The 57,671-nt window shown below is 43.9% G+C and carries 48 protein-coding genes (1 of these 48 running past the window's edge); 22 read left to right on the forward strand and 26 right to left on the reverse strand.

From position 1 onward, the window contains the following. Positions 1-77: 77 nt before the first annotated feature. The 5 genes from VPNCDNU1_RS05850 to VPNCDNU1_RS05870 all read right to left on the reverse strand — a co-directional run bounded on the left by VPNCDNU1_RS05850 (position 78) and on the right by VPNCDNU1_RS05870 (position 4,536). Entirely contained in the window at positions 78-815 is a 738-nt protein-coding gene (locus tag VPNCDNU1_RS05850) for a hypothetical protein (protein ID WP_104399497.1), read from the reverse strand. 212 nt (positions 816-1,027) lie between these two features. Then, the gene (locus tag VPNCDNU1_RS05855; RefSeq protein WP_104399498.1) at positions 1,028-2,242 is read right to left on the reverse strand and encodes an HD-GYP domain-containing protein; all 1,215 of its coding nucleotides are present in this window, start codon (positions 2,240-2,242) and stop codon (positions 1,028-1,030) included. 344 nt (positions 2,243-2,586) lie between these two features. After that, positions 2,587-3,003: a hypothetical protein gene (locus VPNCDNU1_RS05860; RefSeq protein ID WP_104399499.1), complete on the reverse strand. Its 417-nt coding sequence runs from the start codon at positions 3,001-3,003 to the stop codon at positions 2,587-2,589. 3 nt (positions 3,004-3,006) lie between these two features. Continuing rightward, complete coding sequence (locus VPNCDNU1_RS05865) at positions 3,007-3,666, reverse strand: HAD family hydrolase (RefSeq protein ID WP_104399500.1); 660 nt, start codon at positions 3,664-3,666, stop codon at positions 3,007-3,009. A 159-nt stretch (positions 3,667-3,825) separates the two neighbouring features. After that, positions 3,826-4,536 (reverse strand): GntR family transcriptional regulator, encoded by a 711-nt coding sequence (locus VPNCDNU1_RS05870; RefSeq protein ID WP_104399501.1) that lies wholly within the window; start codon positions 4,534-4,536, stop codon positions 3,826-3,828. A gap of 264 nt (positions 4,537-4,800) precedes the next feature. On the opposite strand from VPNCDNU1_RS05870, the gene VPNCDNU1_RS05875 reads away from it, so the two are divergent. The 5 genes from VPNCDNU1_RS05875 to VPNCDNU1_RS05895 all read left to right on the forward strand — a co-directional run bounded on the left by VPNCDNU1_RS05875 (position 4,801) and on the right by VPNCDNU1_RS05895 (position 9,790). Beyond that, the gene (locus tag VPNCDNU1_RS05875; protein WP_104399502.1) at positions 4,801-6,117 is read left to right on the forward strand and encodes an extracellular solute-binding protein; all 1,317 of its coding nucleotides are present in this window, start codon (positions 4,801-4,803) and stop codon (positions 6,115-6,117) included. Positions 6,118-6,172: 55 nt separating this feature from the next. Continuing rightward, positions 6,173-7,051 carry a carbohydrate ABC transporter permease gene (locus tag VPNCDNU1_RS05880; RefSeq protein ID WP_101109956.1) on the forward strand — a complete coding sequence of 293 codons (879 nt, stop codon included), beginning with the start codon at positions 6,173-6,175 and terminating at the stop codon, positions 7,049-7,051. Then, entirely contained in the window at positions 7,051-7,866 is an 816-nt protein-coding gene (locus VPNCDNU1_RS05885; protein WP_104399503.1) for a carbohydrate ABC transporter permease, read from the forward strand. Before VPNCDNU1_RS05880 ends, VPNCDNU1_RS05885 begins: the two co-directional genes overlap by 1 nt. Before the next feature lie 4 nt (positions 7,867-7,870). Then, positions 7,871-8,605, forward strand: coding sequence for an N-acetylmannosamine-6-phosphate 2-epimerase (locus VPNCDNU1_RS05890; RefSeq protein WP_104399504.1), 735 nt, complete (start codon positions 7,871-7,873; stop codon positions 8,603-8,605). 81 nt (positions 8,606-8,686) lie between these two features. Next, on the forward strand, positions 8,687-9,790 hold the full coding sequence (locus tag VPNCDNU1_RS05895) for an ABC transporter ATP-binding protein (protein ID WP_104399505.1): 1,104 nt from the start codon (positions 8,687-8,689) through the stop codon (positions 9,788-9,790). A 111-nt stretch (positions 9,791-9,901) separates the two neighbouring features. On the opposite strand, the gene VPNCDNU1_RS05900 is transcribed toward VPNCDNU1_RS05895, so the two are convergent. Both VPNCDNU1_RS05900 and VPNCDNU1_RS05905 read right to left on the reverse strand, forming a co-directional pair. Next, positions 9,902-10,747, reverse strand: a complete 846-nt coding sequence (locus VPNCDNU1_RS05900) for a pirin family protein (protein WP_104399506.1) — start codon at positions 10,745-10,747, stop codon at positions 9,902-9,904. A 186-nt stretch (positions 10,748-10,933) separates the two neighbouring features. Further along, positions 10,934-11,839, reverse strand: coding sequence for a DMT family transporter (locus VPNCDNU1_RS05905; protein ID WP_104399507.1), 906 nt, complete (start codon positions 11,837-11,839; stop codon positions 10,934-10,936). Positions 11,840-12,219: 380 nt separating this feature from the next. On the opposite strand from VPNCDNU1_RS05905, the gene bluB reads away from it, so the two are divergent. After that, on the forward strand, positions 12,220-12,864 hold the full coding sequence (bluB, locus tag VPNCDNU1_RS05910) for a 5,6-dimethylbenzimidazole synthase (protein WP_104399508.1): 645 nt from the start codon (positions 12,220-12,222) through the stop codon (positions 12,862-12,864). 106 nt (positions 12,865-12,970) lie between these two features. On the opposite strand, the gene VPNCDNU1_RS05915 is transcribed toward bluB, so the two are convergent. The 14 genes from VPNCDNU1_RS05915 to VPNCDNU1_RS05980 all read right to left on the reverse strand — a co-directional run bounded on the left by VPNCDNU1_RS05915 (position 12,971) and on the right by VPNCDNU1_RS05980 (position 27,829). Next, a complete protein-coding gene (locus VPNCDNU1_RS05915; protein WP_104399509.1) occupies positions 12,971-15,022 on the reverse strand; it encodes a PAS domain-containing protein in 2,052 nt (683 codons plus the stop codon). 117 nt (positions 15,023-15,139) lie between these two features. Next, positions 15,140-15,751, reverse strand: coding sequence for an urease accessory protein UreG (gene ureG, locus VPNCDNU1_RS05920; protein WP_104399510.1), 612 nt, complete (start codon positions 15,749-15,751; stop codon positions 15,140-15,142). A gap of 28 nt (positions 15,752-15,779) precedes the next feature. After that, on the reverse strand, positions 15,780-16,496 hold the full coding sequence (locus VPNCDNU1_RS05925; RefSeq protein ID WP_104399511.1) for an urease accessory protein UreF: 717 nt from the start codon (positions 16,494-16,496) through the stop codon (positions 15,780-15,782). 14 nt (positions 16,497-16,510) lie between these two features. Then, positions 16,511-17,089, reverse strand: a complete 579-nt coding sequence (locus VPNCDNU1_RS05930) for a HupE/UreJ family protein (protein ID WP_167404733.1) — start codon at positions 17,087-17,089, stop codon at positions 16,511-16,513. Between the two features lie 49 nt (positions 17,090-17,138). Continuing rightward, complete coding sequence (ureE, locus tag VPNCDNU1_RS05935) at positions 17,139-17,609, reverse strand: urease accessory protein UreE (RefSeq protein WP_104399513.1); 471 nt, start codon at positions 17,607-17,609, stop codon at positions 17,139-17,141. 15 nt (positions 17,610-17,624) lie between these two features. Continuing rightward, positions 17,625-19,328, reverse strand: a complete 1,704-nt coding sequence (gene ureC, locus VPNCDNU1_RS05940) for an urease subunit alpha (protein ID WP_104399514.1) — start codon at positions 19,326-19,328, stop codon at positions 17,625-17,627. Positions 19,329-19,475: 147 nt separating this feature from the next. Beyond that, on the reverse strand, positions 19,476-20,114 hold the full coding sequence (ureA, locus tag VPNCDNU1_RS05945) for an urease subunit gamma (RefSeq protein ID WP_104399515.1): 639 nt from the start codon (positions 20,112-20,114) through the stop codon (positions 19,476-19,478). 38 nt (positions 20,115-20,152) lie between these two features. Beyond that, complete coding sequence (locus tag VPNCDNU1_RS05950) at positions 20,153-21,070, reverse strand: urease accessory protein UreD (RefSeq protein ID WP_104399516.1); 918 nt, start codon at positions 21,068-21,070, stop codon at positions 20,153-20,155. Beyond that, the gene (gene urtE, locus VPNCDNU1_RS05955; RefSeq protein WP_104399517.1) at positions 21,067-21,762 is read right to left on the reverse strand and encodes an urea ABC transporter ATP-binding subunit UrtE; all 696 of its coding nucleotides are present in this window, start codon (positions 21,760-21,762) and stop codon (positions 21,067-21,069) included. The genes VPNCDNU1_RS05950 and urtE overlap by 4 nt, the downstream gene beginning before the upstream one ends. Further along, positions 21,762-22,583 carry an urea ABC transporter ATP-binding protein UrtD gene (gene urtD / locus VPNCDNU1_RS05960; RefSeq protein ID WP_104399518.1) on the reverse strand — a complete coding sequence of 274 codons (822 nt, stop codon included), beginning with the start codon at positions 22,581-22,583 and terminating at the stop codon, positions 21,762-21,764. Before urtD ends, urtE begins: the two co-directional genes overlap by 1 nt. Next, entirely contained in the window at positions 22,583-23,731 is a 1,149-nt protein-coding gene (gene urtC, locus VPNCDNU1_RS05965; protein WP_104399645.1) for an urea ABC transporter permease subunit UrtC, read from the reverse strand. The genes urtD and urtC overlap by 1 nt, the downstream gene beginning before the upstream one ends. 8 nt (positions 23,732-23,739) lie before the next feature. Continuing rightward, positions 23,740-25,344 (reverse strand): urea ABC transporter permease subunit UrtB, encoded by a 1,605-nt coding sequence (gene urtB / locus VPNCDNU1_RS05970; RefSeq protein ID WP_104399519.1) that lies wholly within the window; start codon positions 25,342-25,344, stop codon positions 23,740-23,742. Between the two features lie 57 nt (positions 25,345-25,401). After that, complete coding sequence (gene urtA / locus VPNCDNU1_RS05975; protein ID WP_104399520.1) at positions 25,402-26,685, reverse strand: urea ABC transporter substrate-binding protein; 1,284 nt, start codon at positions 26,683-26,685, stop codon at positions 25,402-25,404. A 205-nt stretch (positions 26,686-26,890) separates the two neighbouring features. Then, positions 26,891-27,829 (reverse strand): substrate-binding periplasmic protein, encoded by a 939-nt coding sequence (locus VPNCDNU1_RS05980; protein ID WP_104399521.1) that lies wholly within the window; start codon positions 27,827-27,829, stop codon positions 26,891-26,893. Positions 27,830-28,074: 245 nt separating this feature from the next. Between VPNCDNU1_RS05980 and VPNCDNU1_RS05985 the strand changes: the two genes are divergently transcribed. The 3 genes from VPNCDNU1_RS05985 to VPNCDNU1_RS05995 all read left to right on the forward strand — a co-directional run bounded on the left by VPNCDNU1_RS05985 (position 28,075) and on the right by VPNCDNU1_RS05995 (position 32,537). After that, on the forward strand, positions 28,075-28,524 hold the full coding sequence (locus VPNCDNU1_RS05985) for a DUF3429 domain-containing protein (protein ID WP_101109935.1): 450 nt from the start codon (positions 28,075-28,077) through the stop codon (positions 28,522-28,524). A 194-nt stretch (positions 28,525-28,718) separates the two neighbouring features. After that, positions 28,719-29,996 carry a condensation domain-containing protein gene (locus tag VPNCDNU1_RS05990; protein ID WP_104399522.1) on the forward strand — a complete coding sequence of 426 codons (1,278 nt, stop codon included), beginning with the start codon at positions 28,719-28,721 and terminating at the stop codon, positions 29,994-29,996. Between the two features lie 471 nt (positions 29,997-30,467). After that, on the forward strand, positions 30,468-32,537 hold the full coding sequence (locus VPNCDNU1_RS05995) for a TonB-dependent receptor (protein WP_104399523.1): 2,070 nt from the start codon (positions 30,468-30,470) through the stop codon (positions 32,535-32,537). A 110-nt stretch (positions 32,538-32,647) separates the two neighbouring features. On the opposite strand, the gene VPNCDNU1_RS06000 is transcribed toward VPNCDNU1_RS05995, so the two are convergent. Then, the gene (locus tag VPNCDNU1_RS06000) at positions 32,648-32,890 is read right to left on the reverse strand and encodes a phosphopantetheine-binding protein (protein ID WP_104399524.1); all 243 of its coding nucleotides are present in this window, start codon (positions 32,888-32,890) and stop codon (positions 32,648-32,650) included. Positions 32,891-33,098: 208 nt separating this feature from the next. Here VPNCDNU1_RS06000 and VPNCDNU1_RS06005 point away from each other — a divergent pair, with 208 nt between their 5' ends. The 4 genes from VPNCDNU1_RS06005 to VPNCDNU1_RS06020 all read left to right on the forward strand — a co-directional run bounded on the left by VPNCDNU1_RS06005 (position 33,099) and on the right by VPNCDNU1_RS06020 (position 37,225). Then, positions 33,099-34,754 carry a (2,3-dihydroxybenzoyl)adenylate synthase gene (locus VPNCDNU1_RS06005; protein WP_104399525.1) on the forward strand — a complete coding sequence of 552 codons (1,656 nt, stop codon included), beginning with the start codon at positions 33,099-33,101 and terminating at the stop codon, positions 34,752-34,754. Positions 34,755-34,961: 207 nt separating this feature from the next. Then, positions 34,962-35,303 (forward strand): isochorismate lyase, encoded by a 342-nt coding sequence (locus VPNCDNU1_RS06010; RefSeq protein WP_104399526.1) that lies wholly within the window; start codon positions 34,962-34,964, stop codon positions 35,301-35,303. Positions 35,304-35,463: 160 nt separating this feature from the next. Then, positions 35,464-36,357 carry an isochorismatase family protein gene (locus VPNCDNU1_RS06015; protein WP_104399527.1) on the forward strand — a complete coding sequence of 298 codons (894 nt, stop codon included), beginning with the start codon at positions 35,464-35,466 and terminating at the stop codon, positions 36,355-36,357. A gap of 52 nt (positions 36,358-36,409) precedes the next feature. Further along, positions 36,410-37,225, forward strand: coding sequence for a siderophore-interacting protein (locus tag VPNCDNU1_RS06020; RefSeq protein WP_104399528.1), 816 nt, complete (start codon positions 36,410-36,412; stop codon positions 37,223-37,225). Between the two features lie 353 nt (positions 37,226-37,578). On the opposite strand, the gene VPNCDNU1_RS06025 is transcribed toward VPNCDNU1_RS06020, so the two are convergent. After that, complete coding sequence (locus tag VPNCDNU1_RS06025) at positions 37,579-39,207, reverse strand: (2,3-dihydroxybenzoyl)adenylate synthase (RefSeq protein WP_104399529.1); 1,629 nt, start codon at positions 39,205-39,207, stop codon at positions 37,579-37,581. Positions 39,208-39,215: 8 nt separating this feature from the next. Next, the gene (locus VPNCDNU1_RS06030; protein WP_104399530.1) at positions 39,216-40,397 is read right to left on the reverse strand and encodes an isochorismate synthase; all 1,182 of its coding nucleotides are present in this window, start codon (positions 40,395-40,397) and stop codon (positions 39,216-39,218) included. Positions 40,398-40,668: 271 nt separating this feature from the next. Between VPNCDNU1_RS06030 and VPNCDNU1_RS06035 the strand changes: the two genes are divergently transcribed. Beyond that, positions 40,669-41,454: a 2,3-dihydro-2,3-dihydroxybenzoate dehydrogenase gene (locus VPNCDNU1_RS06035; RefSeq protein ID WP_104399531.1), complete on the forward strand. Its 786-nt coding sequence runs from the start codon at positions 40,669-40,671 to the stop codon at positions 41,452-41,454. Between the two features lie 208 nt (positions 41,455-41,662). Here VPNCDNU1_RS06035 and VPNCDNU1_RS06040 read toward each other — a convergent pair whose 3' ends face one another. Continuing rightward, complete coding sequence (locus VPNCDNU1_RS06040) at positions 41,663-42,733, reverse strand: 3-deoxy-7-phosphoheptulonate synthase (RefSeq protein ID WP_104399532.1); 1,071 nt, start codon at positions 42,731-42,733, stop codon at positions 41,663-41,665. A 368-nt stretch (positions 42,734-43,101) separates the two neighbouring features. Between VPNCDNU1_RS06040 and VPNCDNU1_RS06045 the strand changes: the two genes are divergently transcribed. The 8 genes from VPNCDNU1_RS06045 (at position 43,102) to VPNCDNU1_RS06080 (ending at position 57,186) form a co-directional block, all read left to right on the forward strand. Continuing rightward, positions 43,102-47,616, forward strand: coding sequence for an amino acid adenylation domain-containing protein (locus tag VPNCDNU1_RS06045; protein ID WP_104399533.1), 4,515 nt, complete (start codon positions 43,102-43,104; stop codon positions 47,614-47,616). 372 nt (positions 47,617-47,988) lie between these two features. Continuing rightward, positions 47,989-48,939 (forward strand): Fe2+-enterobactin ABC transporter substrate-binding protein, encoded by a 951-nt coding sequence (fepB, locus tag VPNCDNU1_RS06050; RefSeq protein WP_104399534.1) that lies wholly within the window; start codon positions 47,989-47,991, stop codon positions 48,937-48,939. A 36-nt stretch (positions 48,940-48,975) separates the two neighbouring features. Further along, on the forward strand, positions 48,976-50,022 hold the full coding sequence (locus VPNCDNU1_RS06055) for a FecCD family ABC transporter permease (RefSeq protein ID WP_104399535.1): 1,047 nt from the start codon (positions 48,976-48,978) through the stop codon (positions 50,020-50,022). Next, a complete protein-coding gene (locus tag VPNCDNU1_RS06060) occupies positions 50,022-51,080 on the forward strand; it encodes a FecCD family ABC transporter permease (protein ID WP_371410778.1) in 1,059 nt (352 codons plus the stop codon). The genes VPNCDNU1_RS06055 and VPNCDNU1_RS06060 overlap by 1 nt, the downstream gene beginning before the upstream one ends. A 199-nt stretch (positions 51,081-51,279) precedes the next feature. Further along, the gene (locus VPNCDNU1_RS06065; protein WP_104399537.1) at positions 51,280-54,492 is read left to right on the forward strand and encodes a condensation domain-containing protein; all 3,213 of its coding nucleotides are present in this window, start codon (positions 51,280-51,282) and stop codon (positions 54,490-54,492) included. A 114-nt stretch (positions 54,493-54,606) separates the two neighbouring features. Beyond that, positions 54,607-55,419, forward strand: coding sequence for an ABC transporter ATP-binding protein (locus tag VPNCDNU1_RS06070; protein ID WP_104399538.1), 813 nt, complete (start codon positions 54,607-54,609; stop codon positions 55,417-55,419). Between the two features lie 6 nt (positions 55,420-55,425). After that, positions 55,426-56,193 carry a 4'-phosphopantetheinyl transferase family protein gene (locus VPNCDNU1_RS06075; RefSeq protein ID WP_104399539.1) on the forward strand — a complete coding sequence of 256 codons (768 nt, stop codon included), beginning with the start codon at positions 55,426-55,428 and terminating at the stop codon, positions 56,191-56,193. A 99-nt stretch (positions 56,194-56,292) separates the two neighbouring features. Then, positions 56,293-57,186: a patatin-like phospholipase family protein gene (locus tag VPNCDNU1_RS06080; RefSeq protein WP_104399540.1), complete on the forward strand. Its 894-nt coding sequence runs from the start codon at positions 56,293-56,295 to the stop codon at positions 57,184-57,186. An 87-nt stretch (positions 57,187-57,273) separates the two neighbouring features. Here the strand turns inward: VPNCDNU1_RS06080 and VPNCDNU1_RS06085 are convergent, their stop codons facing one another. Then, on the reverse strand, positions 57,274-57,671 hold the 3' portion of the coding sequence (locus VPNCDNU1_RS06085) for a GNAT family N-acetyltransferase (RefSeq protein ID WP_104399541.1). The gene runs 106 nt beyond the window's last position; only the last 398 of its 504 coding nucleotides appear in the window; its start codon lies off the right edge, out of view — the gene reads right to left on this strand; its stop codon occupies positions 57,274-57,276.

Below are 57,671 nucleotides of genomic sequence, written 5' to 3' on the forward strand. Positions count from 1 at the left end.
ATTGGGCGTTTCTGTAAAGGAATAGCTGGGAAAAGCAACACTTCTTAGAAAGCCAGAAAGCCAGAAAGCCAGAAAGCCTATTGAGTCACTATTTGGTAGGTAAGTAGCTCTTTGTGAGTCATATAATGCATATTATCTGCGTCAGCCGATTCAAGAGTGAAGAAGTAAAATGCTTCTGGCTTCGGAAGCTCAATGAGTTTGTAAAATTGAATATAAGGTTGATGGTCGCGGTGAGTTTGAGGTAGCTCATTACCCTGATAGTCGCCAGACGCCCAACTGTGAACGCCAATATAAGCGTTTTTGTCTGCGGTTCGAGTTGTACCTGCTAAAAAGAGGTCCGTTCCGCCTGAGGCTACGCCACCTCGAATTACATAACCTTTATCGTCTTTTTGATTTAGTGCATCAGAAACATGTGTGTGCAGCTTTAAAGAGTGGATCAGTGTTGCGAGCTTCAAATTGGTTACATCGTCTACCGAGCCACCTACGTCTAAAAAGATCAGTTTGTTCAAGTTAGGGTGGTCATCCAACATTTCTTGTGCAGCCTGTAATGTTCCATCACATATTACACCTGTTATTTCGGCTGTTGAGCCAGAATCCATAACACGAAATACCGTGGCATCTAAATTACTCATCCCAACTTCTTCTAATAACTCTTGCGTACATGTAGACGCGTATTCTTTGGGCGCTAATTCAGCGGATGCAAAGCCAGATAACCCAAGAAATGAAGCAAGGATGAAAGGGCGTAAGCGCAGGGGGTTTAAAGTGCGCAGGGGGTACAAGGTGCGTAGGGGTTTCAAGGTGCACAGTGATTTCATGATGAATATCTTCGTCTGATAAATGAACAACTGTTTTTTTAACAGATCACAAGGAGAGAAACTATCAGCGGGGTGTAAGCCTTTGTCAGGATTCCAAGCAATTTGGTTTTATACTCAAACAAATTACTCAGAAATACGCATCTTTTGGGTGTTTGAGTATAGATTAAGAAGGCAGCTACGGTGCTGCCTGATATGAGGAGATACGATCTCTGTTAAACATCGTAAAATGGTGCAGGATCGACTTCGATATCTTTGGGGGAGATAGCACTTTCGATTTTGATATTGCCGCTTTTAAGATCCACAAATGCGACATCGGTAAACCGCTTAAATTTACGAGAATAGAAACATTTAACCACCGGTTTAAGGGGCTGTTGGCTGTTTGATGTCCAAGTTATACCCACTCGACCATCGCTTAACTCTACTAACGATCCAACCGGGTAGACACCAATACAGTTGATGAACTTGTACACCAAATCTTGATCGAGATGAAAGGGGGTCAAGCTCAGTAATATTTTAAATGCCTCGGCTGAACTCATGCCGGCTTTGTAACAGCGATGTGCAGTGAGAGCATCATAGATATCAACAATACAACTCATTCTGCCGTGAATAGGAATCTCATCGCCTTTCAAGCCATTTGGGTAACCATTGCCATCAAGCTTTTCATGGTGCATTAGGCAAACGTCTCTGCTGACTTGATTGAGCCCTTCGACATTATCAATAATTTCACCAGCATAGACTTGATGAAGCTTCATATGCTCAAATTCTTCAGGCGTTAATCTGGCAGGTTTATGGAGGACTTTATCATCCACTTTGATTTTGCCTACATCGTGTATGATCCCGCCAATCGCCATGTCACGAAGCATCACTTTATCCATGCCTAGAGACTTTCCAAACGTCACCAGTAAGCATGCGACGTTAACGGAATGTTCGAGCAAGTAAGTATCTTTGTTTCGAAGTGCAGAGACACACTTAATGGCATCGGAATCAACTAAAACGGTTTCAATGACATCGTCGGCCCACTCTTCGAGTGCATCAACTTCGAAACTGTTCCCTTCAAATGTCTCGGCCAACAATTTCTGAGCCAAGCCTTTAGCTTCGGCGATCAGTTTTTTTGCTTTGTTTTGTCTAATCTCACGGCTAGGCATTTTTTTTGCGCGTGTAGATTGAGCGTCAGTTGAGGTTTTCTTTTCCTCTGAGTTGTTTGTATTGGCAACGGGCTTGAAAACACAATTGCTCGCGGATAACTTTTCATCCACCCAAGCAAAACGAACGCCACTGTCTACCAGTTGAGCAATGGCTTTTTGAGTTGAAACACGACCAGCATTGGAGAGGTTTACCCGCTCACTTTGTTCAATTCCCGTGACAAACATCCCTACATTTAGATGTTCGATGGCGATCTTTATAGAATTTTCAGGTTTGTATTGCATCAATTGATAACCAATAATCGTCGTATAAATTTAGAAAAAATACATGTTTTGAAATCAGTATTTTTGAGGATCTATTACGGCTAAGTTGAATTTTTTTGAATTCCGAGATTCCATGCTCGGTACATGATCAAGTTTAGGTGATCTTCCGCAATTTTGGAGAGAGCCATTACAAAAAAACAAATCTTTATTGAGATCTACATCTTGTTTCTCATATATGTGATGAGCTGATTAATAAAAACGAAACAAAGTAACGGAAATTTACTGTTGTTATAAGCATTAATATAAGCAGCAGAAAAGTCACATGTTTTACATGGTTATATGCAAAATTGCTGTTTAAATAATGTTTATCTAATGTATTTGGAGTGCATATTTACGTACCAGTGGTGAACTTTCCCATCACTTTTGGGAACCCAAAGATCGTTGTTATAAAGCTCTATTTTACCTGTCACTGAAATATGTATGGTGCTTTCATCAAATGTATTCAATTTAACAAAAGGATCGGCGGTGATTAAGAAGGGTTGAGTATCATTGACCAAATCACCATCAACAATCAAATCACCATCAACAATAAAGTAGTGGTAAATAGGGTCGATAGAAGGGTCACTTGATATAACTTTATACCCAACGAATGAAAAAGGCTGTTGAAGCGGTTGATTCGCAACTTGTTTGTCTAACCTGTTGGTTGGTGGAAGAAAAAGCCACACAGAGATTAGACTTATGACCAAGGCCACCAAAGAAAGCCCAATTTTTAGTGAACGCATTGTTTAATTACTCAACGCTTTCAGATGTACTAAGACATCGTTCAATGAGGGCATAACATGATGTCCCATGGCTTTTATTTCTGAACAAGGCTGTACCAAGTCTGGAATTTGGAAGGTACTCATGTTTGCTCCAACAGCGGAACGCACACCGTTATTGGAATCTTCAAATGCGAGGCATTGCCTAGGTTCGACCGCAATTCGATTTGCTGCTAATAGGTAAATCTCTGGATCTGGCTTACCATTTTTTACTTCACAGCCTGTCGTGACGTTTTCGAAGTATGTATCTAACCCTGCCAATCGCAGTTTAACCTTTGCTACTTCTTTACCTGTCGATGTTGCCACAGCCAGCTTAATATCTTGGCTCTGAAACCACTCTAAAAGGTCGATCACCCCTTCCTTGACTGGGATAGCTTGATGCAGGACAACGTCGTCGTAGTGTTTTTTCCATTCACCATGCAACTTGGAGTATTCGACATATTGGTCATAAGCTGCACGTAAAGTTTGTTCAATACCCGCTGAATTTCGCCCGATGATCGAGAGGTAAACTTCGTCAAGAAATGGGATATTTAATGTGTCACACGCTTGTTTGAAAATGGACATGCAAACTCGCTCTGTGTCTAGAAGGAGCCCATCCATATCGAAGATTGCAGCTTGGTAATTCATATATGATTGAGTTAGTTGGGATTGAAGTCACATTGTGACACAGAATATTACAAAACAGCAGAAAAAAGTGACCTATCACCATAGGGTGTTGATGACCTTTTCCACACCTTTAACACTTGGTATAGAGCAATAAATACCAGCGTAAACATATACCCGAATTCAGGTGGTATGTGCAGGTCTTCGAATTTGTACCTCAAACTTGTATTTGTCGGCGCGGTAGAGTGTTTTACAAAATTCAATGGGGGTGTTGTTGGCAGCCATCATTTTACGTTCTATCAATAAGCCAGCACTATAAGGGGCAACATTGAGTAGAGCGGCTTCTTTAGGCTCGACGACCGTTGCTTCAATAAACTGATCAGCTTGATTTAGAGACAATTGGTAGTCGCGCTCCAAAATGGTATAGAGCGATTCGGACGTAAGGCGTTCTGGGTCAAATTTAGGCAAAAGTTGGCACGGAAGATAGACGGTCTCCATCGCCATCGGCAGTTCATTCGCGTAACGAATCCGTACCACCTTATAAACCAATTCTGAAGGTGAAACATTGAGCATTTGGCTTATTTTTGCACCAGCAGAAATTGTTTCGGTGGAAATGATTCGGCTTGATGGTTTTAGCCCTTTTGCCAGCATTTCTTCCGAGAAAGAACGCAGTGAAAGCTGTTTTGTTTCAGGTCGGTCTGCTACGAAATTTCCTGCTCCAAGCTTTCTTACGATCCGCCCCTCAGCTTCCAATTCGAGTAAGCAGCGCCTTAACGTCTCCCTTGCCACATCAAATCGCTTGCTGAGTTCACGCTCGGAAGGCAGCCGCATACCCGGTGAACTATCCGCAATAAATTTCATGAGTTCGTTTTTAACGTTCGCTCTTTTAGTCATCAATTTTCCCCTGAATCGGTATAGACCAATAACTTCATCCTAATGAACGTTAGCGCATGTCTCAACCCAATAATCACCACTATTTCGTGAAAACACCAATTAAAGTGATTTTTGTATCAATAATGAAACATCAAAGATATGTAAAGGGATTGTAAAAATAGACCATATGAACTAATTCTATAGGTGAGGTATTGAGCAATGTGTTGTAAGTGAAGCTCAATATGCAACCTACAATTAGGGTTATGGACGAAAGGGAGAATGGACATGATTCGTAAATCAGTAATGAAAATCGCCACACTTTCTCTGGCTGTTATGTGGGCCAGTCAGGCTTCAGCGGCAGTCACGGTGCTTGGATGGCCAGGTGGCCCAGAGGAAACGGCGTTAAGAAAAGCCATTGAAATGTATAACGCGCAGAGCGGAGTGAGTGAAAACGACAAAGTTGAAGCGTTATTCTTCAACCGCGAAGGGTTCTGGGATAAGTTGCAATCCGATCTTGCTGCCGGAACCACAGAGTTTGATATCAATCTTACTGCGACCTATTCACTCGGTCGATACTCACCTTATATGGAACCAATTACGCTAACCACAAACGAAGCGTACGACGATAAAGTGCTTGCCACCATGCAATACGAAGGCAAGCAATATGGTGTTCCTACCGACCTTTCGCTTCATTTCATGTACTACCGCTCCGACTTAATTGACACATTACTTTCGAACGAAAGTTGGAAGAAAAAGTACCGCGCACTGGCTAAAGAAGAGTTTGGTAAAGAAATGGACCCAGTTGCACCGCAAGATTGGAATTGGGACGACTATAAAGTGACAGCGCAGTTTTTTGCAAAAAGACAGAATTCAAAGAGCCCTGTTCGCTACGGTACGGTTTTACAAATGAAAAACCTATTGTTCAACATGATGGTTTGGCATTCGGCGGCCAAAGCGTATGGCGGTAATTGGTTAGATGCAGACGGAAACGTAGTGGTGAATTCTGCGGGTTACCGCAGTGCGCTTAAGCGATACCGAGATCTTTACGATGCAGGTACGTCTCCAAAAGATTCACTTTCTTACGAATATGCAGAAGCCAACGCTGCGTTTGGTGCAGGTCAAGCGGCGACAATGCTCCAGTGGAATGCAGCGGCAGGTGACCTAACTGACGCCAGTAAAAATCCAGCCATTGCTGACAAAGTAGGCATAGCGCCACCACCCAAAGGACCAAATGGACGATTCACTCATGTTCATGGTCTTGGTTTCGGTTTGAACAAAGCGTCCACCAACAAACCTGGAGCACTTAAGTTCCTAAATTGGCTTGCGACGGCAGAAGCTGCCAAAGCCTATGCATTGGCAGGCGGTAACCCTGCACTGAAAGAAAACGTTGTTGACGACATCGTTGCACAAAGACCGGATCTGAAAACTTTGGGTGAATACGCGGGCAGTTACGGCTTCGTAATGAATGGCGGTACATCTGGCAACGCGCTGACGGTCTATGAAGTGCAAGCAAGGGAGTTTACAGGGTATTGGGCTGATCAACAGAGCTTGGACCAAGCCTTAGAGAATACCGAAAAAGCCATGAAAGAGCTGCTTAAGTAGCGAATAATCGGAGGCAGATCATGCTGTACTGCCTCCCAGAATAAGAGTGGATAGTATGCTTCAAGCCCCTAATCACGATAAACAAAGCCGACTGTTTACGTTGCCTTTGGTGTTGTTCCTGATTTTATTTCTGGGATTTCCTTTGGTTGCCGACCTCGTATACAGCGTGTCGAGAGTAACATTTGAAAACCTTCGTTCCCCCGAATTACAAGGTTTTAAGAATTTTGTTGATGTTGTTAACGACCCGCTGTTTTGGAAGGCGACCCATTTTTCATTCAAATTTGGTTTTGTCACTGCACTCATTGAATGCAGTTTGGGTTTGTTCCTTGCGGTGTATTTAGCCCCATTGCTGAAAAAGCACCCCTGGTTGATGGCAATACTTATGATGCCAATGATGGCAGCGCCCGCGTTGGTCGGATTGATGTATCGCCTAGTGTTGCATGAGTTTGTTGGTCCTGTTCCGTTTTACCTGTGGGAATGGTTTGGCGATAGCCCTGCATTCTTAGATGCAAACAATGCCATTTACACATTAATGACCATCGAGATCCTGCAATGGACGCCTTTCGCTGTTCTTCTGTTTCATGTGGCGTATCAAGCCATACCTGAAGATGTTCGCAAGGCAGCCACATTAGATGGTGCCCATGGTCTGAAATTGTTTTGGAACATCGAATTACCCTTCATGAAACTTGCGCTATTTACTGCGTTGTTTGTTCGGTTCATTGATGGGTTTCGAGTGTTCGACAACGTTTATGTGTTAACGGGAAGTGGTGCAGGGGGCTCGACCACTAGCCTTTCCATTTACGTTTACCTCGCGTTCTTTAAACAAGGCAATATTGGTAAAGCCGTGGCGGCTTCCATGTTGCTACTGTTTGTGACTTTTGCGGTGCTCTTTGCACTGAACTACTTCTCTTCGAAGAAGAAAGGAGCGCAGTAATGATAGGTCGTTGGATTATATTTATTGTCGCAGCGCTTCTGATGAATTTCCCCGTACTGGTGACGTTGCTGACATCGTTTAAGTCGAATGCAGAAATCGCAAGCAATGCGAGCCTTTGGGTGGAAAGTTGGACAATGGAAAACTACGTTCAAGTTTTTGCTATTTCCGATCGTTTCGACGTTATCGCTTATTTAATGAATAGCGTTGTGGTTGCAACTATAGGAGCGGTGTTGCCGTTGCTGTTTTGTTTTCCTGCTGCTTACGTAATGGTGCGAAAAGGATATGGCACACGCATTCTCATGCCTGCTGTGATAAACCTGAGAGCAGTACCGCTTATTATTTTCGCGATCCCACTTTATATGATGTATCAACCTTTGCATTTGCTCGACAGCAAATTGGGATTGGGTTTGATATTGGCGATTGTGAACTTGCCGCTAGCACTCATGATGTCGATAAATGCCATTCACGACATTCCAGCCGAACTTGATAAAGCTTCTTTAGTGGATGGTGCAAGCCCATTTACCTTCCTGAAGAGTGTTGCCATTCCTATGTCCAAGCCCGTGTTAGCGACCACGCTGATTTTCGGCTTTATTACAGCATGGAATGAGTTTCTGTTTGGATTAATGCTGACAACCAAAGATGCCGTACCGTTAACTGTGGGCGCCTCCTTCTTCTTTGCTGCCGGAGGCGGTGGTGTTCAATGGGGAGTAGCCGCAGCCGTTATGGTTATTGGTACTTTGCCTCCGACTTTATTGGGGCTTTTGATTTATAGGCAAATTGGTCAGTCCGTTATGGGCGGCGCAGTGAAAGGATAACAATATGAAAAAGGATCATAGTGAAGCAGTACCTGTAATAAATGCGCTGCGCGGTGGATTGGTCGTATCTTGTCAGCCAGTTGAAGGTAGCCCAATGGATCGCGATGACATTGTGCTGGCCTATGCAAAAACGGCGATCTTGAGTGGTGCGAGTGGGTTGCGAATAGAAGGTGTAAGCCGCGTTGAATTCGTACGCCCTCATGTTGAGGTGCCAATCATCGGAATTGTTAAGCGCGATTTTGAACAGTACCCAGTGCGAATTACGGCAATTGAAGAAGATGTGGTCGGCTTGATCAATGCCGGTGCAGACATTATTGCGATAGATGCGACGTTACGTAAGCGACCAGTCCCGTTTGCGGAACTTGTCGCGCTTGTTCAATCGCAAGGGAAGCGCGTAATGGCGGATTGTTCTACGTTTGAAGAAGGCGTAATGGCTGCGGAGTTGGGATGCGATCTCATTGGTTCTACATTATCTGGATACACCACAGACATTGTCCCAAGTGACCCCGATATTGCCCTTGTAGAACGTTGGGCTGAGCAAGGATTTAGAGTGATGGCTGAAGGGCGTTATAACTCTCCAGATGTTGTCGAAAATGCGTTAAAAGCAGGTGCGTGGAGTTGCACGGTTGGCACAGCGATTACCCGACCAGAGTTGGTGACGGAATGGTTTGTTGCGCATGCTCGTTCAGGGTATGAACAAAGACAAAACAACCAGCAAGCCAATTCGCCAAAAGGTTGAGCTGTTATACGATTTAAGCAGCCATAAATTAGGTCGCCAATAGCACGAGCAGCCAATAAAAAGAAGTAAAAGGAAAACAGGATGTCATCACTTCGATTGCAGCAAATTAGAAAAACGTACCCCAATGCGGAACAGGAAACGCTTAAGGGGATCAATATCGCCATAGAATCAGGAGAGTTTCTTATTCTGGTCGGTCCTTCTGGTTGCGGAAAATCTACCCTGATGAATACCATCGCAGGGTTAGAATCCATTAGTTCTGGTGAAATTTTTATTGATGAACAGGAAGTGAGTGCAGTCGAGCCGAAAGACCGAGACATTGCCATGGTCTTTCAGTCATACGCGCTTTATCCAAATATGACGGTGTTCGACAATATTGCTTTCGGGCTCAAAATTCGCAAATGGGAAAAAAGCCGAATAGAAACGGAAGTTCGACGTGTTGCCGATATGCTGCAAATCGAACATTTATTGGATCGTAAACCCGCGCACCTATCAGGTGGTCAGCGCCAGCGAGTGGCGATGGGGCGCGCACTAGCACGTAAACCCAAGCTCTACCTGTTCGACGAACCTTTATCAAACCTAGATGCCAAACTTCGTGTGGACATGCGTACGCAAATTAAGCGCTTACACCAGCAGCTGCAAACCACCATTGTCTATGTAACACATGACCAAATTGAAGCCATGACGCTGGCTGATCGCATTGCGGTGATGAAAGATGGCGAAGTGCAGCAGCTTGGCACACCTAAGGAAATCTATAAACAGCCTAACAATCTGTTTGTGGCCGGATTTATGGGATCGCCTTCGATGAACTTTATTGAGGTGACAGTAGAACTTGATTCGTCTGATAATCCGTTGTGCAAGCTTAACGGAGTGCAAGGCAGCAACAATCATATCCCGCTACCTGTTGGGCTCCGAAAGTATGATGGTGAAACACTCATCATGGGCGTGCGCCCGGAGGACATTCAAGCTGTCGAACCTAGCGCTGTTAATGCGTTGTCGCTAAGCGTTGAAGTGTTAGAACCAACAGGGCCTGATGTACTGGTAACGTCAAAGATCAATGAAATGGAAATCATTGCACGTTGTCCTGCGGAAGCCGATGTGAAAATGGGCGAAGTATTTTCAGCGGTATTGGACATCAGCAAAGCGGTGTTTTTCGATAAAGCGACTGAATTGAGAATCGAAACCTAATGGATATAGGTGATACATGCGTGTCTCTTGAGCAAAACGTACAAGAGACACAAGTATGATTAAGTGCTACCTACAAATGCTTTTGTACGTATAGCCTTTGAAGGTAAAGCTTTAGTATGTATCAAAAAGCCCTGATTGATAATCTCGGATGGTTTGCTCGATTTCTTCCATCGAATTCATAACAAAAGGACCGTAGTGAACAATCGGTTCGTTAATAGGCTGCCCTGCAAAAATTAGTGTTCCTGTTTGCCCTTGCGAACGTATTTCCACTGTTTCCCCAGCAGACAACAATGCCATGTCACCTTGCTTAACAAGACGCTCACCAACGGTAACGTCTCCTTTGTAGGCATAAACCATCATGTTAAATTCAGCAGGCGTTGCCAATGTAACGGACGCGTGCTGCGGGGCGCGCCAATCCGCTACAGTTGCAGGTACACCGGTTTTACTGAGCGGACCTTGTAACGCTTCGCCATCCACAACCAAATCTCCAGCAAGCAGCCGAATTAGGCTTCCATTCTCTGCATCAAACTCTGTCACCATTTCGGATTGGAAGTCGAAATATTGAGCGGGTTTCATTTTGTCTTTCGATGGCTGGTTGATCCAAATTTGAAAACCATGCAAGTTACCATCTTCCATAATAGGCATTTCACTGTGTATCACGCCTCTACCGGCTGCCATCCACTGTGCTCCACCGCTTTTTAGCTCACCGACATTTCCCATGTGATCTCTATGCTGGAAATGACCTTCCATCATATACGTAAGTGTTTCAATGCCTCTATGCGGATGCGGGGGAAATCCGCCAACGTAGTCTTTTTTGTCGTCGGACTTTAATTCATCAACCATCAAAAACGGCGAAAATGCCTGATTGTTGAATCCAGCTACACGGCGAATTTTTACTCCATCTCCATCGGATGTTGCCTTTGAAGAAATGATCTGACGAATTTCTCTGGTGGACATATTTCACCTCATATGAACTGCGATTAATGCTGCCAGTATAAGGTGCCCACATCATCAAGATGATAGGAAGACTTTGAGAGAGTTGTTCGAAAAATTTGAATGACAAAGAAGGTCTTGTCATTCAAAAAGTGCAGTGTTTGCTTTCTATTTCCTGCTTCTTGCTTCCTATTGCCCGTTTCTTGTGTCCTATTTTCTGTTTATCCGCCAAACCGAAAAGATAACTAAACCCATGCCTATCGCATGATAAATTGTAAAGGCCTCGTTGAGCAGCGTGATAGCAAACAGGGCGGTAATGGATGGACCGATGTTGCTGGTTACACTCAAAATGGAAGGGGTTAAGCGAGCCATGGCTGCCGCCATAAAATAGGAAGGCACTACAGTGCAGAACACCCCTATAGCAATACCAAGAACAATCAGTTCTGAGCTGAGTTCAGACAGTGCAACATCTTGATAAAAGTGCTGACCCATAATGGCGACACCCGCGCTTGCCATACCAACACTATTGAAGAGTTGGCTACCCATATTGCTGATGAGCTTTTTACTTAGCACTAAGTAGACTGCAAAAATCAGTGCTGAACCCGCTGCCATCAAACTCCCCAACCAGACTTTATCCCCCATGTGCTGCATATCGTGGGTCACGATAAATGCGACACCGACGTAACCCAACAAAATAGCGGAGAGTGTTTGCGGCTTAGGTTTCTCCTTCATAAATATCCAGCTGATCGCGACAACAAATGAGGGGAAAAGGAAAATCACTAAGCGCTCCAGTTGTGCAGAAATGTATTCAAGAGCAAGGATGTCCAGTAGGGCAGCAAAGTAGTAGCCAAGCACGCCGATTAGCGCGGCTTGCCAACCAAATTGTCTAAGAGATTGTCGAGACGTTTGGTTGCGACACAGCCAGAAAAGAATCACCAAATACAGAGGGAGAGAACTCAGCGCTCGAAGGCTCATAATAGACGTGGCGTCGCCACCAAAATCATAAGCGAGTTTGATTAAGACAGGCTTAATTGAAAACATAGCGGTGCCCGCCAAAGCAAACATAATGCCTTGTCGATACTGTATGGATGGTTCTGCTGTAGCTGTGTTGCTCATTTCTCTTTCCCTAGTGTAAAAACGTTCCCGAATGTAAGGACGTTGGGCTGTGAGAAATGGCGCTTGATTCCGGCTGCGTCGCTCACAGCCAGACATAGAAAACTCTACCGACTGATTGGCATTAGTGAAAGGAGCCAGAGTGATAGAGTGCAAGGGTTCATGGGTAATAGACCTTAATGAATAGTCACTTTTTAACCTACCGAAGCCCATTCATGATGGCAAGTGTTTTATGCAATGTAATTAACTTGTTGCACAGTAAAGATCAAACAAAGGCCACTGACGCCGCCTTTTTTTCTCGTTACTATAAATCTGCGCTTAAGTTATTGAGCTGATTGCGTAATACCCATAAGGGTATATAAATAAAACACAGGTAATTACCGATGAATATAACTAAAGAAGAGCGGGAAGCCGTTTACAAAACCATTTTTTGCCGCCGGGATGTTCGCAGAGATTTTAAACCAGATACGATTCCTGAAGAGGTGCTCATGCGTGTGCTTACGGCTGCGCATCATGCCCCCAGTGTGGGTTTTTCACAGCCATGGGACTTTGTATTGGTTACTAATCCGGAAACAAAATCGGCGATAAAACGCGATTTTGAAGAAGCGAACGCATTCTCAGCGGAGCAATTTTCTAAAGATAAGCAGTCGCAGTATAAATCGTTCAAGCTGGAAGGAATAATGGAAGCGCCAATGGGGATATGCGTGACCTGTGATAGAGAGCGAAATGGACCAACTGTGATTGGTAGAACGGTTAAACCAGAAATGGATCTGTATAGCACTGTATGTGCCGTTCAGAACCTTTGGTTAGCTGCACGAGCTGAAAACCTGGGGGTAGGGTGGGTGAGTATCCTCAATGATGCTGCCTTAAGGGAGACGCTTTGTATTCCTGAAAGAAAAGCCATAGTCGCCTATTTGTGTATCGGTTATGTCGATAAGTTTAAAAGCAAACCAGAGCTAGAAACCGCGGGTTGGCTGTCTAGGAGTAGCTTGGAATCTGTTATTCATCGTGAACATTTCAAACGTTAGTTTAGATAAACAAACAATGTGAGCTTTTAAGATAATAAAATACGGGGTTTCTCTGTGTTTTATTATCTTATCCTAGCGGTATTAACCACACTTATACCCTGCCAAGCTAAACCGCAGATGCAATGTCATCGTTTGGCTTTTCCAATTCCAAATGCAGTGGAACTTGAATTGCAAAATGAGCACCTTGTTTTTGTTCAGTTACGCATTGAATGTTGCCTTTAAGAAGTTGGACAACCATGTTGTAGATAATGTTAGCCCCTAATCCACTGCCTCCACCTCCTCGCTTGGTGGTGATGAAAGGTTCAAATACTTTATCTTTCACTGAATCTGCAACGCCTTTCCCAGAGTCTCGATAGTCCATGTTGAGCTGCTCACCTTCTACGGTGATATTAATGAAAATGTTTCGTGGGCCGTCCCAATGATCGAACCCATGGCGGATACTATTGGTGATCAAATTGGTGAATATCTGAATGTATGAACTTGGGTAACTTTCTATGTCTATGTCATTTGGGCATTCAAGGTGCACGGCCACTTTGGCTACTCGAATCTCGTGAGACAAAGACAGCAGCAGCTTTTCCAAAATGTCTTTCATATTGAACTGATACGCTGTTTGGCTGGTTTGGTCTACGGCCACTTCTTTAAAACTGCAGACGAGTTTTTCTGCTCTTTGAAGGTTGGTTGTTAATATTTCAGTTGACTGCTGTAACGACAACAACACTTTAGAAAACTGTGCTTTTGAGAGGTTGCCCGATTCAAAGCCTTTAAGTAAAGATTGAACATTTTCTTCAAGGAAACTGGTTGCTGTAACACTGATACCAAGAGGGGTATTAATTTCATGGGCAATACCGCCGACCAAGCCACCGAGTGAGGCCATTTTTTCAGCTTCGACTAGGTGTTGCTGCGTTTCTTGCAGTTTCTTCAAGGTAAATTGGAGTTCTTCGTTTGCCGTTTCTAGAGACTGGGTGCGTTCCCTAACTTTCTTTTCTAGGCTTTGGTTGAGTGATTCCAATTCGAGTTGAGTTTCATTGAGTTGAGTAACGTCTGAACCAAAGCACAGAACTCTGTTGGATTGATCATCGAGGCTGACAAATCGCCAATGAACGGTCATAGAGTTGCCGTTATGGTCTTGGTTGGTGACGTCAAAAACATCGGAAGGCAGTTTTACGATGATCTGGTTTTCCTCCTCAGGCGTCCAGTAGCCGTCGGCAAAAACACGAAACCAATTTCTAGCCACTACGTCATCTTGTTTACGTCCACAACGCTTGAATGCTTCTGGGTTTAACATTTGAATATTAAATTCAAGCCGATCAACAACGCAGAGTAGGTTAGGTGAGTTATCAATGATGGCTGCGTTGTATTGCATTTGTTGAATGAGGTTTTGCTTATCTCTGATCTGTTGGGTGACATCCGTGAAAACATAGCATTTGCTGCCACCTTCCAAATCCAACTCTTTGAAACCGATGAACGTGTCTTGTCTCACTAGTAGGGAGTGTGGCTCAAATACTTCTTTTGATGTACTGCCGGATACAAACTGGCTAAATTCTGGGCAGCGTCGCCAACCTAAATCACACAAACAATCCACAAGACCAAATGGCTGATTCTGCAGTAACCCATCGATTTCGCTTAATCGTTCCCCAACAATTCGATGGAACGGAGGGTTACTCGAAACGAGTTCTCGCTCGGTATTTATAATGGCAATTCCATGACCGATAGAATTGAATGTTGTATTGAGATATTCCTGAACGCGCTGTTTTTCTAGCTCTGTCTTTTTTAAAGAGGTGATTTCAATACCACTCATAACAACACCTACTTGGGTGCCTTCTGTATCCAATCGGGGTTGGTATTGAATATTAATGAATCTTTTATTGTCAGTTTCGGTAGGTAACTCAACTTCGAAACTGATGGATTCGCCATTCAGTGCTCGCTCAAGCAATGGAGCGGCATTAGCGTAAACTGGGGGAGGCAATGCTTCTTTTACAGTTTTATTGAGGACTTTTTCGCTGGTGGAACGAATAAAGTCCAAATACTGTTGGCTGACAACAATGTACCTTAGGTCGCTATCCAATACTGCAACCATAATAGGGATGCTGTGAAATACGCTGGCAAGAAGTGGAAAGCTCATAGAGCTATCGACAGCATCCGTTGCTTTTGGCGGCATAATATTCCTTAATCCCTAAATGATTCATCGATCTAAAATGTACATGTACCTAAAGATAAAAGTTAGTCGACGAATTAAGGTTATACAACTTGATCAAGAGAATGAGCATGGATTGGATTACAACATCCCCTCAGTAATGATGAAATCAATAATAGTGTCTAACCCTATGCCCTGTTTAAGGTTAGTAAATACGTAAGGTTTGTTAGGTCGCATTCGCGATGTGTCTTTATCCATAACCTCCAACGAAGCACCCACATAGGGCGCTAAGTCTATTTTATTGATCACCAATAGATCCGAGCGAGTGATCCCAGGTCCGCCTTTTCGAGGGATTTTTTCCCCTTCAGCAACATCAACGACGTATATGGTCAGGTCGGCTAACTCTGGGCTAAATGTTGCGCTGAGGTTATCGCCCCCGCTTTCTACAAACACCACATCAAGGTTTTTATGTCGCTTGGCTAACTCATCCACGGCTGCCAAATTCATAGAGGCGTCTTCACGTATCGCCGTGTGTGGGCAACCTCCCGTTTCGACTCCGATAATTCTATCTGGTGATAGTGCTTCTGCTTCGGTCAGTATCCTTGCATCTTCTTGGGTGTAAATGTCATTAGTGACTACCGCGATGTTCAACCTGTCGCGAATGTTTTTACATAGAATTTCCAATAAGGCCGTTTTTCCCGAACCTACAGGTCCGCCAATGCCTATTCTTAATGGTTGCTTATAGCTTTCCATATCGTTAATTTTCCTTGCTGTTTTTCGCTTAAGAGCGAAATAAACGGGTGTATTGCGTTTCATGTTTAGAGCTCGCAACGGCCAAAGCAGGAGTACAAGCTGAGATGTCATGGTCTTCAATTGTGTTTGAACGCTCGATGGCATTAGGGAACGCACTTGAAAGTTCAATCAAAGCTTCTTGTCCAGCAGTTTGACCGAGTGGGATAAGCTTTACGCCAGCCATGACTGTGTTTTCAGCCCATCCCCATAAGTAACCTTGAAGTAGTGCTTCTTCTTCAATTCGCCAGTGATGCGCCGCTAAACAAAAACCGTGCAGCTGATTAGGGTTATCTAAAACGGAGTCTTTCGTGACTCCGAGGTTTCTTAGCAACGTGAACAATGCTTCTCCGCGCTGGCGCTCTTCAGCCCTGAATTCATAAGTCTCACGACACGCGAATAGATGGGCATTCCAGTACGCAACCGCATTGTGGTCTTGCTGGGTTACTGCACGGAATAGACGCCGAAGAACAGGGAGCTCTAGGGTCGTCATTGAATGGCTTAGAACAACGCTTAGCCAATTCACCATATCGTGCTTGCTCTTTATCCAATTCGCTTCTACAGCCCATTCGAGCCCTTGGGAATACGTAAAACCACCAATAGGTAACGAAGGGCTGAAGAGTTGAAAAAGTCGATAAAGTGCAACGTTTCCCGAGTATTCATCAGTTGGCGAGTGTTCATCATTTGACGAATTTTCTTTAATTGACATAGGCTTATGCTGACTTAGCTTAAAGCGACGAACAAAAGGCTGCCCGCTGCAATACTCCACGATGCCCAGCGAGACGAGACCACACCCCCAATTCGGTGAGATAGCACAATCAACACGGCAGCACTAACGAACATTCCAGCGCCAAAACCAACAATGTGGCCAGAGGCTTCAACACCGTGCGCGTACCCATGCATGGCAAGCAAACCAAAACAAAGCGCGGTCAAGCTGCTTGACCAAGGCTTAAATGTGTTTTCAGGCGAGCAAAGGAGTACGGCTGAAACGACGAGTGAGAGTGCGATCATGATTTCCATGCTGGCAAATCCGCCAAACAAATACCCAGCGCCTAACCCTATAGTTAAGTTCGCCAGCGCAATGGTAGAAAGCGTGACTTTAGCCGTGGTGGCCAGTTGACGTGCAATTAACAACCCCATTGCAGCGAGCATCAATAAATGGTCGATGCCGAGAATAGGGTGCAATAAGCCGCTAAAAAATGATGATGAGATTGTCATATGCTCAGTATGAACGGCGTGTGCAGAAGCCGGAGCCGCCACAAGTAAACTGGTTATAGCCGCAAGCGAATAAAGTATTTTCATAATGTAAATCCTTTTAATTAGAGCTGGTTTTAAAATGAAATTGTTGGGTTTAGTGCTGGTGTGAGCCATGAGATCCGTGCTGATGCCCACTTGATGACCCTCCGTAAGCGCCATCTTCTGGCTCAAATGGCGCCATTTCTGATTGCACTTTTCCACCGAGCCCTTGGATCATGTCGTCGAGGACATGGTCATGCTGATACCGGAGCCAGTTTTGTGTCACTTGTAATGGCACATGGCGATTCCCTAAGTGATATGCCATGCGAGCGAGGAGCAATGGGTCATCACAATAAATTGTGGAAACAGGTTCCGGCGCAGCCTTGATTTCCACTACTTTTCCACATTCGCTTTTTAGCTGCATGCCATCTCTAAGCGTGTAACCGCGAGGTATAAAAAGACCCGCTTCAGAACCATCATCCAAAACAACGCGTAGGCGGCTTTTGATGCGCTTTTCAATGGGCAAGCTGAGGAAAACATCTGGGGATTCCGTGAAAGTGTTGTTAAAATGGGTTAGCTCAATCACAAGATATATCCTTGATTAAAATAAAAAATAACGCTGAGCCATCGGCAGCTCGCTGGCAGGTTCACAAATCAACAATTGTCCGTTTGCTCTGACTTGATAGGTTTGGGAGTCGACTTCAATATTGGGTTGCCAGTTGTTAAGTTTCATGTCGGCTTTTTTGATAGATCGACAGTTTTTCGCGATGCCGATCTGGCTACTGAGAGAGAGCCTTTCATTGATGCCTTCATCAGCCGCTTGTTGAGACACAAACAACATGGATGTGGAGCTCGCCGCTTTGCCATAACTGGCAAACATAGAACGATAGTGAACCGGTTGAGGGGTAGGGATAGAAGCATTCGGATCGCCCATTGGTGCCATCGCAATCATTCCCCCTTTGATGATTAAGCTAGGTTTCACACCAAAAAATTGCGGCTTCCAGAGCACTAAATCGGCGAGCTTACCCACTTCAATCGATCCAACTTCGTGCACCATTCCATGAGTGATTGCTGGGTTGATTGTGTATTTGGCAATGTAGCGCTTGAGACGAAAATTGTCGTTGTGATCGCTATCTTCAGCTAAAGCGCCTCGCTGGACTTTCATTTTGTGCGCAGTCTGCCACGTACGGGTGATCACTTCCCCAACTCGCCCCATTGCTTGGGAGTCGGAAGCAATCATTGAAAACGCACCTAAGTCGTGAAGAATATCTTCTGCCGCGATGGTTTCGCGGCGAATACGCGATTCGGCAAATGCCACATCTTCTGCAATGGAGGGCGAAAGGTGGTGGCAAACCATTAACATGTCCAAATGCTCATCCACCGTATTGATGGTGTAAGGGCGAGTAGGGTTGGTCGAAGAAGGCAACACATTGGATTCGCCGCATGCACGGATGATGTCTGGAGCATGTCCACCACCAGCCCCTTCTGTATGGTAAGTGTGGATCACTCGATCGCCAATCGCATTGAGCGTTGCTTCTACAAAACCGGACTCGTTCAAGGTATCGGTATGAATGGCCACTTGCACGTCCATTTCTTCTGCGACGTTCATGCAATTGTCGATGGATGCGGGTGTTGTTCCCCAATCTTCATGGAGCTTCAAACCAACCGCGCCCGCAGCAACTTGTTCTCGTAATCCTTCAGGTTGACTGGCGTTACCTTTACCCAATAAACCAAAGTTCATAGGAAAAGCATCCAAAGATTCCAGCATGCGATGCATATTCCAAGGACCGGGTGTACACGTGGTTGCGTTGGTTCCGGTGGCGGGTCCTGTCCCTCCGCCAATCATGGTGGTGACTCCGGATGCAAGGGCTTCTTCAATTTGTTGTGGGCAGATAAAATGTATATGCGAGTCGATACCGCCTGCCGTTAAAATCGACCCTTCACCTGCGATAATTTCCGTTCCCGGACCGATGATGATATCCACATTAGGTTGTACATCTGGATTGCCTGCTTTACCTATCGCGACAATTCGACCTTCTTTCACGCCCACATCGGCTTTTACTATGCCCCAATAATCAAGGACGACAGCGTTGGTGATAACTAAGTCGGGCGTTTCTGCCGACGGACGCTGGCTTTGCCCCATTCCGTCGCGAATGACTTTTCCGCCACCAAATTTCACTTCATCGCCATAGGTCGTGAAGTCTTTCTCTACGGCTAGCCATAAATCGGTGTCGGCGAGTCTTAGCCTGTCCCCAATTGTTGGACCAAACATTTCTGCGTAGGCTTGCCTTGAAATCGTTGCCATTAGAACTTCCTTGTTTCTTGTTTTTCTAATACCTAAGTATTTAGATGTCACTTGGGTATTTAGAGGTCACTTGGGTATTTAGAGAACATTTGAGTGTTTGAGAACACGTGGTTAAATACTCGACCGCTTACTTGACCGCTTACAAATTTAAACGCGCCCCATCACTTTGCCTTGGAACCCATAAATGGTTTTTGACCCCGAATACTCGACAAGCTCAACGGTGCGTGACTGGCCAGGCTCAAACCGAGTAGCGGTGCCCGCAGGAATATTGAGCCTAAAACCGAGAGTGGCTTCGCGGTCGAAGTGAAGGGCATCATTCGCTTCATAGAAATGGTAGTGAGAGCCAATTTGTATGGGGCGATCACCGTGGTTTTGCACGTTGACAGACACCGTTTTTCTATCGTGGTTGATCACCAAGTCTTCGTCTGGGGTTTGTTGTTCACCCGGTATGATTTCATCATTGGTAATGTCGGGCAGGGCTCGCTGGGAAATTGGGTCGTGTACCGTAACCAGCTTGGTGCCATCTGGAAATGTGGCTTCAACTTGTACATCGGGAATCATTGAAGGGATCCCCTCCATCACGTCTTCGACCGACAATAGTGTGCGCCCAAAGTCCATTAATTCGGATACGGTTTTCCCTTCACGCGCACCTTCCAAGATGGCGCTACTGATAAACGCGATGGATTCTGGGTAGTTCAGTTTTAGCCCTTTTTCTTTGCGCTGAGATGCCAGCATTCCAGCACAGAAAATCAGCAGTTTATCCTTTTCTCTGGGGGTGAGTTCCATTCTTATCCCTTTTCATTGTTAACCCTTAGGTTTCTTTCTTACATCGCCCAAATCCTTGGCACGACAGAGGGTTGTAGCCCCCAGTGTTCTCTTACCAGTGCCCTCACTTGTATAAAGGTACCCATAATGTCTTCAGACCATTTACCCAATGCGCGTACGACCATTAAATCCTCTAAACACGTAGCAGCGATAATCAAGGTGTTGGGCTGATTTTCCTGCTCTTCTTCAATGGACTGGAGCAAGGCTTGTACCAACTTGAGCATTTCATCGTCTGCCCCTGAAATATACAAACTCCCCATGGTGGGGTTTCCTTGTAACCCATTGTTATAAAAAAGCTTATCTCTACCTTGATAATCAAGTCCTTCGATTAAATAGGGTTTGTTATTGATTAATATCTCAGTTCTTCCTGATAGTTTTCCTTTTAGGAATCCCTCATTCAGTGCAGGGCGACCAAAACAGTGCATTTCCCATCCCATAAATTGGGCATTTTCTTCAAGTTCTATTCGGGTATTTAATCGGGCAATGGCGCCGGAAAAATAAATGTTCTCTAAAGGAAACCACTCTAAGGTTGCACCGTTTTCTACTTTCAGATGAAGGATTTGAGTCGCTGTATGTTCATCTGATAGGTAAAACTTTGTCGCGCCTGGTGTGGTAATTAGGGCGTGTGAGCCCGATTCGACGTGAGTGCTAATGGTGAGCGAATCGCCACCCACCACACCACCGGGTGGGTGAAGTAAGTAGCAGTGACAAACCTTACCTTCGGGATAGAGGGGGCGCTGAACAGCAAGCGGCCCTCGTTGTTCGCGATGGCTCAAAATGGTTTTGTTTTGGGTGGGGGAGAAAACCAAATTCAGGCTGGCTTGCCAACCCGAAGAGGAGGGTCGCGTTATAGGATCCTCTGTCTTGTTAGAGACCCCTGTCTTAAGAGAAACGTTTTGGTCGAATACAAGCGTCATACAGTCAGGTACTCCGAAATCAGTTTATCACTGAGACCGTCCATATTGCCGGACGCGACCATTCTTCCTCTATCTAACAATATAAACTGGTCACCTACTTTTCTGGCGAAAGGCAGTTTTTGCTCTACAAGCAGTACGGTGAGCCCAAGCTTTTCGTTAAGCATGCGTATGATGTCGCCAATCTCTTGCACGATGTTGGGTTGAATGCCTTCCGTTGGTTCATCCAATATTAAAAGCTCTGGGTTGACTACTAAGGCTCGCCCAATGGCAAGTTGTTGTTGCTGACCTCCGGAGAGATCACCGCCTCGGCGATGCTTCATCTCTTCGAGTACGGGGAAAATTTCGTAGATGAAGTTCGGTATTTTTCGGTCACTTTTATCCCGAATGGGAAGGCCGACAGACAGGTTTTCTTCTACGCTGAGCATTGGAAAGATCTGTCTGCCTTGAGGCACATACCCAATGCCTAGCCTTGGCCTATCTTCGGCGCTACGCTGGGCAATGCTTTCACCATTCAGTTCAATATCACCGCTTCTGATAGGGGTAAGCCCCATAATGCACTCCAATAGCGTACTTTTACCTACGCCATTTCTGCCCATCAAGACCGTGCACTCACCTTTGGGAATGGTAAGGCTTAGATCCCACAAAGTATGGCTTTCACCATAGTATTGATCGACGTTTTTTATCTCTAACATTATGACTCCCCCAGATACACTTGCTTTACTGTTGAGTCCGACTGTACTTTGTCCATACTGCCTTCTGCCAAAACATGCCCCTGATGCAACACCGTTACGTGCGATGCGATAGAACGAACAAAATCCATATCGTGTTCAACCACCACCACCGAATGTTTGCCAGCGAGGCCATTCAATAGCTCAGCGGTTCTGTCCATTTCTTGGTGAGTCATTCCCGCGACAGGTTCGTCCACCAGTAAAAGCTTGGGGCTTTGCATGAGTAACATGCCTATTTCTAGCCATTGTTTTTGCCCATGAGATAGGTTGCCAGCAGAGAGATTTGATTGATCTTTTAGGTGGATAAGTTCCAATACGGATTCAAGACGATCAGCTTGCTCGGCATTCAGTTTTGCTGTGAACGTGCCCCATAAACCTCGAACACCGGTCATCGCGAGTTCTAAGTTTTGCCAAACAGACAGACACTCAATTACGGTGGGCTTCTGGAATTTACGGCCTATGCCTGCGTTTGCGATGTCGGCTTCATTCATTTTGAGCAGGTTGAGATTGGAACCCAGCCATACCTGCCCACTGTCTGGTTTGGTTTTGCCCGTGATGATGTCCATCATGGTGGTTTTTCCCGCTCCATTTGGCCCTATGATGCAGCGTAACTCTCCCTCTTTGATGTAGAGGTTTAGATCGTCAATGGCTTTAAACCCATCAAAGCTTTTGTTGACACCTTCAAGGTAAAGCAGAATATTATGAGTCGTGTCGACGAGTGGGTGGATGTTCGGCTGCATAAAGCTAAACACTTTGTCGCGGCTCATCAGTTCAGTGGTTAGCATTAGGAGGTCTCCTTACTGGCTGTAAGTCGTTTTTTTAATGAGGGCAATTGCGCCAACGCACCGACCACGCCTTTAGGAAGATACAAGGTGGAAAGAACGAATAATCCCCCAAGGGCAAACAACCATATTTCTGGGAATTCGACGGTAAACCAGCTTTTGGCGTAGTTGACCAAAATCGCGCCAGCCACTGCACCGTAGAGTGTTGCCCTTCCACCGAGTGCCACCCAAATCACGATTTCGATTGAGTTGATAGGCGCAAATTCACCCGGATTAATGATGCCGACTTGTGGAACGTAGAATGCGCCAGCTAATCCTGCGATCATGGCAGAGAGTACAAAAATGCCGAGCTTGATGTTGTCGACGTCGTAACCCATGAAGCGGGTTCGGGATTCGGTGTCTCTAATGGCTAAAGCGACGCGTCCCAATCTGCTTTGAATGATCACTTTACATAAGATGTAACAAGCAATAAGAGCGATACCTGTACACATAAACAAAGCCAGCTTTGTGGCGTCTTGCTGCAAACTGAAACCGAGAATGTCTTTAAAGTCGGTCAGACCGTTGTTTCCACCAAACCCCATCTCGTTTCTAAAGAATGCCAGCATCAAAGCGTAGGTGAGTGCCTGTGTCATGATCGAAAGATAAACACCCGATACACGAGAGCGAAAAGCAAGGTACCCAAAGATAAATGCCAGAGAGCCAGGGACAAGAAGTACCATGAGGGCAGCGAACCAAAACTGATCAAACCCTAGCCAAAACCAAGGCAGTTCTTGCCAGTTTAAGAAGACCATAAAATCGGCTAATACCGGATCACCATAGACACCGCGGTCACCTATCTGCCTCATGAGATACATACCCATGGCGTAGCCACCTAGAGCAAAAAAGGCGCCATGACCTAAGCTGAGTATGCCGAGGTACCCCCAAACTAAATCGACAGACAGAGCAAGTAATGCGTAGCTGAGGTACTTACCCATTAATGAAACGGTAAAGGTTTCGATATGCAATGGGTGTCCTTGTGGCAAGACTAGGTTGCAAAAGGGCACCAGTATTAGAAGCAAAATAATGGTACCAAGTGTGGCTTTGCTGCCCTTGTCGCTGCTCAGTGCATTCCAAATGATGGAGTTAGATGATGATGCTGTACTTGAACTCATCATAATGATTACCCTTCAGCCGCACGGCCGCGCTGTGGAAATAATCCGCGTGGACGTTTTTGAATAAAGAGAATAATAAAAACCAAAACCAGTATTTTCGCGAGTACGGCACCCGCCCATGGTTCCAGTATTTTATTAAATACGCCTAAACTTAGGCCCGCGACGAGTGTTCCCCACAAGTTGCCAACCCCGCCAAAAACCACCACCATGAAAGAATCGATGATGTAGGCTTGCCCCATGTTAGGACCAACATTCGTAAGTTGAGACAAAGCAACGCCTGCTATTCCAGCGACACCCGATCCCAATCCAAATGTCATGATATCGACTCTTTCTGAGCGAATACCCATTGCTTTAGCCATCGGACGGTTTTGAGAAACGGCGCGCACTTGCAAACCTAGTGGCGTTTTCTTCAAAATCATCATGAGACCTGCAAACGCTGCAATACAAAATAGGATGATGTAAAGGCGGTTGTAGGTTAGGGCGAGCATGGGGTTGATTTCCAATGAACCGGACAGAAATTCCGGTGTGGTGACAGATCGATTGAGCGGTGAAAAAATAGAGCGTACGGCTTGCTGTAAAATGAGGCTGATACCAAAAGTCGCCAGCAATGTTTCTAAAGGTCGTCCATACAAATGACGAATAACACTTCGTTCAATCGTAATGCCGACGAGTGCTGAGACCATAAAAGCAGCAGGGATAGAGAGGAGCAGCGCTATTCCTGGGTAAGAAGGCATGATTTGTTGAATGACGTAAGTCGTGTAAGCGCCAATCATGATCAATTCGCCATGCGCCATGTTGATTACGCCCATTACCCCAAACGTAATCGCCAATCCAATGCCAGCAAGCACCAATACCGAACCCAAGCTCAAGCCAAAGAAAAGCGTCTCGATGCCTGAATACAAACGCTGGCTTTCTTGATATTGGTTTATTGCCTTGTTAGTAGCTTCTAAAACAGCAGCATCAGTATTTTGATTTTGCAATTGATTGAGGACTTGAAAAACAGCATCTTGCTTGCTTTCTGCGATTTTTTTAATGGCTTCAAGTTGGTGCTCGCCTTTTCCATTTTTCGCCAGATCTAGGTTCAAGTTGAGAGTTAAAAGCTGTTTTATCTCTGCGTTTGTCTCTATTTTTTCTTGCTTGGAGATGAGGGCGATTATTGATGGATCTTTTGTTCCTATTAATCTTTTACTGGCAGCTAGGCGAATATCATCATGTGGAGAAAGAAGATCTATTTTAGCCAATTGCAGACGCAGATAACTTCGAAGCTTGTTGTTTAGTTTTGCTTTTTTAAAATCCCGTTTGTTTTGGATAACCGTTTTTTCACCATTGGGAATCTGAACGGCTGTTTGCCCTTTTTTAAACGAGGTGATGGAATAGAGAGAGTGAGAAGAGGGCTGGACGTACAGTGAGCCTTTAAGCCATTGGCTTAAAACGGGTTTGGCTAATTCCGCTTGGGTTTCAACCAGCCAGTCCGCGGCACTTTTACGTTCTTCATATTTTCGGCTGAGTAATTTAGGTGTCAGTTCGCTGAACGCGCTCACCTCTGTACTCGCTATACTTTGCGCTGAAGATAAACACATCAGCCCAAGTAGAAAGTATCGGAAAAATTGCATTATTGTGTCCGTGCTAAGCAAATAGACCCCTCACAAAGTGTGAGGGGCAAAAATAAATTAATTCGTTCCTGAGCATTTCTTAGTTTCAACATTGAAACTGCCGCACGAGAATGGTTGCAACCAGCTGGAGTAAAGATCCTTAGAACCTGGCAAAAAGTCGGACCATGCGTCGCCCGCAACTAACCCTGTGGTTTCCCAAACAACTTCAAATTGACCGTCGTCTTGAATTTCGCCAATCAGGACAGGTTTGGTGATGTGGTGGTTTGGTAGCATGGTGGAGTAACCACCACTTAAGTTAGGGACGGAAACGCCAATTAAAGCGTCTTGAACGGCTTCAGGTTGAGTGGTGCCCGCATTGGTGACCGCTTGCGCCCACATGTTGAATCCGATGTAATGCGCTTCCATTGGATCGTTAGTGACACGGTCCTCGCTTTTAATAAAGGCTTGCCATTTTTCTACAAAATCATCATTGGACTCTGTTTCTACGCTCATGAAATAGTTCCAAGCGGCAAGGTGTCCGACTAAAGGAGAGGTATCCATGCCAGACAGTTCTTCTTCTCCCACTGAGAATGCAACAACTGGGATGTCTTCGGATGAAACGCCTTGAGCGCCTAGCTCTTTATAGAAAGGTACATTTGCATCGCCATTAATGGTGGAAACTACGGCTGTTTTTTTGCCTTCTGCGCCAAACTTCTTGATATCAGAAACGATGGATTGCCAGTCGGAATGACCAAAGGGTGTGTAATTGATCATGATGTCTTTTGCGTCGACACCTTTACCTTTTAAGTAGGCTTCTAAGATCTTATTGGTGGTTCTTGGGTAAACGTAATCGGTGCCAGCGAGTACCCATCGTTCCACATCGAGATCATTCATTAAATAGTCAACAGCAGGGATGGCTTGCTGGTTAGGTGCCGCTCCTGTGTAGAACACGTTTTTTGATGACTCTTCACCTTCATATTGAACGGGATAAAACAGGATACTGTTGAGCTCTTCAAAAACAGGTAACATGGATTTACGCGATACGGATGTCCAACCTCCAAAGACGACATCGACTTGTTCTTTTTCAATTAACTCGCGGGCTTTTTCTGCGAAAAGAGGCCAGTTTGAAGCGGGATCTACAACGACAGCTTCCAGTTTTTTACCAAGTAACCCACCTTTTTTGTTTTGCTCCTCAACCAACATCAATACCGTATCTTTCAATGTCGTTTCACTGATCGCCATCGTGCCTGATAGAGAGTGCAGCACGCCGACTTTAATGGTATCGGATGCTAATGCTTGGGAAGAAAGTGATATGAGGGTGCCTAACGCAGCAAGCTTCAATTTGAACGTCATGTTCTTCATGGTGTATCTCCTTATTGTGAATGGTTTTTCAACAACAAGAAGTGTGCCAAATAAAAATCTAGGTGATATTTGGTGGTAATGTATTGATAATTAAGGATTAAGGTATTTTCTCTCTTTATGTTTGGACTTGCATATAAATTGATTAACTTTGAATGCTTTTGGTGCAGTTGCACTGATAGGTTTCACCAATGTTGTGAATTAAAAGCTAAAAGCAAGCTGTTATCGCGCGGCTGTTTTTGTTATGAAGTTCGTTGTAATAATACGCGATTATTTCGTCATATAAGCTGGACTGCTTTAGGCTGATCAGAGTCTGATTAATGGCGGTGACAAGTTTTTCAGCTCTTGGTGATCGCTTCGATATCAAAAAATAAAAACGGACGTCATCTTCATTGAGTGGCTGACAAACAACATCGTTAGGTAGGGTTACCTCACCCGTTGCAATACTGCCAGCGATAATGGGGGCGGGGATTTCCATAATCTCGCAGCGACCATGTTTTAGCATCATGATCATGCTACTTAGCCCTGATTTGTGTATTGAAATGATCTCGTCTTCAAGATGAGTGCGCTTTTCGATGTAATTTTCAATAACACGCCCACCTGATTCGCAGACATCAAAATGTTTCATTTCACGCAGCGTTGTTAACCTGCCCCCCGACAGTGGATTGAATAGCCCTTTTGGAAAATCGTCTTCAGAATAAAATATGGCGCGAGAAAGGGTGTATATGGGCCCTATGAAATAGAATTCTTTTGCTTTCTCTTCACTGTATGTAATGTCTGTGGTGATTTCAAAGCGGCTCTCGTGACCAAATTTCTGTGAGTTATGAAGGCATCGCTTGTTAGGCATGAGCCTATACTGGAATTCAAACTGATGCTGATTTGCAGTGGCTTCCAATATATCTATATTGATGCCAACGATGTTGCTAGTTGGCCGTTTGTTCTCTTCTTTTACTACTGGCTTCTGTGATACTTCGTAGTAAAAAGGCGCCCAAGACTCACTACAGACTTGAACTGGAAGCTGATTGTTTAAGTTAGATTCTGTTTCGAAAGTATCGTCAGCGTTCGCATGGTTCTCTGCGTTCACGACGTTGAAAAGATTCAAAAAAACAACACTGATTAAAAAATACTGCCACAAATGCCGATGCATTTACCTATCCAATAAAAAGGTATTGACTTAAGTATAGTCAACCTACCGAGCTGAACGTGAAATAATCCCTGGTGATACTCTTGAAGAGAGAACAAAACCAGAAAGATTTGCCTGATGGAGCAGGTTTGCAACTGCTATACCTCAAAAGTGACTCTAAGAAGAGACTATTGGTAATGTTTCTCGTGACTTCTTTGGGTTTTGTCTATTATTTAATCAGTTATGGAAGTGATCAATTGGAGTGGATGATGGAACAGACACCGCGACACATTATGATGGAACTTGGGTACTTAGGGCTTTTACCCTTTCTTGGTTGTTTGGTACTTATGGTGGCGGATATTTCGCTATTTGGGCATACCCCACTGGGGCTTTTTGTTACTTATAGCGCGATTATTTTGAGCTTTTTATCCGGTGCTTTGTGGGGAAATGCGATTGATCATTTCTCTCACGCGTTGAGCCGTAATGGAATGCTATTAAGCAATTCTTTCACCTTTATTGCGTGGGCGGTTTTATTGCAATCGCCGGAAAATCATTGGATTTCTCTGTTCATGCTGGCTTTTGGGTATGTAGCGGTTTGGTTCACTGAAGCCACGTTACGAAACTCTGAAAATGAAAATAATGCGAAAGGTTACAATGCCCTTAGAACAAGGTTGACCATCGGGGTCGTCGCATTTCATGGGGTTGCACTAGTGGTATGAATATAATTGTAAATGATTCTCATTGAGTTTTGTTGCTGTATTGGTATTATCTGACGGCTTTTGGTTATATTCAACTAACCTCAGCCAAGGATGAGAACAAACCTATTGCACTTAAATCGAAGTAGCGATGTTTGAATAGAGTGTGGCTGCTCAGCTTATCCCAAACTGAGGTGCATTCAGGTAAGGAAACCGCAATGAGCCAAGTTTGGCACCCACTCACCCATGCTCAGCAATCTTATTGGGATGAGTTCTTAAATCACCCTGATAGTTCAGGATCTGTTGTAGCCCATCGTATTGAAATTAATGGTCCCTGTGATCATGAATTATTGTTGCGGGCTATTCGCCAAGCTGTTGATGAAGCTGATGTATTAAACCTTTCATTCAAAGTCGTGGAAGGTGAATCTTACCCACGCCAGTCCGTTACCCCTTCGTTGTATTCGAATGTAGAGGTTATCGATCTAAGAACAAAGCCAAATAACGAAGCGTCGGCTAACGAGATGATGGTAGCTGATGCAAGTACACCTATTGACCTGACCAATTCTGCCATTTCTTTACAAAGGCTCTATCTGTTATCTGATGAAAAACGAATTTGGTATTCTCGGGCGCATCATATTGCGGTAGATGGCTACAGTATGAGTTTAGTTGAGAGCCGGTGTGCAACGTTATACCGCTGCTTTTTACTAAAAGAAACACCACCTGCGGCACATAAAAGGCTCGATACATACATAAAAGAAGATCATGACTATCGTACAGGGAACCGATTCGGGAAAGATGAAGCGTTTTGGCAAGAATATATAGAGAATTCCGATCTTGAAAAAATAGAGAGTGGTAGCTTGTGCTTCGATACGGTAGAAAAAAGGTTAGAGTTACCTGATGAATTAGGTACGGCATTACTAACCTTATCTAAAAAGCTCATAATTGGGTGGACAGATATTTTACTGCTGCTAACCTCTGCGTACTTATACTCCGACTTCCGTAACACAGAAGGGCAAAAGGAGGATTCATTACCAGTATGGATCCCTTTTATGAATAGAATGGGAAATCCTTGCGCGAATACACCTTCGTTAATGGTAAATGCCATACCTTATAAAGTTTGCGTTAAACAAAATGAGAGTGTCGAAGATTATATTCTTAGCTCCGTAAAAGAGTTAAGAACGCTCTATTCACATGGTCGATATAGGCTAGAGAGTAAAAATATATCTGAAGGTCATCACTATTTCTTATCCCCCTTTATTAATATATTACCTTTCGACCCACCTGAATTTCATTTATGCCAGACAAACCACCAAGTCGTTGCTGGTGGTATTGCAGATGGTTTTAATATTACCTTTCGATCTTCAAAGGATGCCTCAGGAATGAGCTTATTTATTGAAGGAGAGTCGGCACTTTATCATCAGTCTGCAGTAGACGTGCATGCCAAAGGGCTAAAGGATTTTTTGCATTCCACATTGCTCAATTGTTCTACCGACTGACATCCATCAACCTTTTCAAATATACGATTTACTTTGCTCTATAAGTTATGCAGGGGCAGTCTCTGCATAATTTTGATTTGTCGATATAGGGCACTTACTCTTATATAAACGTCTTATTGATAATAATAACTATTACTAAATATAAATGAGAATGCTTTACATTTGTATGCGCTATCGATAGAGTACAAACCTAAATTCGTCAAGCTACAGATAGAAAAAATTTGCAAGCATCTGCATATTAATTTGTGATGCTTTTTTACTCTGTCTGAGAAGCGGTTTTTAGTCGGAATATTCGCTCTCAAATACATAACGTAGTGGTTAATGGGAGTCACAAGGAAGTCTAGTCGAATACTCAGTTAAAGAGTCCATCGCCTTTTCACTCATTTGAATAGCTTCCAGTTTGGCTTTTATTTTTTGATAAATCGTATTTGGGTGCATCAATTGTTAATGCTTAGTTAAGGAGAATTTTAAATGACAGCATTACGTCCAGCGCAGATGAATGTAATAGGAAACAAAACATTCAAATTGCGCACCTTATCCGCAGTTATTATGGGACTCTGCGTGGGTGGTCAGGCATTTGCAGAAACAAATAATAAAAATGAAGCAAATTCTGGAGAAGGTACTATTTCTGTTGTCACCGTAATTGGTGAAAAAACAGAGCGCTCCATTTACGACACTGGCTCAAGTGTTGAGGTTTTTGATGAAGACCGTATCAATACCACTCCAGGTGCCACTGAGATTGATGATCTGCTTCAGTTAACGCCAAACATCGTAGACTCAGGCCAGGGTAACAACCTACCATCGGTTCGTGGTGTGGATGGCTCAGGTCCGTCCATTGGTGGGCTTGCTGCTTTTGGCGGATCTATGCCAAGGTTGAACCTCTCAGTAGACGGGCGTTCAATGGGGTATACAGAAGTTGCCTTTGGTCCTAGTTCACTATGGGACATAAAACAGGCTGAAATTTACCTTGGACCACAAAGTTACATTCAAGGTAGAAATGCGTCTTCAGGTGCCATTGTCATGAAATCAAATGATCCTACCTATCACTTTGAAAGTAAGGTTAAAGGTGCAATTGGCGAACAGAACTATTCTCAGACAGCAGCAGTAATATCCGCTCCAATTTTAGAGGATGAACTTGCGTTTAGATTGAGCGTCGATCAGCAAAAGCGCAAGAGTTATGAAGATCTCACGTCTTACGAGCCAGCCGGTGATCCTGGAAGAATCGAGATGACGACTGCGCGCGGAAAATTCCTTTACGAGCCATCAGGGCTTCCAGGCTTCAAGACCACTGTAACTGTTGTTCATATGGATACCCGTTCACCACAATCTGAAGCTATTCAAGGGGCTACAGACGACAATCGTGCTGTCTATGAAACTCAATCGACTAGTGGTATATGGGATGTTTCATATACATTATCTGAAACTTTAGTGTTAGAGAATAACTTTATCTACACAGATCGTTCGTACGACAGAATCTCTGATCCAGCAGCATTTCGTGGAAAGAAAGATGTGAAATCTGATGGTAAAGAAATTCAAGTTGAACCAGTTGTTCGATTTAATTCAGTAGATGGAGATGTTTCGAGCTTATTTGGATTGCGTTACTTTAAGTCAAATGACGATGATGTCTATGAGCAAACTGGGTTATCTACTCCAATGACAGGTGAAAACAGCAGTGTTTCTGCTTTTGGTGAAGTAACGTATGCGGTAACCCCAAAAATAGAGCTTGTCGCAGCAGGTCGATTTGAGCGCGAAAACAAAAAACGTTTTATCAATACATCTAGTTACTCCCTAGATTACGATGAATCCTCTGGTGTATTTCTACCTAAGCTAGAAGTTAGTTACAAACCTGGAGAAGCACAAACAGTGGGTGTCCGTGCAGCTAAAGGATTTAGTTCAGGAGGCGCTGGATTAGGGTTTAATGGAATTAATTTTGTTGGCTTTACTCCTTATACCTACGAAAATGAATACGTTTGGAACTATGAGTTATTCACTCGTCACAGATTGTTAGGTGATACTCTTGAGCTAACCTCTAATGTCTTCTACAACGATTTTGACAACTTCCAGGTTATTCAAACTTCGACAAATGGTGATGTGCAAATAGACAATGTCGACGGCGCAAATACGTATGGTGCTGAGCTAGGAAGTCGTTGGTTGACAACATCCGATCTAGAGTTTTTTGCATCACTAGGCTTGTTGAAATCGAACTTCAAAGATCCTTCAGACAAAAATAAAGAGCTTCCTCGCGCACCTTCTTTAAACGCAAAGCTAGGAGCGCTGTATAATTTTGCTGATGGTTTTGAATTAAGTGGGAACGCAAGCTACTCTGGTGGCTATTTCAGTGACATTGAAAATACCGAAAGCGAAAAAGTTGACGCATACTGGGTTGCCAATGCTCAGCTAGCTTATGTATTCGACAGCGGTCGTGTTGCACTATTTGCGTCCAACTTGTTTGATTCGCAAAAAGAAACGTTTTATTTTGACACAGCTGTAACAAAACAAGCACCTCGCCAAATTGGTGCTTCTGTAGAACTGAATTTCTAACAATTAAGTTTGACCAAAAAACGCCTTGCAATGACGCAAGGCGTTTTGTTTAGAAACAAAAAAGCAGCTTAGGATTTATACCAAAGCTGCTTGATTTTTAATTCCGATGGTTATGCAGGTACTTCATTTGATGCGATGATTTTTTCCCAAGCTTCTAATGTTGGGTTTTCCATTAGCTGCGCAAAGTTGAGATTCAAGCCTGCATTTCTATATTGCCCCGTCAGACGCATCATGCTGATTGAGTCCAAACCGAGTTCAATAAGATTTACATCAGGTTTTATTGAATCAGCTGAAACGCCTAAAAGCTGGCTAACTGTCTCTAATAAATCAATATTCGCTTCTTGCTTTGACAAAATAATATCCTTTTTTTCGGAAGCTTACCTTTTACTTCCAATGTTTGATTCAAAATCGTTGTACACAATATCATTACTTGATTGTGGTGTTCAAATGATTATTATTACCATTTAGAAAAATGCTGCGCATAAGTTGCAGTGAGTGTGTTTGATTATCTTTTTTCAAGCAAATACTCTCGTCATCAGTACAGAAACATTAGGGAATGAGATGGACATCGTACTCAAGGAAAATGAGGTACAACAAGATTTGCTTTTCGGTTTTGTTGAACAGTCTGAAAGTCAATTTAAAAAATTTCAAAATGCCAATATATGGCTTAACACACCTTTGTGGGGGATTTTATCTGAGGGAGTAGATAAACACCCAAAGAAGATCGCGGTTGAAGATTCTCATGGCGTGCTTTCTTATAAAGAGCTGCAACTTGAAGCTGACAAAATAGCAGCTGGTTTAAAGGAGGATGGTTTAAAAGCAGGTGATAGAGTCGTTTTCCAAATTTCGAACAGTCTTTTTTTTGCAAAGGTTTTTTTTGCAATACAAAGGGCAGGTTTGGTTCCGGTACTGGCTTTGCCTGCACATGGTGTTGTCGAAATTCGTCATTTCATGAAAATTTCTGGTGCAAAGGCTTATTTTGGCTCCAATTTAGAAAATGATGGCAAAGCGCTTCATATTTCAGATTCACTTTCTAAAGAATTCCCTGAACTGAAACATATCTATATCGCAGGCGATTCAGGGAAATACGGCTCTATGCCTATGGGTGAGGTTAATCAGTTTATACCCGAAGAATCAAATCCCGATTTTCCGGCTCTGTTTTTGGTCTCAGGTGGGACAACGGGCCTTCCTAAGCTCATTCCAAGAACACATAACGATTATCGCTTTAACATTCAGAGTTGCGCCGACGCGAGCGAATTATCAAATGAAGAGGTTTATCTTGCGGTTCTACCAGCAGCACACAACTTTACGTTAGGGTGCCCTGGGTTACTTGGTGCACTTCAGTGTGGCGGAAAAGTCATCTTTAGTACAAACCCTAGCCCCGACTATTGTTTCGATGTTATTGAAAAAAATAAAGTCACTTCTACAGCATTAGTTCCTGCGTTAGCTCAGTTATGGACAGCAGCTAAAGAATGGGAGAATGCTGACACATCCAGTTTGAGACTTATCCAAGTGGGTGGTTCTAAACTTGCGCATTCCGATGCTCTAAATGTTCAACAAGCATTTCCTGGTGCACTTCAACAAGTCTTTGGAATGGCTGAAGGTCTGATTGCCTGCACTCGACTTGGTGATGATGATGAACTCGTTGCAACTAAACAGGGACGCCCTGTTAGTCATTGGGATGAGGTGCGTGTTGTTAATGCCGAGGGGAAACTCGTTTCGGTTGGAGAAGAGGGGGAGTTGCTCACTCGAGGTCCGTATACATTAAGAGGTTACTACCGAGCTGCAGAGCACAATGAGCGTTCTTTTACTGAAGATGGGTTTTACCGAAGTGGCGATCGCGTCATCGTGGATGAAAATGGCTACATTGTGGTGACGGGTCGGATCAAAGATGTCGTAAACCGAGCTGGCGAATGTATTGCTACAGATGAATTGGAAGAGCAGTTGCTTGCCCATCCCAATGTTGCACAAATCGCAGTCGTTGCCGTACCGGATAAGCATTTGGGGGAAAGAATAGGCGTAGCGTTAGTCAAGAAAGGTCGAGTGCCGACGCTTCAAGAATTGCGAGTTTTCCTTCAAGAACAGGGTATCGCTTCATTCAAATTACCAGATGAGCTAAATGTTGTGTCGAGCTTGCCTAAAACGGCTGTTGGCAAGATAGATAAAAAGCGCGTTCCTGGTCCAGATGGATCCCCTTGGGTTAATACTCCAATATAAAGAAATTCAGGCGACGAATACGTGGTCTGATTCCACGCTAAAGCGACGGTATACTGATTGAATATTTATTGATAATAAGATACATTCTTATTTCGTTTTAAGGACGAAGAATTTCTATTTTCCCCATATTCTTCAATAACTAAGGAATAACTCAGAAAGTAGGAAGTTGAAAGCAGACAACAGGGAATGAAATTAAAGGAAATTAACGTGTCATCTTTAAAGAAGCCAGAAGCTTGCGAAAGTCTTAATGATATTCGTATAGGAATAGATACCCTTGACAAAGAGATTATTCATATTCTTTCAAGGCGAATGGGCTATGTAAAAGCAGCAGCACAGTTTAAGCCTAATGAAGAGAGTATTCCAGCCCCCGAACGTGTCGTTGTAATGTTGGAAGATCGAAAAAAATGGGCCGAAGAAGCAGGGATTTCAACAGAGTTTGTTGAATCGATTTTCCCTAACATAATCGATTGGTACATTAACCAGCAAATACAGCACTGGCGCAATGAAAGAGGGCTTTCGACAGAAGAGTCCGAAAATACAGCAACGTGATAATAACTTTTTAAAATTATCAGTTGGGTAAGTAATTAGAGCGCGACATATTATCAACTTATATGTTTTTACTTTAGTTGCTAAGCGCAAAAGATCTGATTTATCAGAAGACTTAATTAGGAACCTTAGGCGCTAATTAGAGTATTAAGGACAATCACAAATGGCTATACCTAAAATTGCGAGTTACGACTTGCCGGAACACAAAGAATTTCCAGACAACAAGACGAATTGGAAAATTGACCCTAGCGAAGCGGTACTGCTGATTCACGATATGCAGGAATACTTCGTGAACTATTATGAGATGAACGCCTCACCTATGGCTGAAGTTCTTAAAAATATACAAGAACTTAAGAAGAAAGCGAAAGAAGCGGGGATACCTGTTGTTTATACTGCCCAACCCGCTAATCAAGATCCAAAAGACCGTGCTTTGTTAACAGACTTTTGGGGACCTGGGTTGAATGGCGATCATACTCCAGTTGTTTCTTCTCTCACGCCTGAAAAAGATGATATTGAATACGTCAAATGGCGTTACAGCGCGTTCAAGAAAACCCCATTGCTTGACTACATGAAAGAGAATGGTAAAACCCAGCTGATCATTTCGGGCATTTACGGGCATATTGGCATTTTATCCACAGCACTTGATGCTTTTATGCTGGATATAAAGCCGTTTATTGTGGGTGACGCCATTGCTGATTTCTCTCGTGAAGACCATGTTCATACATTGAATTATGTTGCTGGTAGAGCGGGGAGTATTAAAAGCCTGAGTGAGGTAATTGGTGAAATCCAGTCATCCAAAGGTAGTGTATTAAGCCTAAATGTTCTGCAATCTGATGTAGCAGAAACGCTAGGGGTAGCTGCACAAGATATTGATGTGAATGAAAACTTAATTTTTATGGGATTGGATTCTATTAGGGTCATGACACTTGTAGAGAAGTGGAATAAGCAGGGTGCCGATGTTTCGTTCGCCAAGCTTATGGAAACGGTTTCCTTACAGGAGTGGTGGAGAACGATTGAGACCACTCTAAATAATAAGAAGGAAGAAGTGTCAGCGTAACGACTCGTTAAATTGACTCTAATTTCAATAAATATCCATAAGAGGTAAACCGATGAGCGATAATCCAGAGCGCTTATATCCGATGTTATTAAGCTTCGTACGTAAGGAATACGTATCTAAAAGCCTTCTACGAGTGACGGTAACAGGTGAAGACTTAATAGGGTTCCCTGAAGATCAAGGTGGTACCCATATAAAAGTATTTTTTCCAAATAGGGAAAATGGGATATTGCAGCTCCCGTATAGGGAAGGTGAAACGGTTGTATGGCCAGAACATAAACCAGTCCCTAGAGCATATTCAGTTAGAAAATACCGTGCGGATGTGAATGAACTTGATATCGATTTTGTGACTCATGGCGAAAATTCTCCTGGTGGTGGCTGGGCGTTAAAAGCGAAAGAAGGTTCTCAGATTGGGCTCGTTGGTCCAGCAGGACCCGACCCATTGATTGAACCCGCGGATTGGCACATTTTTGCTGGTGACCTTACCGCTGCCCCAGCTATTAGCGCTATTTTAGAAGACCTTCCGTCTGATACCGTAGGTTATGCATTTATCGAGATTGATGAGACTGAAGATATTCACGACATAGAGCATCCGGAAGGTGTTGCCGTGAAGTGGATTCTAAGGGAACCAAAAGATGGTCATGCTCAGTTGAGTAAGGCGATCAGTGGTCTTACACCTCCTGGTAGCGCAGAGAAGCTTTCTGCTTTTATTGCTGGTGAGAATGAAAGTGTTCTCGCTTGCCGAAAAGTGCTCAGAGAAGAATATAAACTGACTAAGAGAGACATGTATGCAATTCCTTACTGGAAACGAGGTAAGGATGAAGAGGCATATCATGATGAACGCCATGAGGTAATGGACGAAGAATACTAATTTCTTCACCAGAACCTAGCCTATCCGACAAAAAAACCGACTTCACTGAAGTCGGTTTTTTTATTCTTATACTCAAACCACCTCAAGGTGCTAGGTTCAGCGAGAATTGCTTGGTTTTCAGGCAAGGAGCCGATTTGAAGATCTAGTGGTTCTAAATCTAGAATCGGTAACGCGGCATGAAAACCAAGCAAACTCGCCCTTGGGAGCTCATCTTCTGTCCCATTTCATCGTCAAAGAACTTGGAAAGGACTCGTCATTCCACTGCGTTCTTTTCCTTGAACTGAAACAGAAGATAAAGCTCTGAATCCTGCATCTTGAGGTGGTTTGAGTATATTGAGGAGAAAGGCTTATATTTAGGCCGAAGTGTATTCCTCTCGAAGCTTTTTCTTGTTGATTTTACCAACGGAAGTTTTTGGTAATGATTCGACAAATTTAATGAGGTCAGGGATTTTGTAATCCGCTAAGCCGCATTCGCGCAAGAAGTATTTAAGTTTGATCGGGTTTACTTCGGTCCCTTTTGCCTTAACGACAACCGCACAACTGCGTTCACCTAGATAATCATCGGGTATGGCAATTAAAGCGACATCATGGATACACTCATGACGTAGCAACTGGTTCTCGACTTCTTCTGCTGCAATTTTTTCGCCTCCTCGATTAATCTGGTCTTTATCTCTCCCCGTTACAACGATGTTGCCATCTTCGGTGAGTTTGACAATGTCCCCAGTACTGTAAAAACCTTCGTTATTAAATGAGCGGCGATTATGCTCTTCTGCGCGGTAATAGCCACGAATGGTGTAAGGTCCTTGAGTAAGAAGGAAACCCTCGTCTCCTACTGGCACATTAGCTCCATTTTCATCTACGACCTTTACTTGGTCATGCTCAGAAATAGGTCGACCTTGGGTAGAGGTAATCACTTCGATAGGATCGTCTAGGCGAGTGTAGTTAACCAGCCCTTCAGCCATGCCAAACACCTGTTGAAGTCGGCAGTCCAGTTTGTCTGGTAACTCCTTCGCAGCTGTCTCGCTAAATTTTGCGCCGCCCACCTGAACGAGTTCAAGACTTGAGAGGTCATGGGTTGTGGACTGAGCTTGATCCATCCACAGCAAAGCGAGCGGAGGCACCAAGCCAGACACGGTTACTCTGTGTTCTTCGATCAGCTCAAACGCAGAATTAGGTGTTGGGTCTTGAGTCAGAACCACGGTTCCACCTGCGAAGAATACCCCTAAAGCACCAGGGGAACTTAACGGGAAGTTGTGGGCGACAGGTAGCGCGCAAAGGTAACGAGTATTTTCATCAAATTCGCAAATGACGTTGCTGCCAATAACGCTGTAAGCATAGTCATTGTGAGTGCGGGGAATCAATTTTGGAGTCCCCGTTGTTCCACCGGACAATTGAAAGAATGCTAAGTCTGATGCATCTGCGGTTTGAATATGATCCGGTTGCCCCTCGATATCCTCTAATGCGGTGAATCTATCGTCCTGAATACTTGAAGTATTGCCACGCACAAGCACGTGCTTCAGCTCATTATCTTCATCAAGTACTTGCGTTGCTAATCCTTGGTAGTTAAACCCTGTATGTTCACCATCGATAATGTAAGCTTTCGCTTCAGCATGTTTACAAAAATAAGAGATTTCAGACAATCGATGAGCAGGCAAAGCTAAAACTGGTCGAATGCCTTTCTGCAGCAATGCAAAGTAGCAGAGGTAGAATTCCGCTACGTTTGTCATCTGCAATACGACGTTGTCACCTTTGACTAATCCTAGTGACTGAAAACCAGATGCCAGTTTGGAGATACGCTCGGCTAGTCCTTTGTAGGTGAATTGGCGCTCACCGCATACCAGTGCAATCGAGTCACCATATTGGGTAACAGAGTGCTGAAAATGGTCGAAAAGCGTTTTGTCTAACCAATACCCAAGTTCTCTATATTGCGTGTCCAGAGATTCTGGCCACGCTGTAAAATCTATTTGATTATTCGAACCCACAATTCCACCTAAGCAGTCAGCATGTCTTTAAGTTGGATCCCTGCCGCAGTCAAAATGGTGTTCATCTTCGCACCTGTTTCATCCAGCTCGCTTTGCGGTTGAGATTCATCAACAATACCTGCACCAGCAAATACTTTCATTTGGCGCTTCTGCACTTCTGCACAACGGATGGTGACCACCCACTCGCCGTTACCTCTTGAATCACACCATCCCACCATGCCCGTAAAGTAACCGCGATCGAACTGCTCCAATTTTCTGATTGCATCGTAGGCTTTTTCGCGAGGATAACCGCAAACCGCTGGGGTGGGGTGCAGCTCTGCCGCGACCTTTAGAACATTGATTGCAGGGTCATTGACTTGTCCTTCTAGAACAGTGGAAAGGTGCAACATAGTCTTTGTTTCAATAACCGAAGGAATCATAGGCGTATAAAGGTTGTAGCAGTACCTACTCATAATGCGTTCAACTTCTTCAACGACCAAACCGTGCTCGTACAAATCTTTATTTGTATTCAGTAGGGAATCGACAGATGCTTTATTCAGTTCTTGAGATTCCGATCTTGGACGAGAACCAGCAAGGGGGTTAGAAACTAAGTGGCTGCCTTTTTTAGCGACAAGAAGCTCGGGGCTTGCCCCCATCAGTTTTTGGTCTTCACTGATGTTTGCAGCAAAGGTGTACCCCTTAGAATTGATCGATAAAAGATTGCGAAGCAAAGCTTGCTGCTGAATATCCGTGTCTGTTGCAACTTCAATTGCACGAGAAAGAACAACCTTTGAAAGCTCGGTGTTAGCAAACATATCGAGCAGATCGGATACCCCTTGTTTGTAATGATTACCACTTGGTGAAGAAATCACTCTTGCGTCAGAAGATGACTGAGAGTTAGGTCTTAGCGCTCTGGTGCTACTCGAAACATACAGTTTCTCTGGAATGATAAATTTAGTTGGATTTTCTTCATTAAACGGCACAACACCAAACAAAACCGGATTATCCGAATCCGACTTCTTTGCTGCCTGAAGCATTTCGTTGGCTTGAGCCGCTAACTGGGTAAATGGAATGGATTGATGAAATTCATTCTCGATACCTTTACCCATCATGGTGTTATCTGGAGAAGCGAAGAAAAACGGAGAAGACAATAATTCACAGTCCAATAGTTCACTTTCCATTTTTGAATAGCCAATCACTTCACGTTTCATAACAGATCCCTCTTGAAATATAGATCGTGATAATGGGACGCCGTACCAAAAAATCAGAAGTTATATCCTGTCTAAGGCGGAGCATCTTCATCGGGTTGCTTATTTTGGGAACTAAGATTACAGTTACGAACGGTTAAATGCTAATGATAATAATTACCATTTGGTGTTAATTCTCATTATTAAACATTGATCACAGTTATTGCCTCTTTCCTTTAATTAAATGTTAATAAGAGTGCTTTTTTGATTGTTTTTCATACGGTTATTTTCATATATGTCAAAATTTCTTGAGGGAAGTCACGTTTTACTGACGGGTGCTGCAAAAGGTATTGGGTTTAGCACACTAGAGAGTTTGCTCGAAGCAGGGGCGAAGGTGATAGCAACGGATATAGATGAGGATCTATTAGCCTCTAAATCTGATTTTCTTTCTACGCAATATCCAGATCAGCTTCAGGTGTTCAAACTGGATTTGTCCAAACCGGATTGTGTTAAAGAAAGTGTTCATCAATGGATCAGTGAGTATGGGGAGTTTGACCATTTAGTCAGTTGTGCAGGTGTACTACACTTAGGTGCCTTGTGTGATATGGCTTTAGAACAGATCGAGAATACCTTTATGGTGAATACGTTTGGTGTTCTGTCTGCAATGCAGGCTGTATCGGCGAGTATGAAAGCGCGACGCAAAGGCAATATTGTGGTCGTGGGGTCAAATGCAGCAAATACACCTCGAGCAAATATGGGAGCGTACGCTGCTTCAAAATCGGCGCTGCATATGTTTGTGAAGTCGGTAGGTATTGAGCTCGCACCATTGTGTATTCGATGTAACATTGTCAGCCCTGGCTCAACCCGTACCGAGATGCAGTTACAGCTTTGGAATGATGATTATGGTGAAGAGCAGGTGATTGCAGGAGACGCAAAACAGTTTCGATTAGGCATTCCACTAAATAAAATTGCCGAACCTAACGATATTGCCCAAACCATTTTATTCTTGATGTCTGACGCAGCTAATCACATCACTATGCATGACCTCCGCGTTGACGGTGGTGCAACGCTTGATAACTGATCTGACATCCTGAGCTCTGGTTGTTTTAGATTTTGAAAAAGAAAATGGCGCTTGATGCGCCATTTTTTGTTGTGTATTTTCATTTGCCATCTGTTATCACTTACTACTTGTTATCACTTACCATTCAATCTAACTTGACGACTGTTCTCTCTTAATGAGCGTTTTAACATCCGTAATCGATTGCTTAATTGGGTAAGGTTTTAATTCGCTAGGCAACAGTTGAAAATTTCTTACGCTCGGCTTCTGCTTTTGCATTCGCAAAAATATCGAGAATTGCTACTGTATCTTCCCAGCTGAGGCATTCATCAGTAATAGATTGCCCCTTAGTGAGTGGAAAATCACCAATGCTCTGTGCTCCTCCAACTAGGAAGCTTTCAGACATCACTCCAGCAATGTATTGCTCACCATCGATGATTTGCTGCGCGATATCTCGGGCTACATTGAGTTGGTTTTTCGCAACTTTTAGGCTATTTCCATGGCTACAATCAACAATTAAGTTTGGGGTCAAGCCGTTCGACTCTAGCTGCTTTGTTACTTCACATACGTGTTCGTTGGAATAGTTTGGTTTTTTCCCGCCTCGCAGAATAACGTGTCCTGCTGGATTACCTTTGGTCATTGCGGCAATAGGTGCTTCACCGAATCCTGAAACGCAAATGAGGTGGGATGACTTAGCGGCATGAATCGCATCTATTGCGATATTGATATTACCATCTGTACCGTTTTTAAACCCAATAGGGCATGGAAGTGCTGAAGCCATTTGCCTATGTGTTTGGGATTCCGTAGTTCTAGCTCCTATTGCACCCCAGCAAATCAAATCAGAAACGTACGGGTAAATGGTCGTATCCAAAAATTCAGTTGAGGTAGCCAGCTTTAAATCGATGACGTCTTTTAGGAACTTTCTTGCGACAAACAGCCCTTTTCTCATATTGTGGCTGTCATCCAAATCAGGGTCGACAATGAGTCCTTTCCAGCCCACTCGGGTACGAGGCTTTTCAAAATAGGTTCGCATTATGATTAGAAGTTGGTCGCTATACTTGCCCTGTAGATCCGCTAACTTACGGGCGTATTCCAAACCAGCTTCTGGATCATGGATCGAACAAGGACCAATGATAACCAGTAGTCGGTTATCTTCCCCGTTTAAGATTTGTGAGATTTCTTTTCGCTTCTCACTGATAAACAGTTCACTCTCTGAATTCAAAGCGATTTCGTTCACCACATCTGGTACTCGTGGCAGTGAACCGATAGGGGTAGAGTGAATCAGTTTTTGTAGCTCTTGCATCCTTCCTCCTACAAGAAGTGTTCCTTGATGCTTTACCTTTAACGAAGTTTAATCCAGCTAGGATCTAGCAGGACGAAATTAAACAAATGATAATCATTATCATTTTTGATGGAGGATTATTAAGATATCAGCAGCATAATGTCAAGCCTATTATCTGAGGGGAATTCGACGCTCTTAGTAAGAAAATCAACTATATGTCAGTAAGTTATTCAAATACTCATTAATCTTCGTTGATATACAACTATTCCCATTATCATTAAATGATAATAATTATTATTAATGTTTGAGTTTAGTGCCGACCTAGTGTATTAAATTACCCGATTTCGCCTTGTGGCGCGTTTAATGGATTAAATAGTGTGGAAATAGAAATGAGAGAACTGACAACGGTACAAACCGCTTATCTAGTTGGCAGACAGTCACGGCAATCTATGGGAGGGGTAGCAGCTCATATTTATGCTGAATTTGATGGGGAAGACATAATCCAGGAGCGATTGGCCCTCGCGGTAACGCAACTTTATGCTTCTCACCCAATGCTAAGAATGAAAATCACTTCTGAAGGGCAACAAACTATCTCTCCTTTGTCTTCTATTCATAGGCTTGTTGTTGATGATGTGAAGCACCTAAATGCAGAAGAAACAGAGTCTTTTTTAATTGATAAACGCGCGGCTAAAACAGATCAAAAGCTCGATTTAGAAAATGGCCAATGTATCGAAATTAGTGCCACTTTCCATTCTCAAGGTAAATGCCGCTTGCATATCGATGTGGATATGATTGCAGTTGATGCTCAGAGCTTCCGAATTTTAGTGGAAGATCTAGCCAAGTTCTACACAAACGAGCAGTGTAGAAAAGAAGCATCAGAACGGGTGCCTTTCTTCGATTATTTAGAGCGACAATCGTCAGATAACTATCTTATTTCAAAAAGAAAAGAAGATAAAAAATGGTGGAGAGAGCGTTTGACCAGTATCGCGGATGCCCCTACATTCCCTTATGTTAGCGAAAGCATCGACCGACAACATGGACATAGCCAGCGATTTACACATCTATTCACGCCCGACGAAAGAGCGTCCTTAGAAGATCTTGCAAGAAAACATCATTTAACCCTGACTCAGCTTTTCTTAACCCTATTCTCGCAAGCAATAGGGAGCTCTTGCGCTGCGCCGAGCTTTCGACTGAACGTACCCACTTTCCATCGTGGGTTTTACACAGAGGATGTTGATGCTGCCATTGGAGATTTCTCCAACTTGTTGATTTACAGCGCCAGCTTAAAAGCGCAAGAATCAACTCTTAATCATTGTCGTCGTACAGCCAATCAGCTTAACCAATTACTTAGCCATGAAAGCTATTCTGGTGTGACGTTAATGCGTGATTTGTCTCGTCATCATGGTACGGTTCAAGCATCACCGGTTGTATTCACTTCGGGCATGGATTTCGATGGTGATAATCTGTTCTCTGACGAGGTTACCAACGTATTCGGTAAGATGAATTGGGTGATCTCACAAGGTGCTCAAGTGACTTTGGATGCGCAGATAGCCCCAGCTTATAATGGAATATTCGTGAACTGGGATGTACGGATGGATGTGTTCCCAGACGGCTTTGTTCAAACTCTTTTTGATAAGTATATCGCTATAGTAGTGTCACTCGCTGCCAATCCGGAAAGCATCCATCACTCTCTGGAACAGACATTGGTAAATCTTGGATTTGACTGCCCATCACTCCCACTGGAAAGCTCATTACCCCAGCCTTTGACAGAACTTCAAAAATCCTATCTCTTAGGTCGCTCGACTCAGATCCCGATGGGTGGGACTGCGATGCATGAATTCAGGGAATACCGAGGCAAGATCGAATCCGATCTTGTTGAATCCCGCTTAGAAGTGCTAGTGAAAAAATATAATGCGCTTCGAATGCATATAGATGAGATTAAACTGGTGCAGTATGTCTCTCCCAAGGTGGGGATTAATTTCCAATCTCATGATTTTAGGTCTCTTGCTATTGAGCAAGCTTTGAAAAAAAGTGAAGAAATTCGCGTTGCAAATAGCCACAATATGCACGACCTTTCGAGATCACCTTGGGCTGTGTCCGTTATTCAATTACCGGAATCAGACTTAACGTATCAAACCATTGTATTCACAAGTTTTGATGCATTAATTGTGGATGGAAGAACACATACTCTGATTCTTTCTGAGCTATTGAAAAAGAACAGTGACCAACTGCATCATATCAGCGTAAGTAAAGCGCCTGACTTAAACGAATTCGCTTTAAAGCAAAATAGCGAGCAAGCTACCGCTAAAAAGCTTACAGACGAAACCTACTGGGAAAACAAGCTGAATCCAGAGTGCGTACCACCATCACTTCCTTGGAAGCAAAGAATAGAAGATATTAAAGCCTCGCACTACCAGCGTGAAAGCATCGTGTTTGAGAAATCTATATTAACTAAGCTCACTATGGCGAGTGCCGAGAACAGTTTATTTTTGAACTCATCACTGTCAGCATTAATTCTTGAAGGAATGTCGTACTGGACTACTGAGCAAGAGATGAGGGTAGGGTTTCCTGTCGCTATTCCGCAAAGTGGTCGCCCAATGGGGAATGATTCTACCTTTGTTATTTTGGAATACCGGAAGAACGAAGGCACGTTATTAGAGCGAGCCCAAAGCATTCAGAATGATATGCTTGAAGCACTTGACCATTTGGATTTCTCGGGTGTTGATATTAATCGACAAATCATGAGCTCCCGTTCGACCTCATTGGCGTTACCTGTAGTGGTTACTAATGGTTTGGCATGGGATACCTTATCTGAGGAAGACGATTTGGTGTTCTTCTCCGGTGTGACTCAAACGCCTCAGGTTGCCCTCGATATTCGTCTAAATTTCGATGAAAGTAAGAATCTAGTATTGAGTTTCGACTACGCTGTTGACGCCTTGGACAAGCAAGTTGTTGTTTCGATACTCGAGTCAATAGAGCGCCACGTGCTATCTGTGTGTGAGAATAAACATTTCGATGTCGCTCCACGCGAGGTTGTAAACCTTGATCATTACAAGCTGAACTGCGACCCGTCGGATTTTGAATGCTCTAGGTTTTTAGCCAAGATTGCAAAAAATTTGGGTGGCGATGCTTCGAGTGATATCGCGGTTATTTGTGGTGACAGGCAGATAAGTTATAAAGCCTTTGGGGAAGATGTACATAAAGTGATGCAACATATTGCTCACCTTGGTTTGAAGCAAGGTGATGTGTTGGCGATCTGCTTGCCAAAGAGCCCTGAACATCTAGTTATGACCATCGCATGTTCGCTGTCTGGTATCATTTGGGTGCCTATTGATGCTTCATCACCAGAAGAGCGATTGGATTATCTATTGAGCAATTGCAATGCAAGCTTGGTGGTAAGCGTTCAGCCTTCTGGTCGAGCACACTCCGTGACCTATGAGTCGCTTTTGCAACCTGTCGATGAAACCTACGTTTTGCCTTCCAACGATGAGTTAGAAGTGTTGAGTAAAAGTGAGCATGGCTCTTACTACTTATATACCTCTGGAACAACAGGAAAGCCCAAATGTGTAGTGATGAATAGCCGAGCGACCTCCAATGTCATTGGGGAAACCTGTAAAGCGTGGGAAATTACTTCTGACGATGTTTTGATGTGTGTGACACCTTTCCATCATGATCTTTCTGTGTTCGATATCTATGCGGCATTCTCGACGGGCGCCACCATTGTATTACCGGCAGCAGGAGAAGAAAAAGACGCAATCAGGTGGAATCAGCTGGTAGAGCAGCATGGCATTACCATCTGGCAATCGGTGCCAGCCCTTATGGAAATGCTGCTTTCCTGTATGCAGGGTGAAAAACTGAAATCTTTACGACTAGTTTGTCAGGGTGGAGATTACGTTAAGCCTAAGACCATTGAAGAGCTCCGAGCGTTAGAGCAAGATATCCGTATGGTTTCCATTGGCGGACCAACAGAAACGACCATATGGAGTGTATGGCATTTTGTGACAGACGAGGACATCACCGTTATCCCATATGGTCGACCATTCCCTGCAAACCAATACTTCATTATGGATGGCTTAGGGAAACACGTCCCACAAGGGGTTGTCGGTCGAATCATGACAGTCGGGGCAAACCTTGCATCAGGCTATTTGGAAGATGGTGAGTTGAAACAAACTGACTATGTAACGATAGTGGACGATCAAGGCAATAAAGCCAGAGCCTTTAGAACAGGGGATTTAGGTTATTACCGTGAAGATGGGAACATCATTTTTGCCGGACGAGTTAACGGTTACGTTAAGGTTAGGGGAGTACGCGTCTCGCTTCCTGACGTTGAGAAAGAGCTAAATCGATGTCCTGTGGTTGAACAGGTACTGATCGTGGATTACACAGAGCGTAATGGTGACATTGCTTTGGGTGCGATTTATACCGTTGCCGAAGGTCAATCTGCAAATACGGCAGATATACGTGAATTTGCCCAGCAGTGCTTACCAAATTCTCACGTTCCTTCTCAGTTACTGGAACTGGATAAGCTTCCACTTTCGCGAAATGGTAAGTTCGATCGAAATCAAGCAAGAGAGCAATTGATTCTCTCACTTGGTCAAACTGAACCAAGTACAGGTCAGGTTAAACAAAGCGCCAGTAAGCAGAGTACTTCTAAGCAAAGCAGCTCAATCGTTTCAGCGGTTGAACCGAACTTCGCAAAGATCATAGAAGCTTATGAACAAGTGATTGGGAAGCGTCTTGAAGGTTTTGATGAGAACAGTGCATTTTTATCGTTAGGGTTAAAGCCGTCTCATCTTAAGGAAGTGTCGTCTCAACTTAGCCATGTCTATGGTCATAAAGTGTTCGCTCGTAAGCTCATTAAATGCAGAAATGCGAAAGAGGTGAGTGAGCTAATATCAGGCTGAGTTTCTATCTATTGCTAAAAAGAGCCGAACTCAGAGGTTCGGCTCTTATAGTGAGTTCAATGTAGAAATCAGTCGAGTAAAGGTTTTCAATTCTGTTATTACTGCATTATCAGCCATTCTTGGTTACTCAACGAGCGGCTATAGCCATGCAGGCGGAAAGCGGTTTGTTTATTTGTCCTGCCCTTTAAAAGCACCTTGATTGTGTTTTGGGGGGCGTAGGTAGGTTTTATCTTGATTGATCGGTATGAAAATAGTTAGCATATGGTCAATGACTTACTGCATCACCGTTACGTATTCATATCGGGCTAAAATCCACTGGATCAATACATTTTATTTCACCAACCGCCAGATTAAATTTAAGTGATAAGAGAAATGAGAATCAATATTATTTTTAAAATCATTGCTGTGATTTTAATTTCAGTTTCGACGTCGGTTATTGCTAAACCTTCATCAACGACCCATGGATCTTATCCAAGAACGTTTGTAAATGCTGATGGTTCTGAAACAGCTATCCCCGCAAAACCAACCCGAATACTTTCTACATCTGTAACGATTAGTGGAACATTGCTTGCTATTGATGCTCCTTTGATTGCGAGTGCTTCTAATTACGAAGGGACGTTTTTCAAACAATGGGCAGATTTGGCTGAGAAACGACACGTTGAAAGTGTATGGCCAGCAGGGAGCGTCGATTTGGAGTCTGCGTATCTTTACGAGCCTGATTTAATTGTTGTGGCATGGCGAGGAGCCGATTCTGCGAGGGAGCAACTGGCTGAATTTCAACAAATCGCTCCAACAATTGTGTTGGATTATACTGCTCTATCTTGGCAAGATTTAGCCATCAAGCTTGGTGATGCAACTGGATTGGAAAATCAGGCCCAGCAACGCATAGATGAATTTGATCAGCTCGTTGCAGACAGCAAAAGCAAAATAAAGATCCCAGATGGAGAAACAAACATTGTTGCCTACTATGGTGCCGGGTCAACCAATGCTGTCGCTCTGGAAACAGGGGTTCATGCTAAGCTGCTTTCAGATCTTGGATTTCGTATGGAAGCACAGAATCGTCAATGGCATGATAATAGCATTCCACTTTCCGACTTTTTGCGAGTACATTTCGAGTTGCTGACTCAGCTTAAGGCGCAAACCACATTCCTGTTAGAGGCGAATGAAGAAACCGCTAAAATGTTCATGCAAGATCCTATTCTCGTCAACCTTCCGGCGGTGAAGAAGAAGCAAGTCTTTGGCTTGGGTATGAATTCTTTTCGAATAGACATGTACAGCGCAATGGAAATTGTTAATGGTATCGTTGAAAAATTTGGCGAATAACCTAATGCTGAACAATGAGAAAAAAGGTTTTTTGGAATGACAGCCATTGTCCATCCCGCCCCTAAAGATATCTGTAAAGAGCGGAGAGATACCAAAAAACGTATCTGGTTCTTTGTTGGATTGGTGTTGTTATTCGTAGTTTCTTGTTTCAGCATATTCATTGGAACACACACTATCTCACCCAGCGTGACAATGGATGCCATCTATTCGTTTGATCAAAGCAATAGCGACCACCTTTTAGTTCACCACCTACGAATTCCCAGAACACTTCTTGCAATCATTGTTGGTGGAGCGTTAGGCGTATCTGGCGTTATTATGCAAGGGTTAGCTCGTAATCCGCTGGCTGATCCTGGAATCCTCGGGGTCAATGCTGGAGCAACGGTAGCCGTCGTATCGGCGATAGCATTTCTTGGCGTCTACGATGTCACTTACGTGATGTGGTTTGGTTTGTTGGGAGCAGCTTTGGCAGGGGCAGGTGTGTTTGTGCTTGCTGGTATTCGAAAAGGTGCCAATCCAGTCAGGGTAGTGCTAGCCGGTACAGCATTATCCGTCGTATTACTCGCGTTAACTCATATGATTACAGTTAATAGTGACGAGATGGTGTTTGAACAGTTTCGTCACTGGTCAGTCGGTTCATTTCAGGGGCGTGGTTACAATGTGGTGATTCCTACATCATTGCTAATTGCAGTAGGCTTGATCGTTGCGTTCTCACTGAGCAAAGCTTTAGATACTGTATCACTTGGAGAAGACATAGGTCATGCGCTTGGGGTTAATCCAGTGAAAATATGGAGCTTAGCGTCTATTGCCATTGTTATCTTGGCTGGCGCATCTACTGCGGCAGCAGGTCCCATCAGCTTTGTTGGTCTTACTGCACCTCATATCGCGCGAGTAATTTCCGGTCCTGATCATAAATGGCTATTACCATTTTCGTTACTTATTGCATCTACTCTGGCGGTTGTGGCTGATGTTTTAGGGCGAGTCATTGGCTACCCTAATGAGATTAGTGTAGGAATCATGATCGCATTGATAGGTGGTCCATTCTTTGTTTTCTTGGTCAAGCGCTGGAAGATTTCCCAACTATGATTAATCCACGTACTCCTGTTCGCATGTCGGGTAACGGGCATGTCTTGCGCTTCGGGTCGCTATCGTTGCCCTATCAACTTTTGCACATAGTTGTTGCTTTAATATTGTTTACATTCGTTTGTGCAATTTCTACGTATTCTATGACGTTGGGTAAGTTCAATATTTCCTTGGTCCAGGTTGTCGACGCTATTCTCGGAATGGGTGAAGGTGGAATAAAAGAACGGGTAATCCTCAACATAAGGTTGCCGAAAGTATTGACCGCCATTTTTGTTGGTGCAGCTCTGGGGATATCGGGTGCGGTTTTTCAGTCAGTATCCCGAAATGCTCTAGGTTCTCCAGACGTTATCGGTTTTACGACTGGTGCTGCGACTGGTGCCATTGCACAGATTGTCTTGTTTGAACAAGGCGCATTAGAAGTTGCTTTGGCTGCCATCGTGGGCGGGATTCTTACCGCCGTTATCGTTTATCTGCTTGCTGTAAAAGCGGGAGTAGTGGGAGGCTATCGCCTAATACTGACAGGTATTGGCATTGGGTCTATTTTGAGTGCACTGAATGGGTTAATGCTCGTGAAGGGTAACTTGGATAGCGCAATCATGGCTAACCTTTGGCTTGCTGGGTCTCTTCACGCCAGAACGTGGACGCATGTTTACCCAGTGCTCATTGGCGTGGTGGTGTTGCTGCCTGTTATGATGATCTTAAAGCGTGCACTTTCAATGATAGAAATGGGGGACGATATTGCCACCCAGCTAGGAATACGTGTTGAGAGAGTTCGTCTTTCCATGATTTTCTTCGCCGTTGTGTTAGCAGCATTTGCGACAGGTGCGGCAGGACCTATTGCATTTATCGCACTCGCTGCTCCTCAGTTAGTCGGTAGATTAAGGCAGTCACGAGCTTTGTCACTTTTCTCCTCCGCACTAATGGGGGCGCTGTTGGTTTTAATGGCGGATGTACTGATTCAGTGGTTGCCATTTCAAGCCAGTGTCCCGATAGGTCGAATGACTGGCATTGTGGGCGGTATCTACTTGATTTGGTTACTTACACGGTCTCGTCAGTTTTAGATTCCAGTCATCAAGAATAATAATACATCCAACGCAAATGAGAATGCTTTACATTAGCCTTTATTGAGAATAAAGTAACCCACTAATTTTTATTAACCCAGAAACAAATCCACTAGGAGTGGTCTTTGTTTTTGTAAAAAAATGGCTTTGGCTCCCTAAAAGGACAGTTCTGAATTCTTTCAGACTAGGAGAAAGGAACATGACAAGTAATAAGCTCCACTTGCAAGATAAAAGTGGACGCGGCAACGCAGTAACGGAATTTGAAGAACAAGTTTGGATGCACCATCAGCAAAGCGAAGATGGGACAACTCAGTATTCAGCGGCTTACCATCTCACAGGAAAAACCAATATTGGTAGGCTAGTTGCCTCATTAAGCAAGCTTCCTCAATTCGTACCGTCTCTTAATGTGTGCTATCAGTTTGACGAAGATGCCGGATTACTAAAATCAGAAGGCAATGCTGCTTCTCAAACCATCAACATTGAAGCCGTGGATTCTATACAGGACGCGATTTCTCATCTTCAAAACAAGCAATCAACTCCTATCGCTCTAGAAACACATTCCCCAATCCAATTCATCGTCTATATCTGTGAAGAGAGTGAAGTGGTTTTGGGTGTGATTTCGCATCAAATATTAAATGGTGAAGTTTCTTGGAAAGAGATTTTTGAAGTTCTAAGTTCGCTCTATAACCATGGTTTATCGGCGATAGAGAGCCAAGACCGATCTGAGCACGTGATTGGTTTCACTCCTCTTCAGAAATTAAACAACCTTTCAGAATCTTACTTGCCTTGGATTAAGCGCTCTGCACAGGATATAGACCTAGTTCAGACTGGAATCAATGACGATATTTCTTCTTATCTTCATGCAGCAATACCTCGGAAATTTTCAACGTCTATCCAAAGAAATACCTATGAAAAACGTTTTGGAAGAACAATGAATGACGTAGAAATTCTTTCTGCTACTGCGGTTCTTTTTGCTCGTTACGTCACAGAATCTAATGGCTTAGATAACTTGGATGTGTTTGTACCCTCCGATACTAGCCAGCAAGCCTTTGAGATGAATGGATCCATGATTGAGTCGGGATTAACTCATCTAACCCTGGGCAATACAAATACAGATCTGGGTAAGGCTATTACCGATGTTATTGCACACCTAACAACTGCACAGAATTCCAGCGAAGAAGAGGTGTTTACGGGTTCAGCGGCATTGGTAACTTGGCTTGTTGATCCTTCAAGCTATTTGTCGCTTGAAGAAATTGAAGCGAAGAAACTGCCAATGGCACCACTTCATCCAAAATTTGAAATTTCTTTAGGTGTTGGTGTTAACCCACAGGGTGAGTTGTCTCTTGAACTTGTGACAGGTTCAACCATTTCGCCACATGTTGGCGCGTATTTTTTTGAGCAATTCATCGGTTACATTGGAGGAGAGCCAGTCGCTAAGCCAGTGATACAGGCGCAGACCATTGTCTCGGAAACGTTGCCAGTGCAAGTTGAGGAACAAACTCAATCGATTTTGGATGTGATTTTAGCTGAGTTCCGCGCTGCATTAGATCTAGAACACTTGACCAAAGATGACGACTTCTTTGATTTCGGCGGGCATTCTCTTATCGGAACCAGAGTCATCGGTCGGTTGTTAAAAGATCATGGGATTGAAGTACGAATTGATGACTTGTTTACCTACAGAACGGCTGCCGAGTTGGCAAAACGTGCCAAGAAGCAGGAACATGTCGAATCGATGGGTATCCAGGCTGAAGAAGCAGAATCTACGTTAGACTCCGTTGCGGATCTTATCTTAGCCGAGTTTAAGGAAGCCCTAGCGTCCGAAACAATGACAACAACAGACGATTTCTTCGATTTCGGAGGACATTCTCTTATCGCGACTCGTGTTATAGGTCGACTGTTGACGCACCACGGTATCGAAATCAGCATCAACGATTTGTTCAGTAATCCGACTGCTCGCTCATTGGCTGAGCAAGCCGCTTTACAGGTTTCGGCACAAACTGAAGAGACGACTGCGATAAGTGAAGCTGGCTCGTCCATCGCACCATTGTCACTGGCTCAAAACTCTCTTTGGAAGGCGATTCCGAAATACGCTAAATTTGGGTTAAACACCATTTTCAACTTACCGTTTGTATTACGTTTCCTGGACGAGCTGGACGAAGTCGCGTTTGGGGAAGCATGCAGGGATCTGATTACTCGACATGCAGGGTTACGAAGCCATTTCTTTGAGGATAACGGTAAACCGTGTCAGCAAGTGATTGATGTGAGTAGCCTTGATAACTACAAATGGTTTTGGACTTCTGGTGAGTGTGAGATTGAAGACAGAGATGAATTTCTAAAGCAAGAAGCCATTCATCCTTTTGACTTAAAGAGTGAGTTGCCTCTGCGAGTACGTTTTATCCGCTGTAAAGAGTCTGGGCAGCAATTCCTATCCTTCCTGTTCCACCACATCGTACAAGACGAGTGGTCAGTGAACTTGATGATGGATGAATTGAATTACGCGTATAAACTGCGTGTACAAGGAAAGTCGCCAGCTTGGAGACACGAAGCCCTTCCAATGCACGAATATGCACGTATGCAGAAGAGTTCGGGAACGCATCAAAAGCATCTAGACTACTGGTTAAACAATCTTAAAGATGTACCTTGGTCCACACCTATCTTCCCTAAAGATCATCCACTATCAAGTAATGTTATAGAAGCGGGACCGAAAGGCGGCTGGATTATTGTTGAGATAGAAGACGATGTGAGAGATGGTCTATATGCTCTTGCTAAAGCGCAAAGTGCATCTTTGTTCAATGTGGTTTATGCATCTATTGCAGCTGCTCTGAATGTGCTAGGTGCACCAGATAAACTTATTGTGGGTACATCTGCTTCTGGTCGACACGATGTTGAATACTACGACACGATTGGCTATTTCACCACGGTCGTTGCCCACTTGGTTAACTTTGGTGAGGCTAAGACCGTCGCCGAATTGGTCGCCCAAGTGAAAAACACAATCAACGACTCCATGCCGTACGCAGACATGCCAATCGATCTTATTGAAGAGGGTTTAGTTGGCGGTGAACCCGACGTAGATGGTCACATGTTTGAAGTCTTCATTCAGCTCCATGCCAAGAGTAAATTCAGCGGAGCCTTCGAATTGTCTAATGGTGACAAAGTGAACTTCCAGCAAGTTGACTCAGATAGAAGTGAATCAGGTTTAGGTCTGCAGTTTGAAGTTTTAGAAGAAACGGTGAACGACGAGCAAGTTCTGCGTGTGATGATGAGTTATCTCAAAGAGAACTACAGTCAAGCACAGGTGAAACTTTTGTGTGACACATTAAGCGCTCTGTTTGCTGAGTTTGCGAAATCCGCAAAAGGTGACCAATCGCTTGAAGCCATCAAAGGACGAGTTATCGAATCGGAAACGGTGTAACGCTCGTCGTACATTGGCAATGATACAGTAACAAATCGTTGCGTTTGAGCAGCATTGAGGGGAATATACTCTCAATGCTGCTTTGTTGTTTATATATCGTTAAATCAGGAAGTTATGATCCAAACCACTGCATCTCCATTAAATACGTTGTCTCGGCTAAAAGGCGAGAACCTCAAACTCGCCTATGAAAATCGAGTCATTTGCGAAGATCTGGAACTCAGCATTCCAGATGGGAAATTTACTGTGATTGTTGGACCTAATGGATGCGGCAAATCGACATTGCTTAGAAGCTTATGCCGATTGCTCAAACCTTCAGAAGGGCAAGTGTGCCTAGATGGAAAAAACATACAGAAAGTACCGGCAAAAGAGTTGGCTAGAGAATTAGGTTTGCTGCCTCAAAGCTCACAAGCGCCAGATGGTATTCGAGTGGTGGATTTGGTGGCACGTGGTCGATACCCACACCAAAAGTTATTTAAGCAGTGGAGCCCTGACGATCAAGAAGCCGTCTATCAAGCCATGGAAGATACAAGTGTAACCGAATTAGCAGAAAGGCAAGTGGATGAGCTTTCAGGTGGTCAGAAACAACGTGTTTGGATTGCCATGGTCTTGGCACAGAAAACGCCCATCGTATTACTCGATGAACCAACCACATTCCTAGACGTGGCGCACCAGATCGACCTTTTAGAGTTATTCAGAAGCCTCAACAGAGAGAAAAACCACACGATTGTTGCTGTTCTGCATGACTTGAACCAAGCCTGCCGATATGCGGATCATTTGATTGCGTTTACTGGTGGAGAAATCGTTGCACAGGGTGAACCCAAATCTTTGATAGATGCTGCGTTAGTAAAACAAGTATTTGGTTTAGATAGCGTTATTATTGATGACCCAGTAAGTCATACTCCACTGATTGTGCCCCTTGGGAAGTAAGGGGTTATGTCTTTTCTATCTGAACTGGAAGTTCGCACACTCGGTCCACACAAGCTTAGTCCGCAAGAGCTGGGTTCACAAGAGCTGGGTTCACAAAAGCTTGGCCCACAAAAGATCTGGCAACGTCGGTTTGATGTAAAAGCGTACACAGATCTTGCTCCTCAAGCACTGAACATTGTGTTACCCAAAGAAATGGCGCGCGCCGTACCAAAACGAAAAGCGGAGTTTGTAGCAGGAAGAACCGTTGCGCGAGAAGCACTTCAAAGTGTGGGCTGCAATTGTGCCGAATTACCCATTGGGGAACACCGAGCCCCCATTTGGCCAAAAGGCTGGATAGGAAGTATTTCACATACAGATGATATGGCGCTAGCGACGGTAGGTTTAACGAGTGAAGTGAGCATGCTGGGGTTAGATGTGGAAAACCTGATTGAAGAAACTCAAGTGGGTTCACTTATGCCAATGTTTGTTAGCCCCATAGAGCTTGATCTGTTGCCCGCGACAAAGTTGTCACGTCAGGCATTCGCAACATTGGTATTCTCGGCAAAAGAGAGCGTTTTTAAAGCCATTTACCCTTATGTGAAGACTTACCTAGAGTTTACCGACTCTATACTTATCGATATTGATATGGTCAGAAGGGAAGCACACTTTAAGTTGTGCGCACAAGGCGAAGCCGAATTTGGGCAAGCATTAGAATTGCGTGTGTATTTCCATTTTGAAGGCAGTAAAGTTTATACCCTCGTATGTGATCATAGAAAACATCGATTGATTCGATAGAAACTACCGAATTTATACCTATTCCTTCCAGCGTTATTCTGTTGATGTTCCTATTTTGCAAGTCATTTGCAATCAACAGATCCTAGAAGGTACTTAGGTATGACGGCACAAAAAAACATATCAGGTAATCGAGCCCTTATTGTTGAAGGCGGCGCGATGCGCGGCATATTTGCAAGTGGCGTTTTGGATGCTTTTCTTATCGATAATTTTCAGCCGTATGATTTTGCCATCGGCGTCTCAGCTGGAGCATCCAACCTTATTGGGTATCTTTCTAAATACCCAAAGCGCAGCCAAAGAGTGATTGTGGAATTGGCTACGCAGAAGCGATTTTTCAATCCGACTCGATTCGTTCGAGGAGGCGATTTGGTGGATGTTAAGTGGCTGTGGGAGCAAGCGAATTCACTATACCCCATCAATGAAAAAACGTTATTTTCCTCCATTCCAATGTTTGCTGCTGTCACCAATGCCATTACAGGCAACGCTGATTATTACAGAGTGAAACCCAGTAATATCGCGCATGTTATGGAAGCGACTTCTGCACTGCCGATTGCCTATCGAACAACGCCGTGCTTTTCCGGAGGATGTTATACCGATGGTGGTGTTGCGGATTCTATCCCTGTTAGAGAAGCGTATAGGCGTGGAGCGCGTGATATTACGGTAATTTTGTCACACCCCTTGTCTTACACCATGCCTGAAATGAAATTCCCTCGATTGATGGATCAGCTTCTGAAACGTTATCCCAATATGGCTGAAGCGATGAAGCAACGCGCTCAAAACTATAATGAGTCCCTAGATTTTATTCGAAATCCCCCTAAAGGTTGCGTTGTTAGGGTCATCGCACCTGATGAGCAATTCAAAGTGGGGCGATTTACCATGAAGCAAAGCGCGCTACTGTCTGGGTATGAGAAAGGTATTGATGCTGGGAGAACCCATATGGAAAGATTATCGGGTACTTATGGGCTGACAGAAGAGGACTGTCATTTCTGTGTGTAAGATAGAGTATAAATACGATCTATCATAAAAGCGGTTGATTGAAAAAAGCGGCGTTTGCCGCTTTTAGTGTTCAGAGTTAAGCTCGGTCTAATTTTTGTGGTTTGGATTGATTCGAGCCATGTGAAGAACATTGACAAATTCGCCTTCTCGAAACGCACCATCGACCGCTTCACCCTCCACTTTGAAACCAAATTTTCGATACAAAGCCAACGCAGCCTCGTTATCGCAGTTTACATCCAACTCGATTCGTCTTAGGTTCAGCCATTTGTCGGCTAGATGAATAACGGTTTCAAGCAATTTACTGCCAACACCCATGCCATGATAATCATCATGAATACCTAGCCCGAATCGACCCACGTGCTTTAATCGAGGTCGCTGCATGTGCTCGAAGCCAATATTGCCAACGACTTTTCCATCAACTTCCGCCACATAGGTGTATACATGTTCCGGAATATTACTAAGTCGTTTATGCCACATTTGAGGTG

It is taken from the genome of Vibrio penaeicida (assembly GCF_002933855.1).
Taxonomy (GTDB): domain Bacteria; phylum Pseudomonadota; class Gammaproteobacteria; order Enterobacterales; family Vibrionaceae; genus Vibrio; species Vibrio penaeicida_A.

Bases quoted from the DNA above. Each gene is read 5' to 3' on its own strand.
- VPNCDNU1_RS05850 (WP_104399497.1), bottom strand. From the start codon at position 815: ATGAAATCACTGTGCACCTTGAAACCCCTACGCACCTTGTACCCCCTG.
- VPNCDNU1_RS05855 (WP_104399498.1), bottom strand. From the start codon at position 2,242: ATGCAATACAAACCTGAAAATTCTATAAAGATCGCCATCGAACATCTA.
- VPNCDNU1_RS05860 (WP_104399499.1), bottom strand. From the start codon at position 3,003: ATGCGTTCACTAAAAATTGGGCTTTCTTTGGTGGCCTTGGTCATAAGT.
- VPNCDNU1_RS05865 (WP_104399500.1), bottom strand. From the start codon at position 3,666: ATGAATTACCAAGCTGCAATCTTCGATATGGATGGGCTCCTTCTAGAC.
- VPNCDNU1_RS05870 (WP_104399501.1), bottom strand. From the start codon at position 4,536: ATGACTAAAAGAGCGAACGTTAAAAACGAACTCATGAAATTTATTGCG.
- VPNCDNU1_RS05875 (WP_104399502.1), top strand. From the start codon at position 4,801: ATGATTCGTAAATCAGTAATGAAAATCGCCACACTTTCTCTGGCTGTT.
- VPNCDNU1_RS05880 (WP_101109956.1), top strand. From the start codon at position 6,173: ATGCTTCAAGCCCCTAATCACGATAAACAAAGCCGACTGTTTACGTTG.
- VPNCDNU1_RS05885 (WP_104399503.1), top strand. From the start codon at position 7,051: ATGATAGGTCGTTGGATTATATTTATTGTCGCAGCGCTTCTGATGAAT.
- VPNCDNU1_RS05890 (WP_104399504.1), top strand. From the start codon at position 7,871: ATGAAAAAGGATCATAGTGAAGCAGTACCTGTAATAAATGCGCTGCGC.
- VPNCDNU1_RS05895 (WP_104399505.1), top strand. From the start codon at position 8,687: ATGTCATCACTTCGATTGCAGCAAATTAGAAAAACGTACCCCAATGCG.
- VPNCDNU1_RS05900 (WP_104399506.1), bottom strand. From the start codon at position 10,747: ATGTCCACCAGAGAAATTCGTCAGATCATTTCTTCAAAGGCAACATCC.
- VPNCDNU1_RS05905 (WP_104399507.1), bottom strand. From the start codon at position 11,839: ATGAGCAACACAGCTACAGCAGAACCATCCATACAGTATCGACAAGGC.
- bluB (WP_104399508.1), top strand. From the start codon at position 12,220: ATGAATATAACTAAAGAAGAGCGGGAAGCCGTTTACAAAACCATTTTT.
- VPNCDNU1_RS05915 (WP_104399509.1), bottom strand. From the start codon at position 15,022: ATGCCGCCAAAAGCAACGGATGCTGTCGATAGCTCTATGAGCTTTCCA.
- ureG (WP_104399510.1), bottom strand. From the start codon at position 15,751: ATGGAAAGCTATAAGCAACCATTAAGAATAGGCATTGGCGGACCTGTA.
- VPNCDNU1_RS05925 (WP_104399511.1), bottom strand. From the start codon at position 16,496: ATGTCAATTAAAGAAAATTCGTCAAATGATGAACACTCGCCAACTGAT.
- VPNCDNU1_RS05930 (WP_167404733.1), bottom strand. From the start codon at position 17,089: ATGAAAATACTTTATTCGCTTGCGGCTATAACCAGTTTACTTGTGGCG.
- ureC (WP_104399514.1), bottom strand. From the start codon at position 19,328: ATGGCAACGATTTCAAGGCAAGCCTACGCAGAAATGTTTGGTCCAACA.
- ureA (WP_104399515.1), bottom strand. From the start codon at position 20,114: ATGGAACTCACCCCCAGAGAAAAGGATAAACTGCTGATTTTCTGTGCT.
- VPNCDNU1_RS05950 (WP_104399516.1), bottom strand. From the start codon at position 21,070: ATGACGCTTGTATTCGACCAAAACGTTTCTCTTAAGACAGGGGTCTCT.
- urtE (WP_104399517.1), bottom strand. From the start codon at position 21,762: ATGTTAGAGATAAAAAACGTCGATCAATACTATGGTGAAAGCCATACT.
- urtD (WP_104399518.1), bottom strand. From the start codon at position 22,583: ATGCTAACCACTGAACTGATGAGCCGCGACAAAGTGTTTAGCTTTATG.
- urtC (WP_104399645.1), bottom strand. From the start codon at position 23,731: ATGAGTTCAAGTACAGCATCATCATCTAACTCCATCATTTGGAATGCA.
- urtB (WP_104399519.1), bottom strand. From the start codon at position 25,344: ATGCAATTTTTCCGATACTTTCTACTTGGGCTGATGTGTTTATCTTCA.
- urtA (WP_104399520.1), bottom strand. From the start codon at position 26,685: ATGAAGAACATGACGTTCAAATTGAAGCTTGCTGCGTTAGGCACCCTC.
- VPNCDNU1_RS05980 (WP_104399521.1), bottom strand. From the start codon at position 27,829: ATGCATCGGCATTTGTGGCAGTATTTTTTAATCAGTGTTGTTTTTTTG.
- VPNCDNU1_RS05985 (WP_101109935.1), top strand. From the start codon at position 28,075: ATGGAACAGACACCGCGACACATTATGATGGAACTTGGGTACTTAGGG.
- VPNCDNU1_RS05990 (WP_104399522.1), top strand. From the start codon at position 28,719: ATGAGCCAAGTTTGGCACCCACTCACCCATGCTCAGCAATCTTATTGG.
- VPNCDNU1_RS05995 (WP_104399523.1), top strand. From the start codon at position 30,468: ATGACAGCATTACGTCCAGCGCAGATGAATGTAATAGGAAACAAAACA.
- VPNCDNU1_RS06005 (WP_104399525.1), top strand. From the start codon at position 33,099: ATGGACATCGTACTCAAGGAAAATGAGGTACAACAAGATTTGCTTTTC.
- VPNCDNU1_RS06015 (WP_104399527.1), top strand. From the start codon at position 35,464: ATGGCTATACCTAAAATTGCGAGTTACGACTTGCCGGAACACAAAGAA.
- VPNCDNU1_RS06020 (WP_104399528.1), top strand. From the start codon at position 36,410: ATGAGCGATAATCCAGAGCGCTTATATCCGATGTTATTAAGCTTCGTA.
- VPNCDNU1_RS06030 (WP_104399530.1), bottom strand. From the start codon at position 40,397: ATGAAACGTGAAGTGATTGGCTATTCAAAAATGGAAAGTGAACTATTG.
- VPNCDNU1_RS06035 (WP_104399531.1), top strand. From the start codon at position 40,669: ATGTCAAAATTTCTTGAGGGAAGTCACGTTTTACTGACGGGTGCTGCA.
- VPNCDNU1_RS06040 (WP_104399532.1), bottom strand. From the start codon at position 42,733: ATGCAAGAGCTACAAAAACTGATTCACTCTACCCCTATCGGTTCACTG.
- VPNCDNU1_RS06045 (WP_104399533.1), top strand. From the start codon at position 43,102: ATGAGAGAACTGACAACGGTACAAACCGCTTATCTAGTTGGCAGACAG.
- fepB (WP_104399534.1), top strand. From the start codon at position 47,989: ATGAGAATCAATATTATTTTTAAAATCATTGCTGTGATTTTAATTTCA.
- VPNCDNU1_RS06055 (WP_104399535.1), top strand. From the start codon at position 48,976: ATGACAGCCATTGTCCATCCCGCCCCTAAAGATATCTGTAAAGAGCGG.
- VPNCDNU1_RS06065 (WP_104399537.1), top strand. From the start codon at position 51,280: ATGACAAGTAATAAGCTCCACTTGCAAGATAAAAGTGGACGCGGCAAC.
- VPNCDNU1_RS06070 (WP_104399538.1), top strand. From the start codon at position 54,607: ATGATCCAAACCACTGCATCTCCATTAAATACGTTGTCTCGGCTAAAA.
- VPNCDNU1_RS06075 (WP_104399539.1), top strand. From the start codon at position 55,426: ATGTCTTTTCTATCTGAACTGGAAGTTCGCACACTCGGTCCACACAAG.
- VPNCDNU1_RS06080 (WP_104399540.1), top strand. From the start codon at position 56,293: ATGACGGCACAAAAAAACATATCAGGTAATCGAGCCCTTATTGTTGAA.